Annotated in this window: 41 protein-coding genes and 1 pseudogene (1 of these 42 only partly in view); 33 read left to right on the top strand and 9 right to left on the bottom strand. The window is 43.2% G+C overall.

Going from position 1 to position 45,480, the window contains the following annotated elements:
• Positions 1 to 148 precede the first annotated feature (148 nt).
• Both FJU10_RS05785 and FJU10_RS05780 read right to left on the bottom strand, forming a co-directional pair.
• A complete protein-coding gene (locus tag FJU10_RS05785; RefSeq protein WP_140965381.1) occupies positions 149 to 466 on the bottom strand; it encodes a DUF960 domain-containing protein in 318 nt (105 codons plus the stop codon).
• A gap of 316 nt (positions 467 to 782) precedes the next feature.
• On the bottom strand, positions 783 to 1,397 hold the full coding sequence (locus FJU10_RS05780) for a 50S ribosomal protein L25/general stress protein Ctc (protein ID WP_140965380.1): 615 nt from the start codon (positions 1,395 to 1,397) through the stop codon (positions 783 to 785).
• A 300-nt stretch (positions 1,398 to 1,697) separates the two neighbouring features.
• Between FJU10_RS05780 and FJU10_RS05775 the strand changes: the two genes are divergently transcribed.
• The 3 genes from FJU10_RS05775 (at position 1,698) to udk (ending at position 3,819) form a co-directional block, all read left to right on the top strand.
• Positions 1,698 to 2,414, top strand: coding sequence for a 16S rRNA pseudouridine(516) synthase (locus FJU10_RS05775; RefSeq protein ID WP_140965379.1), 717 nt, complete (start codon positions 1,698 to 1,700; stop codon positions 2,412 to 2,414).
• A 14-nt stretch (positions 2,415 to 2,428) separates the two neighbouring features.
• Positions 2,429 to 3,112 carry a YjjG family noncanonical pyrimidine nucleotidase gene (locus FJU10_RS05770; protein ID WP_010749090.1) on the top strand — a complete coding sequence of 228 codons (684 nt, stop codon included), beginning with the start codon at positions 2,429 to 2,431 and terminating at the stop codon, positions 3,110 to 3,112.
• 83 nt (positions 3,113 to 3,195) lie between these two features.
• Positions 3,196 to 3,819 (top strand): uridine kinase, encoded by a 624-nt coding sequence (gene udk / locus FJU10_RS05765; protein WP_005227927.1) that lies wholly within the window; start codon positions 3,196 to 3,198, stop codon positions 3,817 to 3,819.
• Between the two features lie 348 nt (positions 3,820 to 4,167).
• On the opposite strand, the gene FJU10_RS05760 is transcribed toward udk, so the two are convergent.
• The 3 genes from FJU10_RS05760 to FJU10_RS05750 are packed head-to-tail and all read right to left on the bottom strand — an operon-like array spanning position 4,168 to position 6,649.
• Positions 4,168 to 4,641 carry a GNAT family N-acetyltransferase gene (locus tag FJU10_RS05760; RefSeq protein ID WP_140965378.1) on the bottom strand — a complete coding sequence of 158 codons (474 nt, stop codon included), beginning with the start codon at positions 4,639 to 4,641 and terminating at the stop codon, positions 4,168 to 4,170.
• A gap of 13 nt (positions 4,642 to 4,654) precedes the next feature.
• Positions 4,655 to 5,971 (bottom strand): sensor histidine kinase, encoded by a 1,317-nt coding sequence (locus FJU10_RS05755; protein WP_140965377.1) that lies wholly within the window; start codon positions 5,969 to 5,971, stop codon positions 4,655 to 4,657.
• Positions 5,972 to 5,974: 3 nt separating this feature from the next.
• Complete coding sequence (locus FJU10_RS05750; protein WP_077452283.1) at positions 5,975 to 6,649, bottom strand: response regulator transcription factor; 675 nt, start codon at positions 6,647 to 6,649, stop codon at positions 5,975 to 5,977.
• Between the two features lie 131 nt (positions 6,650 to 6,780).
• Here FJU10_RS05750 and FJU10_RS05745 point away from each other — a divergent pair, with 131 nt between their 5' ends.
• The 6 genes from FJU10_RS05745 (at position 6,781) to FJU10_RS05720 (ending at position 12,983) form a co-directional block, all read left to right on the top strand.
• Entirely contained in the window at positions 6,781 to 7,503 is a 723-nt protein-coding gene (locus FJU10_RS05745; protein WP_096741778.1) for a polyphosphate polymerase domain-containing protein, read from the top strand.
• Positions 7,493 to 8,170 (top strand): DUF4956 domain-containing protein, encoded by a 678-nt coding sequence (locus FJU10_RS05740; protein WP_140965376.1) that lies wholly within the window; start codon positions 7,493 to 7,495, stop codon positions 8,168 to 8,170. The genes FJU10_RS05745 and FJU10_RS05740 overlap by 11 nt, the downstream gene beginning before the upstream one ends.
• A gap of 15 nt (positions 8,171 to 8,185) precedes the next feature.
• Positions 8,186 to 10,042 (top strand): carbohydrate-binding domain-containing protein, encoded by a 1,857-nt coding sequence (locus FJU10_RS05735; protein ID WP_140965375.1) that lies wholly within the window; start codon positions 8,186 to 8,188, stop codon positions 10,040 to 10,042.
• A 170-nt stretch (positions 10,043 to 10,212) separates the two neighbouring features.
• Entirely contained in the window at positions 10,213 to 11,697 is a 1,485-nt protein-coding gene (locus FJU10_RS05730; protein ID WP_140965374.1) for an ABC transporter permease, read from the top strand.
• A gap of 10 nt (positions 11,698 to 11,707) precedes the next feature.
• A complete protein-coding gene (locus FJU10_RS05725) occupies positions 11,708 to 12,373 on the top strand; it encodes an ABC transporter ATP-binding protein (protein WP_081117782.1) in 666 nt (221 codons plus the stop codon).
• Positions 12,374 to 12,530: 157 nt separating this feature from the next.
• Entirely contained in the window at positions 12,531 to 12,983 is a 453-nt protein-coding gene (locus FJU10_RS05720) for a YaiI/YqxD family protein (protein WP_015510428.1), read from the top strand.
• A 52-nt stretch (positions 12,984 to 13,035) separates the two neighbouring features.
• Here the strand turns inward: FJU10_RS05720 and FJU10_RS05715 are convergent, their stop codons facing one another.
• Positions 13,036 to 14,778, bottom strand: a complete 1,743-nt coding sequence (locus FJU10_RS05715) for an ABC1 kinase family protein (RefSeq protein WP_140965373.1) — start codon at positions 14,776 to 14,778, stop codon at positions 13,036 to 13,038.
• Positions 14,779 to 14,960: 182 nt separating this feature from the next.
• On the opposite strand from FJU10_RS05715, the gene FJU10_RS05710 reads away from it, so the two are divergent.
• From FJU10_RS05710 to FJU10_RS05640, 15 genes and pseudogenes are all read left to right on the top strand, one after another.
• Positions 14,961 to 16,055 (top strand): D-alanine--D-alanine ligase, encoded by a 1,095-nt coding sequence (locus FJU10_RS05710; RefSeq protein ID WP_140965372.1) that lies wholly within the window; start codon positions 14,961 to 14,963, stop codon positions 16,053 to 16,055.
• Between the two features lie 86 nt (positions 16,056 to 16,141).
• Complete coding sequence (locus FJU10_RS05705) at positions 16,142 to 17,491, top strand: UDP-N-acetylmuramoyl-tripeptide--D-alanyl-D-alanine ligase (protein ID WP_140965371.1); 1,350 nt, start codon at positions 16,142 to 16,144, stop codon at positions 17,489 to 17,491.
• A 290-nt stretch (positions 17,492 to 17,781) separates the two neighbouring features.
• Complete coding sequence (gene cshA / locus FJU10_RS05700; protein ID WP_077452275.1) at positions 17,782 to 19,308, top strand: degradosome RNA helicase CshA; 1,527 nt, start codon at positions 17,782 to 17,784, stop codon at positions 19,306 to 19,308.
• A gap of 490 nt (positions 19,309 to 19,798) precedes the next feature.
• On the top strand, positions 19,799 to 20,911 hold the full coding sequence (locus tag FJU10_RS05695; RefSeq protein WP_223272978.1) for a PTS transporter subunit EIIC: 1,113 nt from the start codon (positions 19,799 to 19,801) through the stop codon (positions 20,909 to 20,911).
• Between the two features lie 26 nt (positions 20,912 to 20,937).
• Positions 20,938 to 21,957: an ADP-ribosylglycohydrolase family protein gene (locus tag FJU10_RS05690; RefSeq protein ID WP_223272977.1), complete on the top strand. Its 1,020-nt coding sequence runs from the start codon at positions 20,938 to 20,940 to the stop codon at positions 21,955 to 21,957.
• Positions 21,958 to 21,975: 18 nt separating this feature from the next.
• Positions 21,976 to 22,689 carry a GntR family transcriptional regulator gene (locus tag FJU10_RS05685; RefSeq protein WP_140965370.1) on the top strand — a complete coding sequence of 238 codons (714 nt, stop codon included), beginning with the start codon at positions 21,976 to 21,978 and terminating at the stop codon, positions 22,687 to 22,689.
• 396 nt (positions 22,690 to 23,085) lie between these two features.
• A pseudogene (gene acpS / locus FJU10_RS05680) lies at positions 23,086 to 23,450 on the top strand (holo-ACP synthase).
• A 122-nt stretch (positions 23,451 to 23,572) separates the two neighbouring features.
• Entirely contained in the window at positions 23,573 to 24,694 is a 1,122-nt protein-coding gene (alr, locus tag FJU10_RS05675; RefSeq protein WP_140965369.1) for an alanine racemase, read from the top strand.
• A 9-nt stretch (positions 24,695 to 24,703) separates the two neighbouring features.
• Positions 24,704 to 25,075: a type II toxin-antitoxin system PemK/MazF family toxin gene (locus tag FJU10_RS05670; RefSeq protein WP_005227961.1), complete on the top strand. Its 372-nt coding sequence runs from the start codon at positions 24,704 to 24,706 to the stop codon at positions 25,073 to 25,075.
• Between the two features lie 7 nt (positions 25,076 to 25,082).
• A complete protein-coding gene (locus FJU10_RS05665; RefSeq protein ID WP_077452272.1) occupies positions 25,083 to 25,379 on the top strand; it encodes a hypothetical protein in 297 nt (98 codons plus the stop codon).
• Between the two features lie 289 nt (positions 25,380 to 25,668).
• Positions 25,669 to 26,736, top strand: a complete 1,068-nt coding sequence (gene rlmN, locus FJU10_RS05660; RefSeq protein WP_262984552.1) for a 23S rRNA (adenine(2503)-C(2))-methyltransferase RlmN — start codon at positions 25,669 to 25,671, stop codon at positions 26,734 to 26,736.
• Positions 26,737 to 26,931: 195 nt separating this feature from the next.
• Positions 26,932 to 27,615, top strand: coding sequence for a DUF969 domain-containing protein (locus tag FJU10_RS05655; protein WP_005233676.1), 684 nt, complete (start codon positions 26,932 to 26,934; stop codon positions 27,613 to 27,615).
• Positions 27,616 to 28,536, top strand: a complete 921-nt coding sequence (locus FJU10_RS05650) for a DUF979 domain-containing protein (RefSeq protein ID WP_077452271.1) — start codon at positions 27,616 to 27,618, stop codon at positions 28,534 to 28,536. It begins immediately after the preceding gene.
• A gap of 30 nt (positions 28,537 to 28,566) precedes the next feature.
• Positions 28,567 to 29,214 (top strand): pyroglutamyl-peptidase I, encoded by a 648-nt coding sequence (gene pcp, locus FJU10_RS05645; protein ID WP_081117776.1) that lies wholly within the window; start codon positions 28,567 to 28,569, stop codon positions 29,212 to 29,214.
• Positions 29,215 to 29,651: 437 nt separating this feature from the next.
• Positions 29,652 to 31,313 carry a peptide ABC transporter substrate-binding protein gene (locus tag FJU10_RS05640; RefSeq protein ID WP_077452269.1) on the top strand — a complete coding sequence of 554 codons (1,662 nt, stop codon included), beginning with the start codon at positions 29,652 to 29,654 and terminating at the stop codon, positions 31,311 to 31,313.
• A 100-nt stretch (positions 31,314 to 31,413) separates the two neighbouring features.
• Here FJU10_RS05640 and FJU10_RS05635 read toward each other — a convergent pair whose 3' ends face one another.
• The gene (locus FJU10_RS05635; RefSeq protein ID WP_005227990.1) at positions 31,414 to 31,749 is read right to left on the bottom strand and encodes a DUF3899 domain-containing protein; all 336 of its coding nucleotides are present in this window, start codon (positions 31,747 to 31,749) and stop codon (positions 31,414 to 31,416) included.
• Positions 31,750 to 31,833: 84 nt separating this feature from the next.
• Between FJU10_RS05635 and opp3b the strand changes: the two genes are divergently transcribed.
• The 5 genes from opp3b to FJU10_RS05610 are packed head-to-tail and all read left to right on the top strand — an operon-like array spanning position 31,834 to position 36,852.
• On the top strand, positions 31,834 to 32,775 hold the full coding sequence (gene opp3b, locus FJU10_RS05630; RefSeq protein ID WP_005227991.1) for an oligopeptide ABC transporter permease: 942 nt from the start codon (positions 31,834 to 31,836) through the stop codon (positions 32,773 to 32,775).
• Positions 32,775 to 33,818 (top strand): ABC transporter permease, encoded by a 1,044-nt coding sequence (locus FJU10_RS05625; RefSeq protein WP_005227994.1) that lies wholly within the window; start codon positions 32,775 to 32,777, stop codon positions 33,816 to 33,818. Before opp3b ends, FJU10_RS05625 begins: the two co-directional genes overlap by 1 nt.
• On the top strand, positions 33,818 to 34,870 hold the full coding sequence (locus FJU10_RS05620; RefSeq protein WP_216593164.1) for an ABC transporter ATP-binding protein: 1,053 nt from the start codon (positions 33,818 to 33,820) through the stop codon (positions 34,868 to 34,870). Before FJU10_RS05625 ends, FJU10_RS05620 begins: the two co-directional genes overlap by 1 nt.
• Positions 34,871 to 34,884: 14 nt before the next feature.
• On the top strand, positions 34,885 to 35,823 hold the full coding sequence (locus FJU10_RS05615; protein WP_005227998.1) for an ABC transporter ATP-binding protein: 939 nt from the start codon (positions 34,885 to 34,887) through the stop codon (positions 35,821 to 35,823).
• A 30-nt stretch (positions 35,824 to 35,853) separates the two neighbouring features.
• On the top strand, positions 35,854 to 36,852 hold the full coding sequence (locus FJU10_RS05610; RefSeq protein ID WP_140965367.1) for an RNA-guided endonuclease TnpB family protein: 999 nt from the start codon (positions 35,854 to 35,856) through the stop codon (positions 36,850 to 36,852).
• 145 nt (positions 36,853 to 36,997) lie between these two features.
• Here FJU10_RS05610 and FJU10_RS05605 read toward each other — a convergent pair whose 3' ends face one another.
• Together FJU10_RS05605 and FJU10_RS05600 are read right to left on the bottom strand one after the other, a co-directional pair.
• Positions 36,998 to 37,828 carry an NUDIX domain-containing protein gene (locus tag FJU10_RS05605; protein ID WP_005233702.1) on the bottom strand — a complete coding sequence of 277 codons (831 nt, stop codon included), beginning with the start codon at positions 37,826 to 37,828 and terminating at the stop codon, positions 36,998 to 37,000.
• Positions 37,829 to 37,878: 50 nt separating this feature from the next.
• Positions 37,879 to 38,154 carry a hypothetical protein gene (locus FJU10_RS05600; protein WP_081117773.1) on the bottom strand — a complete coding sequence of 92 codons (276 nt, stop codon included), beginning with the start codon at positions 38,152 to 38,154 and terminating at the stop codon, positions 37,879 to 37,881.
• A 356-nt stretch (positions 38,155 to 38,510) separates the two neighbouring features.
• On the opposite strand from FJU10_RS05600, the gene metG reads away from it, so the two are divergent.
• The 4 genes from metG to abc-f form a co-directional block, all read left to right on the top strand.
• Positions 38,511 to 40,517 carry a methionine--tRNA ligase gene (gene metG, locus FJU10_RS05595; RefSeq protein ID WP_140965366.1) on the top strand — a complete coding sequence of 669 codons (2,007 nt, stop codon included), beginning with the start codon at positions 38,511 to 38,513 and terminating at the stop codon, positions 40,515 to 40,517.
• Between the two features lie 262 nt (positions 40,518 to 40,779).
• Positions 40,780 to 43,458 carry a cation-translocating P-type ATPase gene (locus tag FJU10_RS05590; RefSeq protein ID WP_081117772.1) on the top strand — a complete coding sequence of 893 codons (2,679 nt, stop codon included), beginning with the start codon at positions 40,780 to 40,782 and terminating at the stop codon, positions 43,456 to 43,458.
• A gap of 170 nt (positions 43,459 to 43,628) precedes the next feature.
• Positions 43,629 to 44,057: a hypothetical protein gene (locus tag FJU10_RS05585; RefSeq protein WP_005228008.1), complete on the top strand. Its 429-nt coding sequence runs from the start codon at positions 43,629 to 43,631 to the stop codon at positions 44,055 to 44,057.
• Positions 44,058 to 44,551: 494 nt separating this feature from the next.
• Positions 44,552 to 45,480, top strand: partial view of a ribosomal protection-like ABC-F family protein gene (gene abc-f, locus FJU10_RS05580; RefSeq protein WP_140965365.1) — the 5' portion only. The gene runs 574 nt beyond the window's last position; 929 of the gene's 1,503 nt are visible here — the first part of the coding sequence; it begins with the start codon at positions 44,552 to 44,554; its stop codon lies off the right edge, out of view.

The raw sequence follows: 45,480 nt of genomic DNA, 5'->3' as shown, positions 1-45,480 counted from the left end.
AAAAAACGAGGTTTTGTCGAGCATTTATTTGAAATTGCTGCTAGATAAAATTAAATGAGAGGAGGGATGCAAAAAAAAACCACCTTCTAAAACAAAAAGGGTGGTTTTTTATATAGGTATCGTTATAAAAAATCAATATGAATGGACGTTAACGGGTCTCACTAGGCAATAAAATCGTTTGCTGTTGCCCATCGTCATATACATAGACTTTTTGGGGATACAGGTCGGAATACCGGTACGGTAGATCAACACCAAGTTCGATTTGACTTTGGGCTTGAGAAAAAAGCAGGGTGACACGACCATGATTGTTTTGGACTTCAAAGGTGAGCAGATTTGTCAACGGAATAAACCCTTTTAAATCAAGATCAATGATTAACCATATACTATCGATCAGTTCGCTAGGTAGTGTTTGAACAATACCGCCAGAAGCGTAACGACTGCGGTGATCATCAAATGTTTCAAACATAATAAACCCCTCCTTCAAGTAGGCTTGCCATTAACATCAAATTTGTCTATTTATCATAATGAAGAACCGTCAAAAATGCAACTACTTCTGCTTTTCTTTTTGGTCAGCGACGCATTTTAAATATTCTCTTAAAAATTTGTTGGGATGGTTGGACAAAGTTTTCCAATGACGCCTTTCAGCAGAAATAGCCAGTTGCAGCGCACTAGCCCTTCGTAAGAATGAAAAAGACTCTTAAAGGGAAAGCCCTTCAAGAGTCTTACATTTCTTAGAACTGTCTGTTGATTGAAGACGCGATTATAAGAATGTCGGTCTATGATTATTCTTCGTCTTCACCGATAACTGCTGGCTCAGCAGCTTCGCCGGCTTCTTCATCTTCAGAGATTTCTTGTGGTTCAGTAACCGCAACGATTTGTTCTTCTGGATCGGTCACGATCGTGTACTCGTCGTTCTTAGGCAGATCAGCCACTGTTAATGAATCACCGATCTCTAATGACGTTACATCGATCTCAACACGTTCCGGCAATTTGTCTGGTGTTGCTGATACAACGACTGTATACAAGTTTTGTGCTAGAACACCACCAGCTTTGACACCAGCAGATTCGCCAATCAAGGTTACTTCTGCTTCTACTTCGGTTTCTTCATTCATATCGACAGATATGAATTCAACGTGGGTTAAATTGCGTGTGAAGGTATCTGATTGATACTCTTTGATCAGTGTATTGACTTTTTTACCTTCTAAACTGATCGTAATAACGGTATTCAATCCATTTTCACGCAAGATCTTTTCTAATTCTGCTGCATTGACAGCAATCGGTGTGCTTTCTACTTTGTACCCATTGACAATTGCAGGTACTTTTCCTTCGTGACGCAACTTGTTCCGTAAAGAACGTGGGCGAACTTCTCTTTTCGTAACTTCTAATGATACTGACATAACTCAATTCCTCCTAAAATTTTCTCGTTAATAACGAGATTTTTTAAGCAAATTTTGTTAACTCTGCACATTAAGTGGTACGTGAGTGAAAACACGCAAAAGGGCAGTTGTGTACACAACTGCCCCAGAAAGTTTTGGTTCAACTTTTCTCCACCAGGTCATAACGCTGTGTATGAGAAACTATATTTACTTTACTCTTTAACCTTACGCAAAAAGACAAAGAAAGTCAAATCATATGAAATCCCAGCAGTTTCCTTTCGCTAGATCCTGAGCTATAATAGCCACTATGGAGAAGAACTTATGCGTTTAGATAAAGTGATCGAGCAACAATTGAATACTTCTCGGAAAGAGATGAAACGGTTGTTCCAGCAAGGAAAGGTCCTTGTGGATCAAAGGATTGAGCGAAGACCCGAGCGCAATGTCGATAGCGCCTTGCATCAAATCATGGTTGCGGGGCGACAGCTGGAAACACAGGAACGCTATTATATCGTCAATAAGCCCAATGGTGTCGTTACAGCCAATCTGGATCAACAGCACCAGACAGTGATCGATTTGATTGCACCAAGGGATCAGCATCCAGATCTTTATGCTGTCGGTCGATTGGATCGGGACACGGAAGGGTTGGTATTGGTAACAACGAATGGTCAGTTAGGCTATGACTTGCTGCATCCATCCAAAAAAGTGACCAAGCGGTATGAAGTGGTGGTCAATGACTTGGTGACCCCTGAGGATGTGGTGGCATTTGCCACAGGGATCACCTTTCATGGCGGTGTCACCTGCAAACCAGCTGACTTAACGATCATCGATGCACGAGTGGATCGTTCCTTTGCTTCGTTAGAAATTGCTGAAGGCAAATTCCATCAAGTGAAGAAGATGTTTCTAGCTCGGGGAAAAAAAGTGATTCAGCTGAAACGAACAGCGATGGGTTCGCTGGTTCTACCAGATGATTTAGCAGTGGGCAGTTATCGCTCGTTGACGCAAGAAGAATTAAAAGGATTGGCGGCGCATTTCCGCTGAGAAAGAGGGAGAAAATGAAGTATAAAACATTATTATTTGATGTCGATGACACGATCCTCGACTTTCAAGATACCGAAGATCAAGCCTTAAAAGCACTATTTGAAGCTCATGGCTTGGAAATGACCCCAGAGCGCAAACAAAGCTATCAAACCATCAATCATGATTTGTGGCAGCAGTTTGAGCAAGGAAAAATCACGAGAGACCAAGTCATCAATGAGCGTTTCGGTTTGTTTTTTGAAACGCAAGGCATTCAGGTCGATAGCCCAGCAGTTGAATTGGCCTATCGGGAATTTCTAAATGAAGGACATAAACTGTTAGACAACAGTGATGAGGTCTTAGCGGAGTTGGCGCAGCATTTTGACCTATATGTGGTGACGAACGGGGTTTCTGAAACCCAATACCGCCGCTTGGAAGATGCCAAATTGAAGCCCTATTTCCGTGATATCTTTGTTTCAGAAGATACGGGTTATCAAAAACCAATGAAAGAATATTTTGACTATGTGTTTGCTCGCATACCAAACGTAAAAAAACAAGAAACAGTCATCATTGGCGATTCACTGACTTCAGATATCTTAGGCGGACAATTGGCAGGGATCGATACGATTTGGTTCAATCCAAAGAAAAAAAACAGTGGTGAGATTCAGCCTACTTATGAGATCGAACGTTTGCAGCAATTACTTCCTTTATTACAGCACTGATTCTTCAGAAACAGTAGTAATTTGCCGAATTTTCGCTATAATAGAACCAGTGTGAATTTTTTAAGATGAAAGAGGTTAATTGAATGACGAATGGCAAGCCCATTATTATTGGTGTGACAGGTGGATCAGGTAGTGGAAAAACAAGCGTGAGTCGGGCGATCTTTAATCATTTCCCCAACCATTCTATTATGATGCTTGAACAAGACTCCTACTATAAAGACCAAAGTGATCTGAGCTTTGAAGAACGGTTGAACACCAACTATGACCATCCTTTTGCATTTGATACTGATTTGTTGATCGATCACTTGCAGCAGCTGCTTGCATATCAAACGATCGAAAAACCTGTCTATGATTATGTCGCTCATACTCGCAGCGAAGCAACGATCATTCAAGAACCCAAAGAAGTCATTATCTTGGAAGGGATCTTGATTTTAGAAGATGAGCGATTACGTAATTTAATGGATATTAAACTTTATGTTGATACAGACGATGATATTCGGATTATTCGCCGAATCAAACGTGATATGGAAGAACGTGGCCGGACGTTGGATTCTGTGATCGAACAATACTTGACGGTCGTAAAACCAATGTATCATCAATTCATCGAACCGACAAAACGGTATGCCGATGTCATCGTACCAGAAGGCGGCGAAAACCACGTAGCCATCGATTTGATTACGACCAAAGTAGCGACCTTCTTATCCTAAGATTTTTTTATCCATCGATGGGAATGTTTCTATTGAAAAGTAACCATTGATTCATGGAAAACTGCTGATAGGCACTCTTTCTCGAGAAATGCGTATCAGCAGTTTTTGATTTTATAAAAAAACAGTAGTATTCCGACTAATTTTATGGTAAAGTAATCCTCATGCGACGAGTCGAGAAGGTCTAGCATTAGCTGACCAGATTGATAGCAGAGGCACACCGCGTAAGCAACCTACCGGATTTGTAGGGTGTCGGAATATTCCTTTTGTGGAGATAGGGTATTCTACTAGCAATAGTACTGTGAGTGAAGAAAGCTGTGAACATTTTTGTTCACAGCTTTTTTTGTTTATTTAAGTGAGGGAACAGCGATAAATGGTGGACGCTTCTCCCCAAGGATGGTAACCAGTGCCAATCGGTTCAAAAGCAAACTGCTCATAAAAAGTAGAAAGATCCGTACATAGATACAGAGAATCAAAACCAGCTACAGCAGCGCGTTGTTTGGCTGTTTCGATCAAAAGGCGGGCACCACCTTGGCCACGCCACAAAGGGTCCACATACAAGGCGCAAAGCCAAGGGGTCAAATCCATCCGACTGATGAAGTCGTTGGGGATCAAGCCGCCACAGCCGATGATTTGATAACGTCCGTCTGCTGCGATTTCTTCGTTGACCAGCAGCAGCCATTGCGGCAAACTGCTTGTTGAAAAACTATGGGTCAGGCTATCCTCATAAACCATGAGGGAGTCGGGGCTAGCCCACTGATTTTGGAAGTAACGAATGGCTTCTGCCAAGTATTCAGGGTGTTCTTTAAGGGTGATGACCTGCATTTGTTTTTCTCCTTTATCCTTCTTTAGGTAAGCGAATCTGAAAAATAACCCCTCGTGGCTGCAAATCTTTGACCTGGATTTGTCCTTTGTGCTCTTCGACGATTTGCTTGGCGATCGCTAAGCCTAAACCATAGCCGCCGGTCTCCTTGGAGCGGGAACGATCCTCGCGGTAGAAGCGGTCAAAGATGCGAGCTTTCTCTTCATCGGAAATAGTTGGGCCAGTATTTTTGACCTCGAGCAGCCATTGCTTGTTAGAAATCTCCGATAAGAGCGTAATTTTATCACCGCTGCTGGTATATTTTAAGGCATTATCTAGGAGAATCACGAGGACTTGATGAATTTTCTTTTGGTCAAAGCAAGCGGTCGTTTTGGCAAAATTTTCGACAATAAAATGTTTTTGATCCAATTCGGCAATTTCTTTGAAAGGTTTGACTAAGTCATCGATAAACGGAGCTAATTCGACGGTTTCTTTCGTTAACAGCAGTTGATTGGAATCACTGCGGGCGATCGTCAGCAGGTCCGCCGTTAAACCAGTCAGCCGCCGGGTTTCCGCTAACGCTTGGGCAATGCTTTCAGATTCTTCAATGATCGTATGATTGGGCTTGGTAAACAGGCGCTCCAGACTGTTTTGAATGATCGTCAATGGTGTGCGCAGCTCGTGAGAAGCATTTTCGACAAATTCTTGTTGTTTCTTCCACGAGGCTAAAATCGGGCGCATGTTCAAGCTGGAAAGCAAGTAGCTGATCCCGATCGAGAGAATCCAGAAAAAAATCATCGATAAAATCAAGATGGTTTGGAAATTGTTCATGGCATTTTTGATTTGATTGGTGTTCGCTAAGACTTGGATATAGCCGACCCCGGCGTCATTGGTTGGGGCTTTAGTGGTGATTGAGCGAAACAAAAGGGTTTCTTCTTCCTCTGACAAGGACTGATCCACCACTGAAAAAGACGTGATACTGTCTAAGTGGCTCGTATCTAAAGATAGACTTGCCAATTGTGAAAAACGTCCGCCTAAGGTCTGTTTGTTTAAAATCTCGCCGTCCTCAGACCAGAGGATCAACTGGGTATTGAAGCGATTGGTCCCAGGGATCTTTGGCATGGCACTATCCGGCGGCAATACCTCTAGATTGGATTGCGAAGCGCTGATCTCTGCTTGGATCAAGCGGGTATCTTTGACTGCTTGTTCCAAAGAAATGTCGGTTTGTCTATAAGCCGATTGGTTGAATAATTGGAGGACGATGGTTCCTAAAAGTAAGAAAACCAAGGCAAAGGCACTGACATTTAGGAGAAAAGAGTGCAGTCTTTGTCTCTTAGTGCGTTCTTTGTTCATAGACTAGGCTCCTTGCATGATATAGCCGACATTTCGCAACGTGCGGATCTCTTTGTCGATTCCTGTCTGGCGCAAGTGTTTTCGCAGATTGCTCATGTAGACTTCGACGACAGTTAGGGTCGTTTCTGAATCAAATCCCCAGATGCGATCAAAAATCTGTTCCTTGGTCAAAATAATGTTTCTATTTTGTAGAAAATAAAGCAGTAGCTCAAATTCTTTCCCTTGAATCGGTAAAAGCTCTCCTTGGTAGCTGACCTCGTTGGTGCCAAGGTTACAGAGCAATCCATTATATTCCAGTGTATTTTCATTGAACAAACCTAAGGAGCGTTTTAGTAACGCTTTGATCCGCATCAATAACTCTTCCCGATAAAAAGGCTTAGTCAAATAATCATCAGCTCCTTTTTGAAAGCCGGTTACTTTGTCTTCTAAGCCGTCTTTAGCGGTCAAAATCAGGACGGGTGTTTGGAGTCCTTTTTTTCGCAATGCTGAAAGCACCTCATAGCCGTTCATCTCAGGCATCATCAAGTCAAGAATAATCAAGTCATAGATCCCCGTTTCTGCCTCGTACAAGCCTTCGCTGCCATCATATGCTTGCGTGACTTCACCGATTTCGCTGATGATTTCTTTCATATTTTCAGATAATGTTTTGTCATCTTCGATTACTAATAATTTAATCATGTTCCCACCTCTTTAAGGATAAGAATAGCACGAATAGCATAAAAAATGCTTAAAAAAACTGTTTTGTCTTAAGCTGCATTTAAGATAGCTGCCGTAAATTCAGTGCATGGATTTCAAGGGAGGAACATTTTATGAAATTAAAAAAAGTCTTTCAAAGAAAAGAGACGAAATATCTATTAACTAAGGAGCAATTTCCAGCATTTATTGGCGAGTTGCAGCAAAAAATGGCGATCGATGAATATGGGCAACACACGATTATGTCCTTGTATTACGATACCCAGGATTACCGCTTTATTCGTCATTCCATGGACAAACCGAAATACAAAGAAAAATTTCGGGTCCGTAGCTATGGGGTACCAACAGAACAACAGTTGATTTTTTTAGAGATCAAGAAGAAAGTCAGTGGCGTGGTCTACAAACGCCGCGTTCCGATGCCCTATGCTGACTATTGCCGCTGGATGCAAACGGGGGTCTTGCCGTCAATGGAGGAAGCCCCGCAAATCGCTGCGGAGATCCACTGGTTATTTAAGAAAAACCCGGACCTGCTGCCGAAAGTATTGATTGCCTATGATCGCCTGTCGCTGTTTGTTGATGATGATAGTGAATTTCGCGTGACGTTCGATCAAAACATTCGCTTTCGCACCTGTGATCTCATGTTAGGTTCTGGCAGTGACGGTGCGCTAGTCGCACCGGAAGTCGGAGTGTTGATGGAAGTCAAAGCCCTCGGCTCTTATCCAATATGGTTTGTGGAACTACTGAACAAATACAGTGTGCGCAAAGGCAGCTTTTCAAAGTATGCCCAAACCTATCAACGGCATTTATTCAAGAAGGAGGAACGGTTACATGTTATCTAGTCTATTTTCTGGCGATACGAGCACCCTTGAATGGCGTAGCTTATTGATCTGTATCGCCGCCTCATTGCTTTTAGGGTTATTAGTGGCAGCGATCCATATGATCCGCAATGTCTATACGAAAAACTTCGTCATTACCTTGGCAGTCTTACCGATTCTCGTTCAATCGGTGATCATGCTAGTCAACGGCAATCTTGGCACAGGGGTGGCGATCTTAGGCGCTTTCAGTTTGATTCGTTTCCGCTCGGTTCCCGGGGGTTCTAGAGAGATCACCAGCGTCTTTTGGTCGATGGGGATCGGTCTGGCAACTGGGATGGGGTATGTCGGCTATGTCGTCATTTTTTCCATTATCGTGGCGCTTTTCTTGACCCTTTTATATACGGTGCCCTTTGGCGATCGACAAGCTACGAGTGAACGGGAACTGAAGGTCACGATTCCGGAAGATTTGGATTATCCGCAATTATTCGATGATCTCTTTGAAAAATATACGCATTCTGCCAAACTGACATCGGTTCGAACGACGACGATGGGAAGCTTGTATGAATTGCGCTATCAGTTGCTGTTAAAAGACCAAGCGCAAGAAAAGCAAATCATTGATGAAGTTCGGGTTCGTAATGGCAATTTACCTGTTGTTTTAGGCAAGCTCACCGCTAACCGCGATGAGCTGTAGAAGGAGGAACCTTTTATGAAAAAACTCATTTATCCACTCTTGCTCTCATCACTGCTCTTAGGCGCTTGCGGGCAAACCGATAGTACTAGCACGAGCAGCAGTTCCAGTTCCGCAGCAGCTGTTTCCGGTTCGGCCGCAGTGACCAACGTTTCAACGACCCTTGATGATTCTGTGGACTATTACGGTAGTTACGAAGAAGAAGATGTTGATGCTTCCTACGATGAGGCAACTGCTACGCAACTTGAATTGAATGGCAGCGACACGACGGCTGTTGATGGCGTTTCAGTGGAAGACCAAACCGTGACGATCACCCAAGCCGGCACCTATGTCGTCAGCGGGTCGTTAAGTAATGGGCAACTGGTTGTCAACGTCAACAAAGAAGAAAAAGTCCATCTGATCTTTGCCGGTGTCACGATCACCAATGAAGACGGGGCGGCCGTCGTCATCGAACAAGCAGAAAAAGTCATTACGACCTTAGCCAGTGATACGACGAATACTCTGACGGATGGCAGCAGCTACACCTTGGCTGAAGGCGAGACAGAACCAGATGCTGCCTTTTATAGTAAAGAAGATTTGTCCATCAACGGCGATGGGACGCTGGTGATCACAGGAAATTACAGCAACGGACTGCGCAGCAAAGATGATTTGGTTTTAGCAGGTGGTACGATTGAAATCACAGCGAAAAACAACGCCATCAAAGGAAAAGATTCCGTATCGATCTTGGCGGGGAACTACACACTGAACACCACTGAAGGAGATGGTATCCAAGCGAATAATACGGAAGATGCGGAAAAAGGCTACGTTGCGATCGATGGTGGTACCTTTACGATCCAAAGTGGTCGTGACGGGATCCAAGCAGAAACAAATTTAAGCGTACAATCAGCTGATATTACGATCAAAACGGCTGATGGGGCACAAAGTCAGTCGCTAGTGACGGATGAAAGTTACAAAGGATTGAAAGCTGGCGGTGTGATGACCATCACCAGTGGTACCTTTGCGATCGATAGTGCGGATGATAGCCTGCATGCCAATGATACGATCAACATTGCAGGTGGCACGATCACTGCCAGCAGTGGCGATGATGGGATCCACGCCGACAATGAATTGACGATCTCCGACGGAACGATTTCTATCGAAGAATCCTATGAGGGCTTAGAAGCAAGTGTAATCACGATTGCTGGTGGCACGACACACGTCGTGGCTAGCGATGACGGGATCAATGCCAGTGGTGGCAGTGATACGGATGATACAACGGGACAATTTGGTCAAGACAGTTTTGGCGGCGGCCCTGGCGGTGGCGATACCGCGGATGACAGTAAACAGATCACGATCACTGGTGGAACGTTGGTCATTGATGCCGAAGGGGATGGCCTGGATAGTAATGGCAATGTCACCATGAGTGATGGCGTCGTCATCGTAAATGGTCCAACGACCGGAGGTAATGGTGCTTTGGACTATAACGGCACATTTGAACTCACCGGCGGCGTCTTGTTAGCAGCAGGCACGACCGATATGGCCATGAATGTTAGCGGTGGTAGTCAACAGTCGATCGGAATCAGTTTCGATCAAACTCAATCAGCAGAGACCCTAGTGACCTTAAAGGATAGTCAAGGACAGACGATCTTGTCTTATGCACCAAGCAAAAGCTACCAACACGTGGTTCTTTCTAGCCCAGATTTGACCGATAGCAGCTATACATTGGTCAGTGGGGGAACAAATGATGCACAAGCAGTCTCCGGTTATTATGCTGGCGGAACCCTTAGTGATGGGACAGAATTAGGAACATTGTCCGTCACGGATACGATCGCTAACTTGACCCAATCAGGTGCAACGGCGACAACCAATCAGATGGGCGGTGGTTTTGGTCGTTAGTTGAAGTTTCGCCAATCATCACCAAATGTTTATCCAAAAAATCAACAGATCGCAGGAAGCAGCTGCGGTCTGTTTCTACGATTCAAAAAATCAGGAGATGGTTTAAGTTCAATTTAAGCTAGGATCCTTATAGTCGAAAGACAATAAATAGCTATTCAGGAGGAACAAAGATGAATTTTTTGAAACGAGGTCTTCAAAGTTTATGGGCGAAAAAAGGCCGGAGCCTGTTGCTGATCACTGTATTTTCTGCAATCTTGATTTTTGTATTAGCGGGTTTGACGATTCGCAGTGCGGCATTGGTAGCGACTGAAAATGCCCAGAAAAGTGTTGGGGCAACTGTGACGTTGCAAGCAAACCGCGAGCAGGCTTTTCAGCAAAGAAGTTCTTCTTCTGACAGCGATGACCAAAGCACCCGACCAGATCCAGGGAGTTTTCAATCGACACCAGTAGCGATTACTGATGCCCAAGCGATCGCCGATTTAGACGGGGTTGCCTCATATAGTTTTGAAGTCAGCACCTCCGCTGATGCCGTCAGCGGGATCGAACCGATCTCTAGCAGTGACTCCTCGACAGAGTCAGAAGCAACCGATAGCAGCGAGTCGGGGCAAATGGGCGGTATGCCAGGAGGTATGCCTGGTGGGAGTATGAGTACAGGTGATTTCCAAATCACTGGCGTATCAACCAGTGCGGCGTATACGACTTTTTCGGAAGGAACAGCGACGATCACGGATGGGGAAGGCATTACTTCTGAGGATGAAGGTACGAACCAAGTCCTGATCGAATCCTCACTAGCTGAAGCGAATGATTTGGCGGTCGGAGATACGTTTTCGATCACTGATGCAGAGGACAATGAAGTAGAAGTGACTATCAAAGGGATCTATGAAACGAGTGAAGTTGGCAACAGCATGAGCCAAATGTTTAACTTTCTCAACCCAGCCAACACGATCTTTGCTTCTTATACCCTTGCCAATACGTTGAGCGGCAATGAGGACACCATTGATTCGGCAACTTATACCTTGAGTGATCCGTCTGAAATGACAGCATTCGTGGAAGAAGCAGAAGGGTTGATCGATACAGAAACCTACAGCATCCAAACCAACGATCAAATGTATCAATCGATGCTGACACCGTTGAATAATGTCGCTAGCTTTGCAAAAAATATTATTGTCTTAGTTGCTGCTGCCGGTATCATTATTTTGACGTTGATCGTGATGATGTCGATTCGGGAACGTCGCTATGAGATTGGCGTATTGCTCTCTTTAGGTGAGTCACGGGCCAAAGTGATTCTACAATTTTTCACAGAGATTTTTGTCTGTATGGTGTTTGCTTTAGGGATTGCGGCCGCTAGCGGCAATCTTGTCGGTAATGCTGTCGGAGAGCAATTATTGGCGCAACAAACGGAGACGACGACTGACCAAGCAGCCACTGAAAACGCTGGTCCTGGAGGCGGGGAGATGCCGCAAATGGGCGGCAATCGTGGTGGTTCTTTCCCATCCTTCACCCAATCAGCAGAAGTGGAGTCCTTAGAAATCACCGTTTCCCCTCAACAAATTGGTCTATTGGCATTACTCGGTCTAGGGATCAGTTTTGGCTCGATCTTACTCTCTTCCGCGGGCATTTTGCGGTTGAATCCGAAAAAAATCTTGGTTTCTTAGGAGGAACGACATGACATTACGAACAGAACAATTAGGCTATTGGTATCAAAGCGAAGCAGAAGCGCTGTTTCGTGGCGTTGATTTGACCTTTGAACCTGGCAAGATGTATGCGATCTTAGGTTCCAGCGGATCGGGGAAAACAACCTTCTTGTCGCTGATCACGGGCCTAGATACCCCGAAAGAAGGAAAGATCCTTTACAACGAAGAAACGTTAGCGAAAATCGGATTGCGGGAATATCGTCGCAAAGATGTTTCCATCGTGTTCCAAGCCTATAATCTACTGCCTTATATGTCGGCACTGGACAATGTGATCACAGCCATGGCGATCGCCAAGTCACAGCAAGCCGATAAAAAGGCCTATGCTTTAGCCAACTTAGCCAAAGTTGGCATCACAGAAGAGCTGGCACTGAAAAAAGTGACCCAATTATCGGGTGGGCAACAGCAGCGGGTCGCTATCGTTCGCGCGTTGTGCTGTGAGCATGAGCTGATCGTAGCCGATGAACCGACTGGAAACTTGGATGAAACGACCTCCAAAGAAATCGTTAAACTGTTTCAAGAAATTGCCCATGAGCAAAAAAAATGTATTATCTTAGTGACCCATGAACAAGAAGTAGCCAAGGCTTGCGATGTCGTTTATGAGCTGAAGGAACGAGCCTTTTCTAAAGTTGATAGGTGAGCTTAACTGCTCGTTAGTGAAAGAAAGATCGTCATTCTAGTTCCCTCATTGAGCAAGACTGAAATGAAAATACCGCAAAGTCTGCTTGCATCTTCTAGGTGCTCCTCTTACAATAGAAGTAATTGTAAACGAAGAAATTTGTGAGAGGAGCAAGCAGATGCGGCTTTTTATTGACGGCGACGGTTCGCCAGTGAAAAATGAAGTGATTGAACTGGCTCAGCAGTATCAGCTGCCGGTAGTGATCGTGACCAGTGTCGATCATTATACGACCAAAGATTATCCTGCCCACGTTCACTTTGTCTATGTCGACAAAGGCTCGGATCGCGCGGATTATGAAATCGTGAAGGAAATAGAACCCGGCGATTTTCTCGTCACCCAAGATTATGGCTTAGCCTCGTTGGTCTTGCCCAAAAAAGCGCGGGTTTTTCACCATAACGGCACAGAGTATTTGCCAGAAACGATCGATTTTTTACTCGGACAACGCTACTTAGGTGCGCAGATGCGTAAAGCAGGCAAGCGCACAAAAGGACCGAAACCTTTTACGAAAGAGGATCGGGAAGCCTTCAAACGAATCTTTGAAAACGAATTGCGACAGACCCTTGCAAAATAAGCACCCTCAAGACCCAGCTTCTGCATGAAACACGGGAATTGAAGGTGCTTATTTATTTCTTACGAAAACGATCATAGAAGTATTTACCAACTAAAGCCACGATCGCGAAAAATGCCAAGGTATATCCGAAGATCCCCATCTGATGGACGAAAGCTCCTTGTTGCGGACTAGCCACCACCAATAAAGAAGAACCAAGGATGACCGCAGCTAGAATAATACCGATCACCAGTCGATTGACCATCTGATCAAAGCGGTCCAATAGCTGTTTTTGTTCGCGGATTTCTAGATTCAACCGGTGTTTACCAGTCGCAAACGTGTCTAAGACAGCCAAGGTCCGATCAGGAAGATGGCTAAGTGCCCGCAAGCTTTTTGCGGTTGCCAAGGCGCTTTTTTTCACCTCATCTTCAATACTCAGCTGCTGTAGGAAATATTTTTGTGCAAAGGGCTGAGTGACTTCCATCATTGACAATTCGGGGTCTAAAGCTTTGATTACACCTTCCAAGGTGCCAAAAGCCTTGATCAGCAAGGTGATGTCTCGATGCATCTGCAGTTGGTTATCATGGCAGATCGTGATGACTTCCGCCATCACTTTTTGCAAGTCGATATCCTTTAGCGGCACATTATAGTAATTCTCAACAAATTTTTGTAGGTCTTGGTAGAAGGCGACTTCGTCAAAGGAACTGCCGCTGCTGTTGCACAACCGCAAGACAGCTTTACCGACTTCTTGGGTGTCTTGGGTATAAAGAGCAATCAACGCATCGGCTAAACGGCTGCGTAAAGACTGATCCAAATGCCCCATCATCCCAAAGTCCAAGAAAATCACTTGGTAAGGCGGCATGACCGCTTCTTCTTGCCATTTCAACGAATAATCGACACCACCAAGGACACCGACGCGCTGCTTGACCTGAAATGGTTTTGGTCGATTGGCTTGATCTGTGAAGACATGTAAAAAAAGATTGCCAGGATGCGGATCAGCGTGAAAGAAGCCATCTTCAAAGACTTGCTTCATAAAGTTTTCGACTAATAGCGTGCCCACTTGTTTTTTCACGGCTTTCACGGACTGATTGTCATAAACGATGTCTTGATTGTTGCGGGTCAGCAAGCAATTCAAGCTTTCACCGGCCATGTAATCCATGACTAATACTTTTTGAGTACACCATTCGGGATAAACTTTAGGCAATGCCAACTGCGGGTCTTGGTGATTGTTGCGGTAGAATTCCTGTGCATTTTTCATCTCTTGCAAAAAATTCGTTTCATTGGCAAGGGATCGTCGGACTTCGCTTAGCACGCTTTTTAAATCCACTACATTGGCTTCTGGAATTGCGCGAACCAACGGCAGGGCTTTTTCAAAAAGATCGAGATCCACTTGGATCGCCGCAATGATCCCCGGATGCTGTACTTTGACGATCACTTCTTTGCCGCTGAGCAAGTTTGCTCGATGGGCTTGTCCGATGGAAGCTGAGGCGACTGGAATTTCATCAAAAGCGGAAAAAACTTCCGTTAGCGGTTGCTGCAGTTCTGCTTCCAGCAGTGCTTTGACCTTGGGAAATGGATCACTTTTGACATTGTCCTGTAGCTGCTTGAAGGCATCAACGAAGGTGCTGGAAAGCAGATCATTGCGGACCGAAAGCATCTGCCCGATCTTGATAAATGTTGGTCCTAATTCTTCAAACGCTTGCCGCACCATTTCGGGGTGCTGCTGTTTGCTGATATTTTGAACGACTTTGTATTTCAAAAAGACTTGAACGATTTGTTTTAATCGTCCTTTTCTAGAAGGAGCGGTTTGTTCTGTCATAAGTCCCACCTCTTTAAACGTGCCGTGATATATTCATAGTACTGACAAAATGAAAAACATTCAACTAACGACTGTGTAAGCTTAAAGAAATTTCTGCAAGATTTAATGCCGGTTGGTCGATTTTGTGCTAAAATGTGGAAGACTTAGTTTGGTAGAATCAATGAATACAGGAGGAAATTCTTTTGAAAATCATTTTATTATACGGGGGACGCAGTGCAGAGCATGAGGTATCACTGTTATCCGCTTTTTCAGTTGTTAATGCTGTATATTATAATTACTACCAAGTTCAATTAGTAATGATCACCAAAGAAGGACGCTGGTTAAAAGGCCCATTATTGTCTGAGGCGCCAACGTCACCAGATACTTTGGCATTGACCAACGAAGAGACCAAAGGGGAAGAAATTTCACCTGGGGAAATCTATGAAGAAGACGCGATCGTCTTTCCATTGCTCCATGGACCAAACGGCGAAGACGGCACGATCCAAGGGTTTTTAGAAACCATCGGAATGCCTTATGTCGGAGCCGGTGTCTTGACTAGTGCCTGCGGGATGGACAAAATCATGACCAAGTACATCTTGCAAGCTGCGGGAATTCCGCAAGTTCCGTATGTACCAGTCTTGAAAAATGCGTGGAAAGAAAATCCGAAAAAGATTTTTGATCAATGCGAAGGCAGTCTCCTTTATCCGATGTTTGTCAAACCAGCCAACATGGGCTCAAGTGTCGGTATCTCGAAAGCAGAGAACCGCGAAGAACTGCAAAATGCGTTGCAAGAAGCGTATCGCTACGATACCCGAGCGATCGTTGAACAAGGAATCGAAGCTCGTGAGATCGAAGTCGCTGTTCTTGGAAACGAAGACGTGCGGACCACCATGCCGGGAGAAATCGTGAAAGATGTTGCCTTTTATGATTACAATTCCAAATACATTGACAACCGAATCGAGATGCAGATTCCTGCACAAATTCCCGAAGAAACACAAGCCAAAGCCCAAGAGTTTGCGAAAAAAGCCTATACAATGCTAGGCGGCAGCGGATTGAGCCGTTGTGATTTCTTTTTGACCAATAAAAATGAGCTCTTTTTAAATGAGCTGAACACGATGCCAGGGTTCACTGAATTTAGCATGTACCCACTGTTATGGGAGAAGACCGGCTTGCCTTATGGGGATTTGATTGAAGAATTGATCCAATTAGGGATGAATCGTTTCAACCAAAGACGTTCGTTCTTGACCAACGTAGAAGCAACCGAAACGGAAGCAGAAAACGAAAACGAAGCAGAATAAATAGCAGGAAGAAAGCCAGCTCAACTCAAGGAAAATACTTGAAGCGATCTTGTGCTTTCTTTTTTTGTAAAAAAGGAGCAAACCTGATGAATTTTACTGTAAAAGAAGCCGCTGCCGTATTTGGTCAGCAAATTGAAAATGAAACGCCACTTGCCTCTGTGGAATTCGACAGCCGTCTGATCAAAGAAAACAGTCTTTTTGTTCCCTTAGCGGGGACCCGTGATGGACATGAATTTGCCCAGCAAGCCAAAGACAATGGTGCGATCGCCACACTGTGGAGCCACCCTACGATCGAACCGCCGCAAGACATCCTTGTGATTCCTGTCACGGATACCGTCAAAGCGTTTCAACAATTGGCACGAGCGTATAAAGAAAAGCTTGCACCGAAAATCATCGGTATTACTGGAAGTAACGGGAAAACGACCACCAAAGATATGGTGGAAGCGGTCATGGCCCAAAAGTACCAGACCTATAAAACCCAAGGCAACCACAACAATGAATTAGGCGTGCCTTTGACTATCTTGCATGCACCAGAAGATACCCAAGTGTTGATTTTAGAAATGGGAATGGATCATGCAGGAGAAATCGAGGTCCTTTCGCGCTTAGCAGAACCTGATGCAGCGGCGATCACTTTGATTGGGGAAGCCCACATTGAAAATTTAGGATCCAGAGAAGGGATCGCCAAAGCCAAAATGGAGATCACCGCAGGATTGAAAAAAGACGGCTTCTTTATGATGCCGGCAGATGAACCATTGTTAGAGCCCTTTGTTCCTAATTTGACGCAAACCATTGAAACTTTTGGCTTAACTGAGGGAGACCTGCAAGGAGACATCGTAGAGGAATCGCAAGACCATACGATTTTTACGGTTGCAGGTACCACCTTTACCCTGCCGGTATTAGGCGGCTATAATGTCAAAAATGCCTTGATCGCGATTGGGTTAGGACGTCATTTTGGTGTAGCAGATGAAGCTATCAAGGAAGGCTTGGCGCATTTTCAATTAACGAAAAATCGGACCCAATGGGTGACTGCCGATAATGGGGCAGCGATTTTGAGTGATATTTACAATGCCAATCCGACTGCCATGGGTCTCGTATTGGATAGTTTCCGCAAATTGCCATTAGCAGGACGACGGATCGCCGTATTAGCAGATATGCTTGAATTAGGACCAGATTCTGCACAAATGCACGAGCAGATGGCCGAACACTTAGACGACTCGTTCCAACTAGTTTTTCTTTATGGCAAAGAAATGCAAGCATTGCAAAAACGACTAGCTCAGTCACCACTTGCTGATAAGGTGCGCTATTTTGCGACAGATGAAAAACCGCAACTGATCGCCTCCTTAAAGGAAACTTTAGAACCTTCCGACAGCTTGATAATCAAAGGGAGCAATGGCATGGGCTTGAGCGAAGTCGTTGATGCACTAAAAGGAATGTAAAGGGGAGTTGAAATCTTGCTGAAACTTTCAAAACGTGTTATACTTATCTAACGCCGAAAGATGAAGCACAGAATGATTACTGTAAAAAACATTGACGTTTTGAGATAAAATGATGGCTGAGACAAACAACACTTGTTTTAGCCTTTTATAATGCCTTCGTGAAGCGGTTTTTCGGTACCGAGAGAAAGATAAGAGTAAATGGGACTACTCTTGTGTTTCTGAAGAACTAACCTACGCTTCGATGATAGAAAAACAGGCATCGAAAAGATGACCAGCCTAGGAGGATCCATTTGAAATTTAAAGATCTAGAATTATCCAACGAATTATTGACTTCTGTTGAGCGTGCCGGCTTTGAAGAAGCAACACCCATCCAAGAAGCAACGATTCCATTAGCCTTAGCAGGCAAAGACGTGATCGGTCAAGCACAGACCGGTACTGGTAAAACCGCCGCATTTGGTTTGCCAATGTTAGAAAAAATTGACCCAACGAACCATCAACTACAAGGATTAGTGATTGCCCCAACCCGTGAATTAGCGATCCAAACCCAAGAAGAATTGTACCGTCTTGGTAAAGACAAAAAAATTCGTGTACAAGCAGTTTACGGTGGAGCCGATATCGGCCGTCAAATCCGTCAACTAAAAGATCGTCCCCACATCGTAGTTGGTACACCAGGTCGTATGTTAGACCATATCAACCGCCACACCTTGAAATTAGGCACCGTTGAAACGCTTGTATTAGATGAAGCGGATGAAATGTTGAACATGGGCTTCTTGGAAGATATTGAAAAAATCATCAGCCAAGTTCCAGATGTTCGTCAAACGTTGCTATTTTCAGCAACAATGCCGCCAGCAATCAAAAATATCGGTGTGAAATTCATGAAAGAGCCTGAACATGTACAGATCAAAGCCAAAGAAATGACCGCTGATTTGATCGATCAATACTATGTTCGTTCAAAAGACTACGAAAAATTTGATATCATGACTCGCTTATTGGATGTGCAAACGCCAGAATTGACCATCGTTTTCGGTCGTACGAAACGTCGTGTCGATGAATTGGCGCGCGGCTTAGAAGCCCGCGGCTATAAAGCAGAAGGCATTCATGGAGACCTTTCTCAACAAAAACGAATGAGCGTTTTGCGTTCATTCAAGAGTGGTCAACTAGATATCTTAGTTGCCACAGACGTTGCAGCTCGTGGATTGGATATCTCTGGCGTGACACACGTATATAACTACGATATTCCTCAAGATCCTGAAAGCTATGTTCACCGGATTGGACGTACTGGCCGTGCTGGAAAAGGCGGAATGTCTGTGACTTTCGTTACACCAAACGAAATGAGCTATCTGCACGTCATTGAAAACTTAACGAAAAAACGGATGACACCAATGCGCCCACCGACCGAAAAAGAAGCATTCAAAGGTCAACTAGGTGCCGCAATCGAATCTGTTGAAACCAAATTGGATGAAAATGGTTTGGATAAATACTTGCAAGCAGCCGACGATCTATTAGAACGTTATTCTGCACAAGATTTAGCAGCATTGCTTCTAAAAACCATGGCGAAAGATCCTGCTGATTTAGCACCAGTCAAGATCACACCAGAGCGTCCATTGCCTCAAGGGAAAAAATCATTCAACAAAAATGGTCGTCGCAGCAATAACAGCAATGGCGGCAATCGTAACCGCAAAGAAAACGGTGGGAACCGAGGCGGCGGCAACGGTAATAAAGCCCGCGGCAACTATTCAAAAGATGGTGCCCGTAAAAACAATCGCCGCAGCAACGACAAAAAACGCGGTTTCGTTATCAGAAATAACCAAGACTAATTGTTTTTTTGAATTACAATAAGAATGAGCTTTTTATTAAAAGAACATGAATGGCGAGCTTCGCTCACTTCATGTTCTTTTTTTATGTTAAAAATTACAAGATTTCTATTAATAGAAATATAGATAAATTAGATAGTTTTTATTTATATTTTTATGTTAGCTTCGTTGCTAAAGTTGTTGTTGACATAATTATGAAAGCGTTATATATTATTTTTAATGATATGACGTCATAACATTTAAAAATTCTTGGAGGAAAACAGATGGATGAATTGGGGATTATGCTTTTAGAGTTGATGGGTGGTTCTGGTAATATTCTAGTCTGACTCATTGTGCCACAAGATTAAGACCAACATTCAAAGATAGAAGTAAAGTTGATGCTGAGGGAATCGAGAATTTAGCTGAAGTCATAGGGATCGTAGACAACGATAAAAGTTTTCAAATCATTATAGGAACAAATGTAGGGGAAGTTTATGAAGCAGTACGAGCACATATGAGTAATCATTCAGAATTGGAAAGTGGAGAAACAGGGAATGAAAGTTTGATCAACCGATTTGTTTCGTTAGTAGTCAGTATCTTTTCTCCATTATTGCCGCTTCTCGCTGGTGCGGGTCTTTTAAGAGGATTTACTATCTTAGCAAATGAACTAGGAATATTGAGTGTAGAGAGTGACACGAATACTTTGCTAACTCTAGCTGCAACATCGGTATTTTATTTTTTCCCATTGCTAGTAGCTATCACTTCTGCTAAGAAATTCAAAACCAGTGCATATATCGCTATTGCTGTTTTAGGGGTACTGATTATGCCGGATTTTGTAGCGATGATGAATGATCAACCAGGAACAATCATTCAATTCATGGGTATGCCGATTCGATTATTTAGCTATACAGGACAAGTGATTCCATCAATTATTCTTGTTTGGCTTCAATCAAAAATGGAGTTCTTTCTAAAGAAAGTAATTCCGCAAAGTTTGCATATGGTTGTTATACCGACCATACTTTTGTTTTTATTAGTACCGATTGCAGCCGGTATTATTGGACCAATTGGAAATTATGCTAGTCTATTTATTGCCGATGTTGTTGGGAGACTAACAGCGATAAACAGCATTGTTACTGGAGCAATTATTGGAGGCATTTGGAATATTTTGATTATGTTTGGATTCCATTGGTCTCCTAATACGATGATCATTATTCCTGAAATTGCTGCGACAGGTACTTCTGCTCTTATTGCTTATGGCGCCAACGCAAATTTTGGGATGGCCGGTGCTGCGTTAGCTATTTTTATTATGACTAAGAATAAAGATTTAAAAAATTTTTCTGTGTCGGCTATTACTTCTGTTTTTCTATCTGGAATAGTCGAACCAGCGATCTATGGTATTGGAGTGAAGTATAAGACGCCATTAGCGGCAGGATGTATCGGTGCAGCGATTGGTGGTGCTTTTATGGGTGCTTTTGATGTTATTGGGAATGCGTTTGTATTTGGGGGACTGACAACGATCCCTGCATTTGCTGGACCTACCTTATGGGCATACTTAGTTGGTTTACTGCTATCGTTTATTGGTGGACTTGTCTTAACTTTTGTGTTTGGGGTCAAAGGACTTGAATAAGTAAAATGGATGGGAGAATTGATTACATGATTGAGAGGATTTTAGGATCTTTAACAATGGCAGCGATTGGAGACGCAATGGGGGCTGCGACAGAAAATCTGCCTTTTGATGAAATTCGGTTAAAATTTGCTGGACCATTGGAAAAGCTAGTTGAACCCGGCAAAACAGCATTCGCATATGGAAATAAGGCAGGTGAAGTCACTGATGATTTTTCACAAATATATTTAATCTGTCAAAATATTCTTAAGAACCAAGGAATGATTGACCGAGATATTATAAAGAAAAGTATTATTGAATGGTCTGATATTCCGCATTATTTTAATCGTTTTGCTGGACCTACAACAAGAAGTGCGATTGAAATGTACAAAAATGATTTATCGGAAATAAAAGCACTTCCTGGGGCAGTAACAGTAGATTATGCTTCTAAAGCTACAAATGGTTCCGCAATGAAGATTTCTCCGGCGGGACTATTTCATCCAGGTGACTATGAAAAGGCTTTAGAAGATGCTATTATAATTACAAAAGTCACCCATGATAATTCATTGTCAATCTCAGGTGCTTGTGCGGTTGCCCTAAGTGTGTCGGAATCATTGAAGGAAAGTGCTACAATGGATAGTGTGATTGAAGCTGGCTTATTAGGTGCAAAACTCGGAGAAGAACAAGGAAAAAAATATTCTAAGCATGTTCCAGGACCAAGTGTTTATCGAAGAATACAGCTTGCTTTAGATATAGCGAATGGCAGTGGTGAAAAAGTTGATAAGTTGTTGAAACTTTATGAAGTTGTTGGGAGTGGACTTCATGTTTCAGAAGCGGTTCCCTGTGCGTATGGAATCGTAGCCCTAAATAAGGAAACGCCCTATCAAGCAACGATCGATGCTGTAAATATCGGCTATGACACCGATACGATTGCTACAATCGTTGGTTCTATGACAGGTGCGCTCGTATCTGTAGATGAGACGGTCAAGAGTAAATTATCAGTGATAGAAAAAGCGAATGAAATGGACATAAGAGGGTTAGCCTCTAATATTGCAGAAATAGTGAAATGAGAGTAGGTCAGGGATAATTTGAGTAATAATAGTAATTCTAAATATTATCAAATCTATGAAGAATTGAAAAAAAGCATCATTGCAAAGAAATATGTGGAAAATGATTTTTTTCCAACTGAAGTTGATTTGCAAAAAAAATATGGTGTCAGCAGAATAACGATTCGTTCCGCACTGCAACTGTTAGAATCGGATGGATACATCAAAAAGGTTCCTGGATTGGGAACAATCGTCAACAGCAATAAGCGAACATTACAATTGAATCGCTTGATAAGTTTTAATGATGAGCATAGTGAGCATATTACTTCATCTAAGCTAGTTGATTTTAGAAGAGAACCTGCACCTGAAAAAGTAAGGTTACAGTTAAAATTATCTCCAATGGAAGAAGTTTATGTGAATGAACGGATACGAATCATTGATGATGAGAATATCGGTTTTCAGCGTGTATATGTGCCGAAAAATTATATAGAGTTGAATGAAGAGGACTTTAATTCTCTAGAAGCTTCACTCTATAAAATTTTTGAAGATAAATCTATTCTGATCGAAAGTGCTACCGAAATTATTGAGTCTATCGTAGCAGATGATGTACTGGCTGATCATTTAAAGATCAAAACGGGAGAACCATTGTTGTATATAACTAGAAATACAATCGATGATAAAAATAGAAATATCGAATATGCGGAAATTTATTATCGGGCTGATAGATATAGATATGAAATTCAATTGAATAGATAGAGTAATATTTATAATATGAATGCTTAGCATTATCCCCGTCTTTCTTTTCTATGATTTTATTTAGAAAATAGAGAACTCAAAAAAGCCAATTCAATCAAATGGAACATTTGATTGAATTGGCTTTTTTGAGTTCTTTTAGCTAAAGCAACTTAATTAAATAGTAGTAGAAGGGATAATAATGCGGATAATTTTTTTTTAATGTTCATTTATTGCAAAAAATTTTCGAATCGTCGAAAAATATGATTTAACTGAATCTTTCTTTTTTAAATCTTAATCTCCGTATAAACTCCTCAGATTTGAATGGTAATTCGCATTTTTTTGGTAGAATGGTAACTAGCTAAACAAGGGCCAATTACAATTTGGAAACCCCTATCTTAAGTAAAGGTAGCGAGAAGAATGATCAAAGGAATCGGGATCGATGCAGTCGAGCTGCCTCGAATGAAAGAATTAATTGAAAAAAACCGCAGTTTATAACGCGTATTTTAACAGAGAAGGAAGCAAAATTATTTGCCCGTTTGCCCCTGAAACGTCAAGTTGAGTTCCTCGGGGGGCGCTATGCCTGCAAAGAAGCGTTCTCGAAAGCTTGGGGGACAGGGATCGGCAAAGTTTCTTTTCACGATATTGAAGTCTTGACCAATGAATTCGGTGCACCGATCGTCACTAAAGCACCGCACCCTTTAGAAAAAATTTTTGTCAGTATCACTCATACAAACGATACTGCCTTTGCACAAATTATCTTAGAAGTATCGGATAGCGAGTAACCTGAGTGGAAGTCGTCACTTGGTGAAGAAAAGTACGATACTTTATGGACGAACAGACGACTACATAAAACCAACTTAATTTGTTTGTCTGATCAAGCACTAGTAGAAAGAAGGAACTGGAAATGGTGGTTGCTTACCATAGACCAACGAAAGCGATTATTGATACAACAGCGATTACCGAAAACATCAAAAACGAGATTGCTCACTTACCAAGTGAGACGTTTCTTTTTGCGGTAGTCAAAGCCAACGGGTACGGACACGGAGCGGTACAAACGGCTCAAGCAGCCAAAGAAGGCGGCGCAGTAGGTTTTTGCGTTGCGACGATTGATGAGGCGATCGAATTGCGAGAAGCAGGGATCAATGAGCCGCTACTGATTTTAGGAGTTGTGAACGTGCATGACATTCCCTTACTTGCGGAATACGATTTTTCTTTTCCAGTCGCTTCGATGGACTGGTTGGTAGAAGCTGATACTTATTTAAAGGAAAATCCTATAAAGACATCCCTTAAAGTACATGTCAAAGTGGATACCGGCATGGGGAGAATCGGCTTTTTAACCTCAGAAGAAGTGCGTCAAGCCGTTCTTTGGTTGGAAGATCATCCCTCTTTTGATTGGGAAGGAATCTTTACCCATTTCTCTACAGCCGATCAAGCTGATACGACTTATTGGGAAACTCAGCACCAGCGATTTAAAGAAGTCTTAACTGTTTTGCCTTATTTGCCGACATATATACATACAGGCAATAGTGCGACCTCCTTGTGGCACAAAGAGGCTGTTGGGAATATGGTCCGTTTTGGGATCGCGATGTATGGATTGAATCCGTCAGGTCATACATTGAAGGAACCATTCTCCTTAAAACCAGCCCTTTCACTTGTTTCTGAACTGATCCAAGTGAAATTACTTGAAAAAGGAGCGGGGATTGGCTATGGTGAGACATATATCACGCCCCGTCAGGAATGGATCGGCACCGTGCCTATCGGTTATGCGGATGGCTGGTTACGAAAAATGCAAGGGTTCTCGATCTTAGTAGAAGGCGAACCTTGTGAAATCGTCGGTCGGGTGTGTATGGATCAACTGATGATTCGTTTGCCACGAGCTTTTGCTGTCGGTACAACGGTCACGTTGATTGGTGAGAATCATGGGAAACGAATTACGATGCAGGATGTTGCAGACCAGTTAGAAACGATTCACTATGAAGTAGCGTGCACCCTCTCAGCAAGGGTTCCGCGAGAATATAAAAGTTAGGGTGGTCCTATGGTAAAAAGGGGAGATATTTATTTTGCCGATCTTTCACCAGTCGTTGGATCGGAGCAAGGCGGAATACGGCCGGTCTTGATCATTCAAAATGACTTGGGCAATCACTTCAGTCCCACCGTGATCATTGCGGCGATCACGGCAAAAATGGCGAAGCCGAAATTACCAACCCACATTGGGATTTCCGCTTCTTGCACAGGGATTGGCAAAGACTCCGTCATTTTGATGGAACAGATCCGCACGATCGACAAAAGTCGGTTGAAAGAAAAGGTTTGTCATTTAGACGATAAAGTGATGTGTGAAGTCGATGCTGCTTTGATGATCAGTATTGGTGTGGAGCCGACCTTTGCCACATCAACGATCGAGGTGTAAAACAGCAATGGGGTATTTATTTTTAATAGCAGTTGTCATTTTATTGATTCTCTTTACTTATAAACATATTCGCCGTTTTCTTTCAGAAACCAAAAAGCGCAATGAAACCATGGAACAAGGGTATTACCTTGTGAGTCATACATATGAAGAGAAACGGGAACAGACCTATTATTATGGCGTTTTTCAACAAGGAGACAAAGAACTAATATTAGAAATGTCACTCCAGCTTTATTTACAGCTACAGCCACCGCAACGGGGGATGTTGACCGCAAAAGAAGGCCGAGTCCTTTCTTTTGAAGGGTGATCTTGTCAATAAAGCAACGCTCATGGGGAAAGAGCCGAAATAAGCAGGAAAGAACCGCTCTATTTTGTTCATAGGAGTAGGTTCGGCTCCTGCTTTTTTTGTGCATGTCTTTGTGAGAGTGTTTCTATGGATAAATGAACCGTTAAACGGAATAAAGGAGACCTTTAAAAAAGAGCAATGCAACAAAAAATTGCTGCTGAAAGACTGAGAGGAAGGGACAAGGCACGGTTGCTTTTCACAAAGAATTCAGTTATAGTATGTAGCGACTAGTTTGAAAAGAGGGAAAAAAGTGAACCCATCGATTTATGGACTTACCAAATCAGATTTATCTTTGTGGATAACTGAACAAAATGAAAAGAAATTCCGGGCTAACCAAGTGTGGGAGTGGCTCTATGAAAAACGAGTAACTACCTTTGAAGAAATGACCAATCTACCGAAGCCTTTGATTGAGAAACTGTCGGCAGCCTTTGTGATCAATCCCCTGAAACAGATGGTGGTACAAGAAGCCAGTGACGGGACCGTCAAATATTTATTCCAATTGCCAGACAATCACATGATTGAAACGGTCTTGATGCGTCAAGAATATGGCATGTCCGTTTGTGTGACGACCCAAGTCGGCTGCAACATCGGCTGTACCTTTTGTGCTAGTGGGTTATTAAAGAAACAACGAGACTTAACGGCAGGCGAGATCGTGGCTCAAATCATGTTAGTGCAACACTATTTTGATGAACGCAACGAGGGAGAACGAGTCTCTCACGTAGTCGTCATGGGGATCGGCGAACCTTTTAATAACTATGACAATGTGATGCATTTCTTACAGATTATCAACGACCCGAAAGGCTTAGCGATCGGCGCGCGGCATATTACCGTGTCAACCAGCGGCTTAGCGCATAAAATCAGAGAGTTTGCGGAAAACGGCTTGCAAGTGAACTTGGCCATTTCGCTGCATGCCCCAAATAACGAAGTCAGAACCTCTATGATGCGGATCAATCGGAGCTTCCCAATTGAAAAACTGATGGCAGCGGTCGATTATTATTTAGAAAAAACCAATCGCCGCATCACGTTTGAGTATATCATGCTGGATCATGTCAACGACCGACCGGAACATGCCCGTCAGTTGGCAGCATTATTGAAGGATAAAAAGAAATTGTCTTACGTCAACTTGATTCCTTATAACCCAGTGAGTGAACATGACCAATATGCTCGAAGTAAAAAAGCCGATGTGTTAGCTTTTTATGACATTTTAAAGAAAAACGGCATCAACTGTGTGATTCGTAAAGAACATGGGACAGATATTGACGCAGCTTGCGGACAGCTGCGAAGCAAACAAATGAAAAAAGAAGCCTCTGCTTCTTAAATACGTAAAATAAAAGAAGGACTGCACAAGCGCAGTTCTTCTTTTTGTTTTTTATTATCTAAACATTAAAAAAACGCCTTAAAGAAAGCGTATTCCCGCAAAGAAAATTCAAAAAATATTGTTTTACAAGAAAAAAATAGATTATACTAAAGGCTGGTATTCATTAAAAATAACTTATCGTGAAAGGATGATTTGATGGAATGGATTAAATTAATTGGTATTCTAGTTATTTTAGTCGGCTTTTTGCTGAAGCTAGATACTATTGCTGTCGTAATCGTTGCTGGTTTTGTCACCGCGCTTGTGTCGGGGATTTCTGTTGTTGATTTTTTAACAATGTTAGGAGAAGCGTTTGTCAATAATCGACTCGTGACACTGTTCTTGCTGACGCTACCAATGGTCGGCTTGTCGGAACGTTTTGGCTTGAAACAGCAGGCCGTCATATTGATTGAAAAAATCAAAGGCTTGACACCAGGGAAGTTTTTGAGTTTGTACTTATTTATTCGAGAACTTGCTGGCTTTTTCTCTATTCGGATCCAAGGACATACGCAATTTATTCGCCCAATCGTCAACCCGATGGCGCAAGCTGCTGGGGAAAATAAATTTGGGGAACTAGATGAAAAAGATCAGGAAAAAATCAAAGCCCGAGCTGCCGCCAACGAAAACTTTGGGAATTTCTTTGCGCAAAATACCTTCGTGGCTGCTTCTGGTGTGCTGTTGATCGTAGGAACGTTGCAATCTCTTGGGTATGATGTGGCAGCTAGTTCAATCGCGCAAGCCTCATTGCCGATCGCGTTGATCGTCTTAGTCATTGCTACATTGTCGAACTTGCTCTTTGATCGCAAATTAGCAAAAAAATATGGCAAGAAGGAGGAGAAATAGATGGAAGGAATCGTTAACGGATTATTGGAATTCTTTTATATCTTGATCGGATTGCTGTCGATCATGACGGCTGTCCGGGTTTTTCGTGAAGCGGATCATCCCACCCGATTAGGCACCTCTGCCTTTTGGTTACTGCTAGGGATCGTCTTTGCTTTCGGAAATTTCTTGCCGTATCTTGTGGACGGGATTTTGATCGTTTTGATGGGCTGTTTGACCTTCTTCAAACAAGTGCAGATTGGTAAAATCGTGGACGTGGATGATGAAAAAGCAGAAGCATCGGCTAAACGGATCGGTAGTACGATCTTCGTGCCATGTATCAGTTTAGCATTGATCGCTGTAGTGATTTCTTATACACCATTAGGGGGCCAAGTGGGGATCGGGATCGCGTCGATCTTAGCACTCTTGTTGGCAGTCGTGCTAACTTCCGCTAAACCAAAAACAGTGTTAGACGATTCCGACCGGATGCTTCGTCAAGTCGGAACTGCCGGTATCTTGCCACAGTTATTAGCAGCACTAGGTGTCATTTTTAACGCTGCTGGTGTTGGTGACGTGATTTCTCAAGGAATCTCTGGCGTCGTGCCAGAAGGCAATCGTTTTATCGGTGTCGTGGCTTACTGTTTAGGAATGATGATCTTTACTATGATCATGGGAAATGGCTTTGCGGCATTTACTGTTATTACCGCCGGCATTGGTGTACCTTTCGTAATGGCGCAAGGTGGCGACCCCGTCGTTGCTGGTGCGTTGGCAATGACCGCTGGTTTTTGCGGCACGTTGTTGACCCCGATGGCAGCCAATTTCAATGCACTGCCAGTGGCCTTGTTAGAGATGAAGGACCCAAATGGTGTCATTAAAGCACAAGCCCCAATTGCTTTAATATTGTTAGTGATTCACATCGCTTTAATGTACTTTTGGGCATTTTAGTGGTAAAACAGAGATGGAAGGATGATGGAAATGAAATTATTAATTACCGGATTTGATCCATTTGGCGGAGAAGCAATCAATCCTGCCTTAGAAGCAGTGAAATTACTGCCAGATACAATTCATGGTGCACAGATCGTGAAAGCAGAGATCCCCACTGTATTTGGGAAATCAGCGGCGATCGTCGAAGAGAAAATTGAAGAGATCCACCCAGATGTCGTCTTAAACATCGGTCAAGCGGGCGGACGGTTTGCCATCTCACCAGAACGAGTGGCAATCAATGTGGATGATGCCCGGATTCCTGATAATGAAGGCAATCAACCCGTCGATGAAGTGATCCAAACAGAAGGAAAGCCTGCCTACTTCACACAACTGCCGATCAAAGCAATGGTAGAAAACATGAAAAAAGCCGGAATACCTGCAGCCGTTTCTAATACTGCTGGAACCTTTGTCTGCAACCACATCATGTATCAAGTACAATACATGATCGATACAAAATACCCTGAAATGAAAGGCGGTTTTATCCACGTGCCGTTTATTCCTCAGCAAGTCGTCGATAAAGCAGGACAGCCTGCAATGAGCATCGAAGACATCGCCAAAGGATTAACTGCAGCAGTGGAAGCCATCGTTGATTATGCCGACAAAGAAGATTTAAAAGCGATTGGCGGCGCGATCCATTAATCATCGAAGGGCATCCTTTCGCGGAGGCAACAAGTGTCCTTAAAGCGAGAAGACCTGATCCTATGCGATCAGGTCTTTTTTTTGGACTGTTTTGATAAAAATCATTGGTGATTGCTGTATATTTACACTTCTATCAGGGGTTTCTCATTTTGACAGATCAAATGAAAAAGAAAGACAGAAAACGAATGTAAGTTACATTTAACCATGTTTTTTTATTATTATTTTTGCTTTATTTCTTATAAATAAAGAAAGGAAAAATAGCATTTAACGAGTGTTTGATGAGAGTAAGGTAAGTAAATACCAAGAAAACTTTCTTCCAAAGGTGTTTTTTATCGAAAAAAGGATTGCTTTTTTAATAATTATTAATTAAAATCTTATCTAACTTCAGAAATCGAATGATTATTCTGAAAATTAATTCAATTAAGGGGTAGGACAGGATGAAAAATAAATGGGCCTATGGTTTAGTAGCTGTGTGTGGCGTGGTGTTAGCCGGCTGTACAACAGGCGGAACAAATAGTTCAAGCAATGACACAGCAACTAGCGGCGATAGCAACGCAGAACAAGTATTTAACGTAGTGGTTTCACAAGAAATGCCAAGTGCGGATCTCTCATTAGCAACTGATACGATCAGTTTCAGTGCATTGAACAATGTGTATGAAGGTCTGTATCGTTTGGATGCTGACAGCACACCACAACCTGCTGGTGCAGCTGAAGCAGCTGAAGTCAGCGAGGATGGACTAACTTACAAGATCAAATTGCGTGAAGATGCGAAATGGTCAAATGGTGACCCTGTTACAGCAGCGGATTATGTCTATGGCTGGCAACGGACGGTCAAACCTGAAACTGCATCAGAATATGCGTATCTATTTTCACCAGTCAAAAATGCGGATGCCATCACAGCTGGCGATACGGATCCATCAGAGCTAGGCATCAAAGCAGTGGGGGATTACGAATTAGAAATCACCCTAGAAAAAGCAACACCTTACTTTGATTACTTATTAGCATTTCCATCCTTCTTCCCACAAAATCAAAAAGTAGTGGAAGAAAATGGCGATCAATATGCATCAACCAGCGACAATGCCGTTTATAATGGACCATTTGTCTTGACTGGGTTTGATGGACCAGGAACGGATACAGAATGGGCTTATGAAAAGAACGATCAGTATTGGGACAAAGACACTGTTAAATTACAAACGATCAACGTAAGCGTCGTGAAAGAATCCTCAACTGCCTTGAATCTTTTCCAAGATGGTCAAGCAGATGATGTCATCCTAACAGGTGAACTGGCGCAACAGATGGCTAACGACGAAGCATTCGTTTCTCAACCAGAAGCAACGACTTCTTACTTAGAATTGAATCAACGTGATGAAGATTCACCTTTCCGTAACGAAAACTTGCGTAAAGCAATCTCTTATGCGATCGACCGTGATGCCTTAGTAACATCGATCTTAGGTGATGGTTCAATTGCTTCAACTGGTTTGGTGCCGGAAGGCATGACTTTCAGCCCTGGCGATCATACAGACTTCACAGAAGCAGCTGGCAGCGTCATTAGCTACGATCAAGAGAAAGCAAAAGAATATTGGGAAAAAGCCAAAGAAGAATTAGGAATCGATTCATTAGAATTTGATATCTTAGCTTCTGATACAGACTCAACCAAGAAAATCATTGAGTACTTGCAAGACACGATCGAAAAAACATTGGACGGTGTGAAAGTCACGTTAAGTCCAGTTCCATTCTCTGTTCGTTTGGATCGTTCAAATGCGGGTGATTTTGATACAGTAATGGGCGGTTGGGGTGCTGACTATGCCGATGCAAGTAGCTTTACTGACTTGTTTACGACAGGCAACTCATACAACCGTGGTCAATGGAGCAGTGAAGAATACGATGCAGCTGTAAAAGCAGCAGGTACGACCAATGCCAATGACCCTGACAAACGTTGGGAAGATTTAGTCAATGCAGAAAAAATCATTATGAATGAACAAGGTGTCATTCCAGTTTATCAAAAAGCGGAAGCACACTTACGTGCAACAAAAGTCAAAGGTGTTGTTGCTCACGCAGCAGGCGCACAATACGACTACAAGTGGACATCAATCGAATAATCACGAGTAGTTGACTTGAAATGCCGAAGAAAAGGCTGGGACAATTTCTTGTCTCAGCCTTTTGCTTCTCATTTCAACGAGTAAAAATATAAGAATGAAATTAACTAGTAGCAATCATTAAAAAGAGCAATGAAAGGAATAACAAGAAGACACCAGGCCATAACCAAAAGGCGTAACTCTGTTTGCCAACTTGGGATAATTTCAGATAATCTGTTTTATTTTTGGAAAAAGCTTTCTTCATGGAATATTGAAAATGGTCAAAGAAACCAGAAGCAAATACCCATAAAAAACCGCCAATGATCAAAAAGAACAGCGCCCACAAGAAAAGGGCATCTGAAAGAGCTGCTATGGAAAATTCATTTTTTATGGCTAACCATCCGCCAGAAATTGCGAGGCATAGGAGGGGTATGAGCCCACTACTTTTTTTTATTTTCATGATCTGACTCCTTTTTAATGATTCGTACTATGTTAATTTACATAATTATTGAATAGAAGTCAAAATACTTAAGGGGGAAACTGCGTGAACAGCTTTTTGAAATATTTATTGAAACGAGTGTTCTATATGGTCTTAACATTATGGCTGATTGCCACGATCACCTTTTTCTTGATGCAATTTTTGCCAGGAACACCATATACGAATGCTGAAAAATTAAGTCCAGAACAAATTGCCTTGCTAAATGAGCAAGCAGGATTGGACAAACCGATCATTACCCAATATTGGCTTTATTTGACCAATCTACTAAAAGGTGACTTTGGGATCTCTTTCCAATTTAAAAACCAGCCAGTAGCGAATTTACTATCAGGAAGAATCGGACCTTCACTGCAACTAGGGCTACAAGCGATCATCTTTGGTACCTTCTTTGGGATCATTTTAGGAACGATCTCTGCGATGAAGCAAAATACTTGGATCGATACAACGTCTACCTTAGTGGCGATCTTAGGGCGTTCGATCCCTAACTTTGTCTTTGCCGTTTTGCTGCAATACATTTTTGCCATCAAACTAGGGATCTTGCCGATTGCTAAGTGGGAGACCTTTGCTAGCACGATCCTACCGACCGTCGCCTTAGCGATGTCGCCGTTAGCGGATTCCGCCAGGTTTATTCGAACCGAGATGGTGGAAGTGCTGCATAGTGATTATGTCGAGTTGGCACGAGCAAAAGGATTGAGCCGCTGGGAAATTGCCTTCAAGCACGGTTTGCGGAATAGTTTGATTCCGTTATTGACGTTGTTAGGACCGCTAGCTGTCGGTTTGATGACTGGTTCCCTTGTCGTAGAAAATATTTTTGCGATCCCGGGTATCGGTGAACAGTTCGTAAAATCAATCATGACCAATGACTATCCAACGATCATGGCGGTAACGATCCTTTATTCCGCAATGTTGGTCTTTGTGATTCTTGTTGTTGATATTTTATATGGAATCGTTGATCCGCGGATCCGAGTTTCAGAAGGGAGTCGTGGCTAATGGCAGAGAAACCTTACACAGCAAATGATGTTGCTGCCATCGATGCAGCCAAATTTCAACCGTTACAAAAAAATACCAATGAAGAGCGTGAAGCGATCGCAACCCCTTCATTAACCTTTTTCCAAGATTCATGGCGTCGTTTGAAAAAGAACAAAGCCGCGGTTTTCTCAATCATTTTGTTGCTGATCATTATTGCGATCTCAATCATTACGATTTTTGTCTCGCCACATGATCCAACTGCACAAAATGTGACCTTTACGAATCTGCCGCCGAAAATTCCCGGTATCAACATCAATGGCTTAAACGGCTATGCGATGGTGGGAGGCGAGCTAGTAGATAAGTATGCAGCTGCCAATGTTCCTGACGGGACGTATTTCCTTTTAGGAACGGATGGATTAGGTCGTGACTTATTGAGTCGTTTATTTGTAGGAACACGTATCTCCTTATTGATTGCGTTTATCGCAGCGATGCTAGATATCATCTTTGGTGTAACCTATGGCTTGATCTCTGGTCTTTTAGGTGGACGGATCGATAATGTGATGCAACGTTTCTTAGAGATCTTATCTGGTATTCCCAACTTAGTGGTAATGATCTTGATGCTGGTAGTTTTCGAACCAGGGATCTTCTCGATCGTGGCAGCAATGGCGATCACTAACTGGATTCCAATGGCGCGGATTGTACGGGCCCAAACAATGAAACTAAAAGATCAGGAATTCGTTTTAGCCGCAACGACACTGGGGGAAAGTCGTCTCAAGATTGCGATGAAACACGTATTACCAAATATTTCCAGCGTGATCATCGTACAAATGATGTTCAGTATTCCCTCGGCGATTTTCTTCGAGGCCTTCCTAAGCTTTATCGGGCTAGGACTAAAACCACCTTCAGCATCTTTAGGGATGTTACTAAGCGATGGCTACAAAACCTTCTTGTTCCTGCCTTACCAAATGTGGGTGCCGGCTGTGACCTTGTCTGTGATTATGATTGGGTTCAACTTGCTGGCAGACGGTTTGCGTGATGCCTTTGATCCGAAAATGAAAGAGTGATTGCGATGAAAAAAGTCTTAGAAGTGAAAAACTTAGAAATTTCTTTTGACACCTTTGCTGGGAAAGTCCAAGCGATCCGTGATGTCAGTTTCGATCTATACAAAGGAGAAACCTTGGCGATCGTGGGCGAATCCGGGAGCGGCAAGTCCGTGACAACCCGTAGTATCATGGGGTTGTTAGCCAGCAATGCCAATGTCGATAATGGCCAGATCCTCTTCAATGGGACGGACATTTTGAAAAAATCCGAAAAAGAACTGCAAAAAATCCGTGGCAAGGAAATCGCCATGATTTTCCAAGATCCAATGACTTCACTAGACCCAACGATGCCGATTGGTAAGCAAGTGGCAGAGTCATTGATGAAGCACAACAAAATCAGTAAAAAAGAAGGCTTGCGACAAGCGTTGGAATTACTGAACCTTGTCGGTATCCCGAATGCTGAGAAACGCTTGAAAAATTATCCGCATCAATTTTCCGGTGGTCAGCGGCAGCGGATCGTTATTGCGATCGCGTTGATCTGCTACCCACAGATCTTGATTGCAGATGAACCGACTACTGCATTGGATGTAACGATACAAGCACAGATCTTAGAGTTATTAAAAGATATTCAGAAGAAAATCAATTCGTCCATCGTCTTTATTACCCATGACTTAGGGGTCGTTGCCAATGTGGCTGACCGAGTAGCCGTGATGTATGGTGGGAAAATCGTCGAAGTGGGGACCGCAGAAGAAATCTTCTACAACCCGCAACATCCGTATACTTGGGGCTTGTTAGGCTCGATGCCGACGTTAGAAGGGACAGGCGATCGGTTGTACGCGATTCCTGGTTCACCACCGGATCTGTTGGACCCGCCAACAGGGGACGCTTTTTATCCACGAAACGAATTTGCTTTGCAGATCGATGCAGAACAGCAACCACCGTTCTTTGATGTTTCACCGACTCACAAAGCAGCAACGTGGCTGTTAGCGCCGCAAGCACCGAAGGTAACTCCGCCGGATGAGATCTTGATTCGCTGGAAAAAATTCCAAGAAAAAAATACTCAGGCATCTGTCTAAAGGAGGAGAAACGGTTGGAAAAAGTTTTACTTGAAGTAAAGAATCTTAAACAATATTTTAACGTTGGCCGCAAAGACGAAGTCAAAGCCGTCGATGATATCTCCTTCCAAATCTATGAAGGAGAAACCTTTGGTCTAGTAGGCGAATCCGGAAGTGGAAAATCGACCACTGGACGGACGGTGATTCGTTTGAATAACCCTACCGGAGGCGAAGTTCTTTTTGATGGACAAGATGTTATGAAAATCAAAGGCAAGAAACCGCTGGCTGATTTTCGCCGGGAAGTCCAAATGGTCTTCCAAGATCCTTATGCCTCCTTGAATCCCCGGATGAAAGTTCGGGACATTATTGCTGAAGGGATCGATATCAACGGATTAGCCAAAAATGAAAAAGAACGCAATGATCGGGTGGATGAACTTTTGCGAACGGTCGGACTCAACCCAAGTCACGGGACCCGTTATCCCCATGAATTTTCAGGGGGACAACGTCAACGGATCGGGATCGCCCGCGCGTTAGCCGTCGATCCAAAATTCATTATCTGTGATGAACCGATCTCGGCATTGGATGTTTCGATCCAAGCCCAAGTCGTTAACTTGTTGCAAGATCTGCAAGAAGAACATAAATTGACGTACTTGTTTATCGCCCATGATTTATCGATGGTCAAACACATCAGCGATCGGATCGGCGTGATGCACAACGGCAAACTGCTAGAAGTAGGCACCAGCGATGAAATCTATCATTACGGGGTCCATCCGTATACTGAAAGTCTTTTATCAGCGATTCCGCTGCCAGATCCTGACCATGAGCGTCAACGCAAACGGATCAAATACGTCAGCGAACCAAACGATAACCAAGAACGAGCAATGGAAGAAATCGCACCAGGACATTTCGTTTATGCCACGAAAAAAGAAGCAAAGATCTATCAAGAAAAGTTAGCACAAAAAAAGGGGAACTAGCGTCAAAGGTATAGGGAGTGTTAGGAGGAGATGAAACTGGGTGTTTTAAAAGCATACAAATTTCGGATCTATCCTAATGGACAGCAAAAACAGTTTTTCATCGAAACCTTCGGCTGTGTACGGTTTACGTACAATCAACTGCTGGAGGCGAAGATGGAAGAGCTGGCCAACAATGAAGCAAAGCAAGGGTTGACGCCAGCCAAACTAAAAAAGGAGTATCCTTTTTTGAAGGAGACCGATAGTTTGGCATTGGCGAATGCACAACGGAATCTGGACCGAGCGTTTCGAAATTACTTTCAAAAGCGGGCTGGCTTTCCAAAAATGAAAACCAAAAAAAGTATCTGGCAATCGTATACCACCAATAATCAGCAGCACACCATTTATTTTGAAGAGGATCAAATCAAGCTGCCAAAGCTTAAAACACTGGTTCCCGTAAAAAAGCATCGGGAGATCAAAGGGAAAATCAAATCGGCAACGATCTCAGCAAAAAACAACGAAGAGTTTTACATCTCGATCCTTTGTTTGGAAGAGATCACGCCACTCCCGAAACAGCAAGCGTCTATCGCGGTTGTTTATGATCCACAGCAGTTGGTCAAAGCCAACCAGCCGGTACCCATCACCTGTGAACATGCCATCCAAACGAAGAAAAAGCTGACACGAGCAGAACGCAAACTTCAGGTGAAAGCTACGGCGGTCAAACGGAAAAAAATCCTTTTGACTCAGGCACGAAATTATCAGAAGCTAAAAGGAAAGGTCGCTCGCCTTTATCGTTTTCACTGCTGTCAAAAGCGGGAATTCATCGATCAAGTCAGCTACCATCTCGTAAAACAGTATGATACGATCTATTTGGAACAAATCGCAGAAGATACGGTTTTAAAAGCTGGTCATTACAGCATCAGTGATTGGCATCAATTCGTTCGTAAAATCCAGTACAAAGCGCAGTGGTACGGTAAAGAACTGCGTTTTGTCACGTTGGATACGCAGGACCAACAGAAGCTAGAACGGCTCTCAGGCGAAATGAGTAGCTGAGCCACTTGAACTGGAAGGAACGCCAGAGATCGCCTAGGGTATAGAAAAAATCTTTAAGATTTTTGTTTCTAGGAACCACGTTCACTAATTATGATTAACCAGCACCCCCCTGCCAAACTAAGGTCTGACAGGGGGTTGTATTTTTTTACATTTTATCACCTAAAAATGCGTCATTTAAGCGATAGATCTTTGAGGGACGCCCGATGCCGACGGGCTTTTCGCCAACTTCCGTAAAATATTGGAGCATGGATTTTTTGAAGTTGGAATGATCGATCATTTTAAAATCGATCCCTAAAAACTTGGCGAATACTTTACGGGCTTCCGTGATCGTAAAGTCTTTGCCTAACACAAGAAGCACTTGCGGCTCGTGTTCCATCTTGTTGGCAACCCGTTTGAAGGCTTTGAGAATGATCGCGCTGTGGTCAAAAGCCAACGTATCTTTTCCAACAGAGGCGCCAGTCACCAAGTCAAGAATGATCTCGATCTCACCGCTGGTCAAATAGATTTGATTGGCTTTTCTTTCCAGAGAGAACCAGCGCACTTGATTCGCATCGTCCCCAGCACTCAAAGGCTCTTCACCAATAAATGCCAAATAGCTGACGGTGATTACCCACCCACGCGGATCACGACCAGGGGTGCTGAAGGTATGCAACTGTTCGATGTTTTGCTTGGAGATGGTGACCCCAATCTCTTCTTGGGTCTCACGGATCACACTTTGCCCCGTCGATTCATTGGGATTGACGAAGCCCCCTGGCAATGCCCAAGAATTACGGAAAGGATGCCCTTTTCTTTGGATTAGCGCAATTTTGAGTTGTTCTTCTTCTTTGTTGTAACACATCAACACCATATCGACGGTTACGGAGGGTTTCTCGTATTTTGGCTGATCTTGTGCCTGATACCACGTAAGAAAGTCTGCTTCAGAAGCTTCTTTTTCATAGTAGTGCTTTTCAGCTGATTTTGAGGTAAATTCTTTCATTGGTTTCTCCTGCCTTAGATAAAGTAAGTAACTGAGCGCGATGGTTTTCCTTAACGGAAAAAATAAGGAACGATCAAATTAATGAAAAACAATGCGAGATAAAGCCAAGAAGACCGAGGGTGTTCTTTGAGCGCTGAATAACCCCAAAGAGCGATCCAGAGCAGAAAAGCTACCCGTAGGATTGCCAGCGCTGTCGCAAAAAGCGCCGCGTAATCATGGCTGTTGAAGTAAGCAAACAAAAAGGGGTAACCTGTGGTTGAAAAAAGCAAGTGCCCCACAGAAAGCACGGTTAAAAGCAAAAAATGCTGTTTGTTTTTTCGGGTCATAGCGTTCCTTTCTATAAGTGAAGTCTTCCTCATTATAGCAAAAGAAGTACCTGTTAATCAAAGAGAGATAAAACAGCTTTATTTCCTATGAGATTTGTTGTCAGGATCAGATTCTTCCCCTAGAACATTGAAGTGAACGGCTATCTGCGCTATGATAACTAGTAGAAAAGAAATACTCAAATCTGCTGGTTTATTTGCTGCGTTTTAAGGACCAAAACGATTCCTTTGCTTCTTTTAGAGCATGAAGAAAGGTCTTAGGTTGTCCGCTTTTTTGATTAAATTTATAGCATTTTTGGGTTGCGAACTGTATACTACCTAAGTATACACTTTACTAGTGAAAAGGAGGACTTGCGTCCATGGCTGAAAAAGAAACATTCTATATTACGACGCCAATTTATTATCCAAGCGGCAAGCTGCATATCGGGAATTCTTACACGACGATCGCTTGTGATGCGGTAGCACGATACAAACGATTGATGGGCTTTGATGTCTTTTATTTGACGGGTGTCGATGAGCACGGTCAAAAAATCGAGAAAAAAGCAGAAGAACTTGGCGTAGATCCGCAAGAATATGTCGACAAAATGGCAGCTGACGTCAAGAAATTATGGAACACACTAGACATCAGTTATGACAAATTTATCCGTACAACGGATGACTACCATAAAACAGCCGTTCAAAAAATCTTCCAGCAATTGCTTGATCAAGGCGATATCTATCTTGGAGAATACGAAGGCTGGTATTCCGTTTCTGATGAAGAGTACTTTACCGAAACGCAACTAGCAGAAGTTTACCGCGATGAAGAGGGCAAAGTCATCGGCGGTAAAGCGCCAAGTGGTCATGAGGTAGAATTGGTGAAGGAATCTTCTTATTTCTTCCGCATGAGCAAATATGCCGATCGTTTGGTTGAATACTATGATGAACACCCAGAGTTCATTCAACCAGAATCACGTAAAAATGAAATGCTGAATAATTTCATCAAACCCGGCTTAGAAGACTTGGCTGTTTCCAGAACGACCTTTAAATGGGGCATCCCAGTCACTGCTAGTCCTGAACACGTGGTATATGTGTGGATCGATGCGTTATCCAACTATATTACGGCATTAGGCTATGGCTCAGACGACGATTCCTTGTTCCAAAAATACTGGCCAGCTGACGTGCATATGGTTGGGAAAGAAATCGTGCGTTTCCATACGATCTATTGGCCAATCATGCTGATGGCCTTAGACTTGCCATTACCGAAAAAAATCTTTGGCCATGGCTGGTTGATGATGAAAGACGGCAAGATGTCGAAATCAAAAGGCAATGTCGTTTATCCAGAAATGTTAGTGGAACGCTATAGCTTAGATGCGTTGCGTTACTATCTATTACGGGCGGTTCCTTTTGGTAGCGATGGTGTATTTACACCAGAAGATTTCGTCTCTCGTTTGAACTACGATCTAGCCAACGACTTAGGAAACTTGCTGAATCGGACGATCGCCATGATCAATAAATATTGTGATGGTTTAGTGCCGGACTATGCCTCAAAAGTGACACCTTTTGATAGCGAGTTGTCAACGACTGCTGCCAATGTGGTCGGTCGTTACCATGAAGCCATGGACAAAATGGAATTCAGTACGGCATTATCCGAAGTTTGGACATTGATTTCTCGCGCCAATAAATACATTGACGAAACCCAACCATGGGTGCTAGCCAAAGAAGAAGAAAAGCGCGCAGAATTAAATAGTGTGATGGTTCATTTGGCGGAAAGCTTACGCATCGTCGCAATCTTATTGCAACCGGTGATGACAGAAACACCAGCCAATATTTTCCAACAACTAGGGTTAGCTTCTGTTGCCATGGATCTGAAAGATTTGCGCTTCGGTGAATTTCCAAGTGGTACGAAAGTCGTTGCTAAAGGCACACCGATTTTCCCTCGTTTGGAACTTGAAACAGAAGTAGCCTACATCCAAAAGAAAATGGCTGAAGGGACACAAAGTCCAGAAGAAACGGTGAAATGGGACCCAGAAGAAACCACACTGCAATCAGAGAAAGCCGAAATCAAATACGAAGACTTCGATAAGATCGAATTAAAAGTGGCAGAAGTCGTTGACTGTCAAAAAGTCAAAGGCGCCGACAAGCTGCTGCAATTCCGCTTAGCTGCTGGGGATGATCAAGATCGTCAAATTTTATCGGGGATCGCTGAATTTTATCCAGAACCACAAGATTTGATCGGCAAAAAAGTCGTGATCGTTTCCAACTTAAAACCACGGAAAATGCGGGGGCAAGTCAGCCAAGGAATGATCCTTTCGGCAGAAGACAATGATGGTCGTCTGCAAATCGTGGAAGCACCAAAAGGCATGCCAAACGGCTCGATCATCGCTTGATTTTTAGGAGAAATCCTTTGTTGAATTTCAGCGAAAATAAAATTGCCAGACCCGAAAAGTTTTTGTATAATGTAGGTTATTGATATGAACATGAGGGAGTAATTGGCGGATTTTATCTGCGGCAGTATCACCATCCTGAAAGAAATTTCTGGTGCTGTCTTAAACAGTGAGACTTATGTATGCTTAGACAGTGCATACATAAGTCTATTTTTTTTCATATCATGTACAATAAAGGAAGAGTAACTATAAAAGGAGGAGAAACATGTCAGAAGAAAATAAAAAGGAACAGCTTTCGCAGGCGTTTTATGCGCAAGAAGCGCAGCATGTTCTGGAAGAAATGCAAACAGATGCCAATGGATTAACGAACGATGAAGCACAAAAACGCTTATCTGAGTATGGTCCCAACGAATTAGAAGAAGGCAAAAAGAAATCGATGGCACAAAAATTCTTTGAGCAATTCAAAGATTTGATGATCATCGTTTTGCTAGCGGCGGCGATTATCTCAGCAGTCGTTTCCCATGAAGTCGTGGACTCAATTATTATTTTAGCAGTTGTCATTATCAACGCGATCATGGGTGTTGTTCAAGAGGCAAAGGCAGAGCAGGCGATCGAAGCGCTAAGGGAAATGTCCACCCCAAATGCCAATGTCTTGCGTAATGGTCATACCGTCACCATCAAGAGCGATGAATTGGTTCCGGGGGATATTGTCCTGTTAGAAGCTGGCGATGTCGTACCGGCAGATTTACGCCTCTTAGAAGCAAGTTCGTTAAAAATTGAAGAAGCCGCTTTGACCGGTGAATCCGTACCAGTCGAAAAAGAATTGACTGTCATCGACGGGACGGATGTCGGGATCGGCGATCGCGTCAATATGGCTTATTCAAACAGTAATGTGACCTATGGCCGCGGAAAAGGGGTCGTGGTCAATACAGGGATGGGAACTGAAGTTGGGAAAATCGCTGGCATGTTGGCTAGCGCCCAAGAAACCGAAACACCGTTGAAGCGTAACTTAAATGAACTAGGAAAATTCCTGACGATCGCCATCATTATCATTGCAGTGATCATGTTCTTCGTTGGAACGATCTTTAACAATACGTCATGGGTCGACATGCTATTGACTTCGATCTCATTAGCAGTAGCGGCGATCCCAGAAGGGCTGCCAGCGATCGTAACGATCATCTTAGCCTTAGGTACGCAAGTCATGGCGAAACGAAATGCAGTGATCCGTAAATTACCAGCGGTTGAAACCCTTGGGGCAACGGACATTATCGCTTCTGATAAAACCGGTACTTTGACGTTGAATCAAATGACCGTGGAAAAATTGTATGTCAATAACAAACAACATGCTGCTTCAGAAGATATTCCGTTAGACAACATGGCATTAAAAGTCATGAACTTTGCCAATGATACAAAATTTGGTGAAGAAGGCAACTTGATCGGTGATCCGACCGAAACTGCCTTGGTACAATTTGGGATGGATCAAGGATTCCATGTGCGGGATCTCGTCAATCAAGAACCACGGATAGCGGATCTGCCCTTTGATTCTGACCGAAAACTAATGAGTACGATCCACCAACAAGAAGACGGTCGCTATTTAGTTGCTGTCAAAGGTGCACCGGATGTCTTGTTAGGCAGAACCTCAAAAGTGCTATTGGATGGCCAAGAGCTGCCAATGACCGATGAGGAAAAAGAAAAAATCTTATTCAACAATACCGATCTGGCAAAACAAGCGTTACGGGTATTGGGGATGGCCTACAAATACGTAGACCAAGTACCAGAAAACTTAGAATCAGAAATTGTCGAAAATGACCTCGTCTTTGCTGGCTTAGTCGGAATGATCGATCCAGAACGGGCAGAAGCAGCCGATGCGGTACGTTTAGCCAAAGAAGCTGGAATTCGTCCAATCATGATCACCGGAGACCACCGCGATACGGCAGAAGCTATTGCCGGACGTTTAGGGATCATCAAACCGGGCGATGATGATGCCGTCTTGACTGGTGCTGAACTCAATAAAATGAGCGATGAAGAGTTCGCTCAAAAAGTAGCCCACTATTCAGTCTATGCGCGGGTATCACCGGAACATAAAGTCCGCATCGTTAAAGCTTGGCAACAAGAAGGCAAAGTCGTTGCTATGACCGGTGACGGGGTCAACGATGCACCATCACTGAAGCAAGCCGATATTGGTGTCGGCATGGGGATCACAGGTACCGAAGTTTCTAAAGGTGCTTCCGATATGGTCCTAGCCGATGACAACTTTGCTACGATCGTCGTAGCAGTGGAAGAAGGACGAAAAGTCTTCTCCAATATTCAAAAAGCGATTCAATACTTGCTAGCCGCTAACCTAGGGGAAGTTTTGACCTTGTTCTTAGCAACCTTGTGGGGTTGGGACTCGCTATTGCCGATCCACTTGCTTTGGATCAACCTAGTAACGGATACCTTCCCAGCAATTGCCTTAGGAATGGAGCCTGCTGAAAAAGATTTAATGAAACATGCACCGCGGGGACGCAGTTCCAACTTCTTTTCTGGTGGTGTGATGAGTAGTATCATCTACCAAGGGATCTTAGAAGCGGCAACCGTGCTGTTCGTTTATTGGTCAGCGATCCAATGGCCCGTTCACAATACGTACGATGCGATCCATGCCGATGCCTTAACGATGGCTTTTGCCACGTTAGGATTGATGCAGTTGTTCCATGCCTTCAACGTCAAATCGATCCATCAGTCGCTCTTTAAAGTAGGGGCATTTAGAAACAAAGCCTTCAACTGGGCGATCCTGTTGTCCTTTGCGTTGATGCTAGTGATCTTCATCGTGCCAGGATTAAATGATATCTTCCGTGTTGCACACCTTGACTTGTATCAATGGGGCATCGTTTTAGGCGCCTCCTTTGCGATCATTCCAGTCGTTGAGATCGTCAAAGCGATCCAACGAGCAATGGGACGCAAATAAGCCAAAATAAACGGAAAAACAATCAATGGTCTGCTGTCCTTCTCCATGGGCAGCAGGCCATTTTTTGCTGACTTATTTTCGATACACCTTGTGTCTGTTTCTTGACCTTTTCATTTGCAGTAAGAAACGGTAAAATAGAAGATAATAACAAAGAAAGTAGGGAACCCACTGTGCGACCAAACTTAGGTTTTTATGTACAAACAATCAACGATCTTGTCAAAGAAACAGAAGCGATCGGGGAGAAAATGAATCCCAATTATGAAGAGATCCGCAAAGCGATCGACGAGAAAAAAGAAGCCGAGGTAACACCTGAGCGGCTAGCTGAGATTACCAGAATTTTTAAAGAAGGCACGGACAAATACCGCTTGATGCTGGAAAAAATCAGCAAATTGCGCCCACCAGCAAATGTGATGGGGATCCATAAAAAATTCGAGCGGGCGTATATGAAATATGTTGCCGGCTGTGATGAGATGATTTTGAGTCTGGATAACAAAATCGACCAAGAAGCCTTTGATGCGGCAGAAGCTAAGCAAGATGAAGCAACGGATGAAATTTCTTTTGCTATCCAACGGATGACCGCTTTATTGTTAAAAAAATGATAAACATTCCAGTTAAACAAGAGTTATTTAATTTAACTGTTATGTTTTTCACATGTAAAGTTTTTTTATCGGAGGTATAATGAATTCACAACCAACAACCTTTTTATTTTTCATTTTACTCCTTTTGCCATCAGGACTAACCAACCTGATGGTTTTTTTGTTTTTCAAGTGTTTTTTAATGAAACGTTTCCAGCGATAACGGGTTTAGTTTGTGAATAAAATAGAAAGATAAAGCAGCAGTGAGTACCGAACTTGCGCTTTTTTGTCGATCAATGCTATACTTAGGGCACTATTAAACGAAATGAGGGATCCTCCATTGAAAAATTAACCAATTTGTTGAAAGCTGCATGAAACTGTTCCTCCAAGGGGATAGTCTGCAGATTTTCAGGATTGGTTGACTTTTTCAATGGGGGATCTTTTTGTGTACCTCTAAAAACTGATTCTGAAAATAGCTTTAGTCTACTCTATTCCGTGAATAGAGACGAGGTATATTTATGTCGAATATCAGTATTAATCATTTAACTTTTGGCTTTGATAGCCAGGAACGGTTGCTTTTTGAGGATGCCAACTTGAACCTTGATACACAATGGAAATTAGGGTTGATTGGCAGAAATGGTCGCGGCAAAACGACCTTGCTGCGTCTGCTGCTCAATGAATTGCCTTATAGCGGCTCGATCACCCATGAGCAACAATTTGTTTATTTTCCCTTAACCGTCGCTGATGATCAGCAATTGACGCTTTTTGTTTTACAGGAATCTGGCGAATTTGAGCAGTGGCGTTTGGAGCGGGAATTGAACCTGCTGCAACTTGATCCAGAAGTGCTTTGGCGTCCCTTTGCGACTTTATCTGGCGGCGAGCAAACGAAAGTCCTATTGGCGCGGTTGTTCGTTGATGAAGAGAATTTTCCTTTGATCGATGAACCGACCAACCATTTGGATGTGACCGCTCGCCAACATGTTGCCCGCTATTTGCAGCAAAAAACCGGGTTTATCGTTGTGAGCCATGATCGACAGTTTGTCGATGAAGTCGTCGATCATGTATTGGCGATCGAAAAAAGCCGCTTGGTGTTGTACAAAGGGAATTATTCAGTCTATGAGCTGCAAAAGCAGCAAAAAGATGCCTATGAGCAAGAACAAAACAGCAAGTTGAAAAAAGAAATCGGGCGTTTGAAGCAGACAGCAGCCGAAAAAGCGGAGTGGTCCCGAGGACGCGAACGGGACAAATTAGGGTCGCCGACCAAAAAAGGCAGCGGGGCAGTCTATGATACGGGGGCGATCGGTGCCCGAGCGGCACGGACCATGAAGCGCTCGAAAGCGATCGTTAAACGGATGGAAGATCAAATTCAAGACAAGTCTGCGTTGTTAAAAGACATTGAGTGGATCGATCCGCTGAAAATGACCCCACTGGTTAGCCATCATGACGT

Source organism: Enterococcus sp. OL5, assembly GCF_006491895.1.
GTDB lineage: Bacteria > Bacillota > Bacilli > Lactobacillales > Enterococcaceae > Enterococcus_D > Enterococcus_D innesii.
The sequence above is the reverse complement of the archived record's forward strand: the minus strand, read 5'-3'. Positions and strand labels throughout refer to the sequence as shown.

What these genes read in the sequence shown, in the direction of transcription:
- FJU10_RS05735 (WP_140965375.1), top strand. Translation starts at nt 8,186, where the DNA reads ATGAAAAAACTCATTTATCCACTCTTGCTCTCATCACTGCTCTTAGGC.
- FJU10_RS05690 (WP_223272977.1), top strand. Translation starts at nt 20,938, where the DNA reads ATGATTGAGAGGATTTTAGGATCTTTAACAATGGCAGCGATTGGAGAC.
- FJU10_RS05600 (WP_081117773.1), bottom strand. Translation starts at nt 38,154, where the DNA reads ATGACCCGAAAAAACAAACAGCATTTTTTGCTTTTAACCGTGCTTTCT.
- FJU10_RS05640 (WP_077452269.1), top strand. Translation starts at nt 29,652, where the DNA reads ATGAAAAATAAATGGGCCTATGGTTTAGTAGCTGTGTGTGGCGTGGTG.
- FJU10_RS05720 (WP_015510428.1), top strand. Translation starts at nt 12,531, where the DNA reads ATGCGGCTTTTTATTGACGGCGACGGTTCGCCAGTGAAAAATGAAGTG.
- FJU10_RS05715 (WP_140965373.1), bottom strand. Translation starts at nt 14,778, where the DNA reads ATGACAGAACAAACCGCTCCTTCTAGAAAAGGACGATTAAAACAAATC.
- alr (WP_140965369.1), top strand. Translation starts at nt 23,573, where the DNA reads ATGGTGGTTGCTTACCATAGACCAACGAAAGCGATTATTGATACAACA.
- pcp (WP_081117776.1), top strand. Translation starts at nt 28,567, where the DNA reads ATGAAATTATTAATTACCGGATTTGATCCATTTGGCGGAGAAGCAATC.
- FJU10_RS05650 (WP_077452271.1), top strand. Translation starts at nt 27,616, where the DNA reads ATGGAAGGAATCGTTAACGGATTATTGGAATTCTTTTATATCTTGATC.
- FJU10_RS05605 (WP_005233702.1), bottom strand. Translation starts at nt 37,828, where the DNA reads ATGAAAGAATTTACCTCAAAATCAGCTGAAAAGCACTACTATGAAAAA.
- FJU10_RS05695 (WP_223272978.1), top strand. Translation starts at nt 19,799, where the DNA reads ATGAGTAATCATTCAGAATTGGAAAGTGGAGAAACAGGGAATGAAAGT.
- metG (WP_140965366.1), top strand. Translation starts at nt 38,511, where the DNA reads ATGGCTGAAAAAGAAACATTCTATATTACGACGCCAATTTATTATCCA.
- FJU10_RS05745 (WP_096741778.1), top strand. Translation starts at nt 6,781, where the DNA reads ATGAAATTAAAAAAAGTCTTTCAAAGAAAAGAGACGAAATATCTATTA.
- FJU10_RS05705 (WP_140965371.1), top strand. Translation starts at nt 16,142, where the DNA reads ATGAATTTTACTGTAAAAGAAGCCGCTGCCGTATTTGGTCAGCAAATT.
- FJU10_RS05610 (WP_140965367.1), top strand. Translation starts at nt 35,854, where the DNA reads ATGAAACTGGGTGTTTTAAAAGCATACAAATTTCGGATCTATCCTAAT.
- FJU10_RS05780 (WP_140965380.1), bottom strand. Translation starts at nt 1,397, where the DNA reads ATGTCAGTATCATTAGAAGTTACGAAAAGAGAAGTTCGCCCACGTTCT.
- FJU10_RS05590 (WP_081117772.1), top strand. Translation starts at nt 40,780, where the DNA reads ATGTCAGAAGAAAATAAAAAGGAACAGCTTTCGCAGGCGTTTTATGCG.
- FJU10_RS05740 (WP_140965376.1), top strand. Translation starts at nt 7,493, where the DNA reads ATGTTATCTAGTCTATTTTCTGGCGATACGAGCACCCTTGAATGGCGT.
- FJU10_RS05670 (WP_005227961.1), top strand. Translation starts at nt 24,704, where the DNA reads ATGGTAAAAAGGGGAGATATTTATTTTGCCGATCTTTCACCAGTCGTT.
- FJU10_RS05775 (WP_140965379.1), top strand. Translation starts at nt 1,698, where the DNA reads ATGCGTTTAGATAAAGTGATCGAGCAACAATTGAATACTTCTCGGAAA.
- udk (WP_005227927.1), top strand. Translation starts at nt 3,196, where the DNA reads ATGACGAATGGCAAGCCCATTATTATTGGTGTGACAGGTGGATCAGGT.
- FJU10_RS05655 (WP_005233676.1), top strand. Translation starts at nt 26,932, where the DNA reads ATGGAATGGATTAAATTAATTGGTATTCTAGTTATTTTAGTCGGCTTT.
- FJU10_RS05730 (WP_140965374.1), top strand. Translation starts at nt 10,213, where the DNA reads ATGAATTTTTTGAAACGAGGTCTTCAAAGTTTATGGGCGAAAAAAGGC.
- FJU10_RS05725 (WP_081117782.1), top strand. Translation starts at nt 11,708, where the DNA reads ATGACATTACGAACAGAACAATTAGGCTATTGGTATCAAAGCGAAGCA.
- FJU10_RS05635 (WP_005227990.1), bottom strand. Translation starts at nt 31,749, where the DNA reads ATGAAAATAAAAAAAAGTAGTGGGCTCATACCCCTCCTATGCCTCGCA.
- FJU10_RS05760 (WP_140965378.1), bottom strand. Translation starts at nt 4,641, where the DNA reads ATGCAGGTCATCACCCTTAAAGAACACCCTGAATACTTGGCAGAAGCC.
- FJU10_RS05770 (WP_010749090.1), top strand. Translation starts at nt 2,429, where the DNA reads ATGAAGTATAAAACATTATTATTTGATGTCGATGACACGATCCTCGAC.
- FJU10_RS05750 (WP_077452283.1), bottom strand. Translation starts at nt 6,649, where the DNA reads ATGATTAAATTATTAGTAATCGAAGATGACAAAACATTATCTGAAAAT.
- FJU10_RS05665 (WP_077452272.1), top strand. Translation starts at nt 25,083, where the DNA reads ATGGGGTATTTATTTTTAATAGCAGTTGTCATTTTATTGATTCTCTTT.
- FJU10_RS05785 (WP_140965381.1), bottom strand. Translation starts at nt 466, where the DNA reads ATGTTTGAAACATTTGATGATCACCGCAGTCGTTACGCTTCTGGCGGT.
- FJU10_RS05625 (WP_005227994.1), top strand. Translation starts at nt 32,775, where the DNA reads ATGGCAGAGAAACCTTACACAGCAAATGATGTTGCTGCCATCGATGCA.
- FJU10_RS05755 (WP_140965377.1), bottom strand. Translation starts at nt 5,971, where the DNA reads ATGAACAAAGAACGCACTAAGAGACAAAGACTGCACTCTTTTCTCCTA.